The sequence below is a fragment of the Achromobacter sp. NFACC18-2 genome (assembly GCF_900108985.1).
Classification (GTDB): domain Bacteria; phylum Pseudomonadota; class Gammaproteobacteria; order Burkholderiales; family Burkholderiaceae_B; genus Achromobacter.
In genome coordinates this window covers 1-56453 of the sequence record NZ_FNYM01000025.1, presented here as the reverse complement: position 1 = coordinate 56453, position 56453 = coordinate 1, and the positions used below count along the sequence as shown (strand labels likewise).

Sequence of the window (56453 nt, the reverse complement as noted above, 5' to 3'; positions counted from 1 at the left end):
CCCGACACTGATTCTCTGGTCCGCCTGTCCGACGTGCACCTGTCGTTCGGCGACACACCGGTCTTGAAAGGGATCGACATCAACGTGCGGCAGGGAGAGGCGGTGTCCATCATCGGCCCCTCGGGTTCCGGCAAGTCGACGATCCTGCGCTGCATCACGGGTTTGTTGCGCCCGCAACAGGGCGGGATTCATGTCGGCGACGTCGATGTGCAGGCGCTGCGCCGTGAGCGTGACCTGATCGCGCTGCGCAAGCGGGTCGGCTTTGTTTTCCAGCAGTACAACCTGTTTCCGCACATGAGCGTGCTGGAGAACCTCGTCGCCGCGCCCATCAAGGTGGGCGGCGTGCCGCGCGGCGTGGCGCGGGACCGGGCACGAGCACTCCTGGCGCGTGTGCACATGGAACACAAGACCGATGCCTACCCCGGCGAACTGTCCGGCGGGCAGCAGCAGCGCGTGGCCATCGCCCGCGCGCTGGCGCTAGAGCCCGAACTCATCCTGTTCGACGAAGTGACGTCGGCGCTGGACCCCGAGATGGTGGGCGAGGTGCTCACCGTGATCCGCGATCTCGTCGACGATGGCATGACTTGCGTACTTGTCACGCACGAGATGCGATTCGCCGAAGAGGTGAGCGACACCGTGTACTTCACCGAAGCCGGCCGCATCGTGGAGTCCGGCCGGCCGGACCAGCTCTTTGGCGCGCCGCGCAGCGAGCGCACGCGTGCCTTCCTGCAGCGCGCCGCCGGCGGGGCCCCGGCGCGGCGTCGCGCCGATCCGTTCGACGCATTGCTTTCCTTCGATCCCCTGCGGCTGGCGGTCTGACGGCCCGGTGCCGGCGCCCGCCATACGTTTCCACCAGGACCTCACATGACAGAGAACTTTCCCCGTTCCGCGGCGCCCACGCACAGCGATGCGCGCTTGAGCCACGATCCCGCTTCCCATGGCGACGCCGATCTGCGCACGCGGTTGATCCATGCCGGTTCGCCGGCGCTGCGCGACGGCTCGGGTCCGGTCAACGTGCCGGTCGTACGCACCAGCACGGTCCGTTTCGCGGACAGCGCCGCCCAACATCGGCTGCAGGCGCAGCGCGGCGCCGGCGACCGGGTGGCGACTTACGGCCGCCATGGCCTGGATACCCATGCGGCGCTTGAATCCGCCATCACGACGCTCGAGGGCGGCTACCGCACGCTGCTGGCGCCGTCCGGGCTCTCGGCCATCACGCTCGTGTTCCTGGCCCTGCTCAAGCCCGGCGATCATGCGCTGGTGAGCGACAGCGTGTACGCGCCAGTGCGCAAGGTGGACCAGGTGCTGCTTGCGCGGCAGGGCATCACGGTGGAGTACTTCACGCCCGGCCGCGATGCGCTTGCCGGCGCGCTGCGGCCCCAGACGCGGCTGGTGTACCTGGAGTCGCCGGGATCCTTGCTCTACGAGGTGCTGGACCTGCCGGCGCTGGCGGCCCAGGCCCGCGAACGCGACGTGGTCGTGGCGGTCGACAATACCTGGGGCGCGGGCCTGTATCACCAGCCGCTCGCCCTGGGGGCGAACCTCTCGATCCAGGCGGCGACCAAGTACCTCGCCGGCCACTCCGATGTCATGATGGGCTCGGTCACGGCCGACAGCGCCGACCTGTTCGGCCGCATCGCGGCCACGCATGATGCGCTGGGACTGTCCGTGGGCGCGGACGACGCGTATCTCACTTTGCGCGGCATCCGCACGCTGGACGTGCGGCTCTCGCGCCATCAGGTCAATGCGACCGACGTGGCCCATCACCTGGCGCAGCATCCGGACGTCGCGCAGGTGTTCTATCCGCCGCTGCCTCAGGATCCGGGGCATGCGCTCTGGCGACGCGATTTCAGCGGCGCCAATGGCCTGTTGACGTTCTCGTTCGCGCAGCGCGATCCGCGCGCGGCGAGCGTGTTCGTGGATGCGCTGCGCTACTTTTCAATCGGCGCGTCGTGGGGCGGATACGAGAGCCTGGCGCTCGAGGCCGCGCCGCAGCGCCTGGCCGAGCACACGGGCTGGGCGGGCGGGCGCAGCGCGGTGCGCCTGCACGTGGGCCTGGAGCATCCGGCCGACCTGATCGCCGACCTCGAGCAGGCGTTCGCGGCGGTGCGCGAGCGCCTGCGCCTGAGCGCCTGAGCGCACGGGCCGACCCCGGCCCGGCGCTATATGCAAAGACGGCCCCGTCCTTAAGCCTCGCGCTCATGTAGACACGATTACTTCCTCTTTGTTTTTCATGGGGGTGCGTGCCTATCATGTGCCTGGTTCAGCAGCAGGAATCCAGGCATGTCCTCCATTTTGTCCATCGAGTCCGTCCAGCTCTCGTTTCTCGCCCGGCAGGCCGGCGCGATACGCGAGTTCTATCGCCACATCCTCGGGCTGAACGAGGTAAGCAGCGCGGGAGGCGCCCGCCTCGCCTTCGCGCTGGGCAATGCCACGCTTTCGTTGTCGCCGGTGTCCACCCTGACGCCGGGCGTGAAGGCGGACTACCTGGCCTTGCGCACCGACGCCTTTGACGCCGTGCGCGACCGCCTGCACGCGGCCGGCCATCATCCCGTCTGTTCGGCGGCGGACGCGCCGCAGCGCGTGATGTACGTGAAGGACCCCAGCGGCAACCAGCTTGCCTTGCTGGGTTGACGCCGCCACCCCGGATGACCTCCCCATGAATTTCCAGCAATTGCGCTCCGTGCGCGAAGCGGTGCGCCGCGATTTCAACCTGACCGACGTTTCCGAAAGCCTGCACACCTCGCAGCCGGGCGTGAGCCGCCAGATCCGCGAACTCGAGGAGGAGGTCGGCGTCGACATCTTCGTGCGATCGGGCAAGCGGCTGATCGGCCTGACCCCGCCGGGCGAACTGATCCTGCCGCTGGTGGAACAGATCCTGCAGGCGGCCGACAACATCCGTCAGGCTGGCGCGGAGTACGCAGGCGCGACCACCGGCGTGCTTTCCATCGCCGCCACGCACTCGCAGGCGCGCTATGCGCTGCCGCCGGTGATCAAGGAGTTTCGCGCGCGCTATCCGGAGGTCGTGCTGCATCTGCACCAGGGTTCGCCCAAGCAGGTTTCCGAGATGCTGCTCGAAGGCGAGGCCGATATCGGCGTGGCGACCGAAGCCGTGGCCGACTATCCCGGCCTCGTGAATCTGCCTTGCTACCGATGGACGCACAGCATCATCGTGCCGCCGCACCATCCGCTGGCCAACACGGTGGCGCCCACGCTATCGCAGCTTGCCGCCTATCCCATCATCACGTACGGCCACGGTTACACGGGGCGGGCCCATATCGACGAGGCGTTCGCCCGCGCGGGGATCACGCCGGACATCGTCATGACCGCGATGGACGCCGACGTGATCAAGACCTACGTCGAGCTGGAGATGGGGGTGGGCATCGTGGCCTCGGTGGCCTGGGATGCCGAGCGCGATACGCGCCTGACGGCCATCGACGCGCGTCATCTGTTCGAGATCAACCTCACCCGGCTTGCGGCGCGCCGCGGCGCCTGGCTGCGCGGCTACGCCTACCACTTCATCGAACTGTTCGTGCCCACGCTGACCCAGACCCTCGTCGAAAGCGCCCTGCGGGGCGAAGGGATAGGCGAGTAAGCGGGAATCCGGGCCCGCGCCTGTTGCGCGGCGCGGGCCCGGTCCTGCCTGCCCTCAACGCTTGGCCGGCGGATCGAGATACACGTCGGCCAGGTTCGATTCCACGCCATCGGCGGTCAGCGAATGATCGTGCACGCGCTGATTCGCGATCGTGATGAATTCGGGTTGGTAGAGGTTGAGGTCGGGCACCTCGCGCGCCACGATCTGCTGGAATTCGGTAAAGAGCGCGACGCGCTTGGCGGGATCGTTCTCGACAGCCGCCGCTTCGAGCAGCGCATCGACCTTCGGATTGTTGTAGTGCGTGCCGTTGGAGAAGGGCACGCCCTTGATGAAGTTCCTGGACCAGTACAGCCGCTGCACGCCGACCGTCGGATCGAAGAGATTGCTTGCACCGTTGGTCGTGAAAGCGAAGTCGCGATCGGTGTAGACGCGCTTGATGAAGGCCGACGCGTCCTGCGCGCGCACGTTCACGGCGATGCCCACGCGGCCGAGCGTCGTGCGCAGGTAGTCGGCCAGGCGCGCGCCGTCCGCGCCGATGGGGTTGAAATCCAGCGGCACCGAGAAGCGCACGTTGTTGGCGCCTCGCGGAAAGCCCGCTTCGTCGAGCAGCGCATTGGCGCGCTTCAGGTCGTAGGGGTAGGGGGTGGGCGTGGGATCGTTGTACGTCTTCAAGCCCGGCGCGATGGGCGAGTAGGCGACCTGGCCGACGCCATAGTTCACGACCTTCAGGATGACGTTGCGGTCGATCGCGTGCGCGACGGCCTGGCGCACCTTCTCGTTCTTGAAGTAGGGGTTGTCGAGGTTGAATTCGAGCCGGGTCACGTTGTAGGAGTAGCTGTTGCCCAGGGTCTCGAAGCGCAGGCTCGGCACCTTGCGCAGACGTTCCAGGTCTGCCAGCGGCACGGGCGTGCGGTAGCCGAGATCGGCGGTGCCCGTCTCGAAGGCGATCGCCGCGGCGGCGGGATCCGCGACCACGCGCACGATCAGCCGGTCGATGTAGGGCTTGGGCTTGTCCCAGTAGTCGGGATTGCGCTCGTACACGATGTGGCTGCCCCGGACCCATTCCTTGAACTTGAACGGCCCCGTGCCGATCGGGGCGGCGGTGGCCGGGTTGGTGAGCGGGTCGGTGCCCTCGTACACATGCCTTGGCACGATCGGCGTTTCGGTGGCCACGAACGCGCGGATCAGGTAGGGCGCGGGCTTGGACAGGCGCAGCACCACCGTATGGTCGTCGGGGGTCTCGATCGCGGTCACGTTGGCGAAAGTGTTGCGGCCGCGCGGGTGGATTTTCTTGAGCAGATTGAGCGAATACGCCACGTCGGCCGATGTGAAGGGTTTGCCGTCGTGCCAGCGCACGCCCTGGCGGAGCGTGAACGTGTAGACGGTCCCGTCCGGGCTGACGGTCCATGCGGTCGCCAGTTGCGGTTGGGGCGTCAGGTCGTAGTCGTACTTGAGCAGGCCTTCGGTAACCTTTGCGCTCACGCTCAGGATCGGCGTGGCGACGTTGCCCACGGTGACGAGCGCCGTGGGTTCCGAAGGCAGCAGCAAGGTCAGCGTGCCGCCTTGAGGCTTGGCCGATTCCTGGGCCAGGGCGGCGCCGGGAAGGGCGAGCGGCGCGGCGAGGGCCGTGGCGAGCGCGGCGGCAAGAAGGGTACGGCGAGAAAGTTTCATGGTGTGTAGGGGTGCGAAAGTCGATAGGGAGACGCCGCCGCGCGCGTCGCGGCGGCGGGCATTCAAGAGGCGAGATAGCTGCCGCGCGCTTGCTCGGCGCTGACCAGGCCGAGCCGCCGGTCGTCGTGCAGCAAGGCGGGATCGCGCGTGGCCGGATCGCCCAGGCCGCCGCCGCCCGGGGTTTCCACCACCAGCGTGTCGCCGGCGGGGATCAGCTGGCGGCCCTTGGCCCGCAGCGCCGCGCCCGACGCCAGCCCCAGCCGACCGGGCGCGCCGTCATGACCGCCCAGCGCGCCGCGCGCGGGATGGACGACGCGGTCAAAGGCGGCCGCGATGATCATGGCCGCGGCGGGGTCGGCGTGGCGGACCGCGATGGTCTGTCCCAGCCCGCCGCGCTGCGCGCCCGGTCCGCCCGAGTCGGTGCGGTACTCCTTGCGCTCGAACACGAGCGGATTGGCGGCCTCCAGGATCTCGATCGAAACGTTGCGTACGCCGCTCGGGTAGGACGTCACCGACAGACCGTCCTTGCCGGGCCGGGCGCCGGTTCCGCCCGTGGAAAAGCTCACGGCGTTGAAGCGTTGGCCCGCGATGAGCGCGTCGTTCTGGCCAGCGCTTGCCTCCGCGAGCGGCTCTCCGCCGACGAGATGCAGGTTCCACAGCGAGGAACTGCCCTCGGCCGGAACCTGGTCGGGCCGCGCCTGGCGCAGTGCGCCGAAGACCGCGTCAGGCAGCATCTGGCCGATGATGTGGCGCGCCGTCACGGCAGCCGGAAAGCGCGCGTTGAGAATGGAGCCCTCGGGCGCGCTCACCTGCACGACGGATAGCGATCCCGCGTTGTTCGGCACGTCGGGGCCGATCAGGCAGCGGATGCCGAAGGAGGTATAGGCGTCGGTATAGGCCTTCACCACATTGATGCCGCGCGCCACCTGCGGCGAGGTCCCGTCGAAATCCACCAGGATGCGGCCTGGCTCCACCGTGACGCGCGCGGCAAGATCGATCGGCGCGTCATAGCCGTCGATGGTAAGGCGATGGGACCAGCTGCCTTGCGGCCAGGCCGCGATGGCATGCAGCATGGCCGCACGCGATTGTTCGATGATGGTGTTGCCCAGCGCCTCCAGGTCGTCCAGCTCGAATTCGCGCAGCAGGTCCTTGAGCCGGCGCCCGCCGACTTCGTTGCAGGCGACCAGCGCGTAGAGGTCGCCTTCGACTTGCTCCGGCTCGCGCACGTTGGCGCGAATGATCGCGAATACGCCCGGATCGGCCTGATGGGCGTGAAACAGCTTCACGATGGGCAGGAACAGCCCTTCGTGATAGACCTCCAGGCCGTCGGCGCTGCTGCCGATGCCCCCGATGTCGATCACATGCAGCGTCGAGGCAAACAGCGCGACCAGGCGTGCGCCATGGAACACGGGGGACACCATGGTCATGTCGAACAGGTGGCCCGTGCCTTTCCAGGGATCATTCGTGAGCAGAACGTCGCCTTCGCGCAGGGTCTCGGCCGGGAACACGCGCAGGAAGTGCTTCACCGATTCGGCCATGGCGTTCACATGGCCTGGGGTGCCTGTCACGGCCTGCGCGATCATGCGGCCATCAGGCAGGAACACGCCGGCCGAGAGGTCGCCCGCTTCGCGCGTGGCGGTGCCGAAGGCCGAGCGGATCAACACCTGCGCCTGCTCTTCCACGACCGAGAGCAGCCGGTTCCAGGCAAGCTGATGACGGATGCGCGAGCGCGCGTCGGAGGATGGGGAAGTCGACGTCATGCCGTGGTCTCCAGAAGCGGGGTAGGCGTGGCGGGAACGCGTTGCTGATCTTGCAGCACGAGCGATCCCTGTGGGCTGCGATGGGCCACGAAGCCATCGGGCACGTGGGTCGTCGTCTCGTCTTCGACGACGAGCGCGGGCCCGCGCACGATCTGGTCGGGCGCGAGCGCGTTGCGTTCGTACACGGGCACGTCCCGCCAGCGCGCGGCAGCGAAGTCGTAGAGCGTGCGTTGGCCCGCCGGCGTCGCGGGCTTGGGGCCGGCCGCGTCGATCACGTCGGCCGCGATGGCCCGGCGCGTTCCCGCCTGCGCCGCGACCGACCAACTCACCGTTTCGGCCGGTACGTGCGGCAGGCTGCGGCCATAGATCTGGGCGTAGCGCTGCGCAAACTGTTCGCCCAGGGCGCGGGCGGCCGCCGCGTCGAAAGCGCCGGCGGCGAGGTCGATCGCGATCTCGTGACCCTGGCCGGCATACCGCATGTAGACCTGGCGCTTGATCGCGATGGGCTCGCCGGGCGCCGCGCGGCGCACCACGGCTTCCACCTGGGCCGTAAGTTCGTCCAGCAGCCGCGTGGCCAGCGGCAATTCGATGCGATCCAGGCGCTGGTGGAGACTGCGCACCGCCTGGTAGGCGATAGGCGCCCACAGGAAGCCGACGGCCGAGCCGACGCCCGCCGATTGCGGCACGATCACGGTGGCGATGCCGAGCTTGCGGGCGAGCTGCGCGGCGTGCAGCGGCGCGGCGCCGCCAAAGGCGATCAGCGTGTGCTCGTCGGCCGTCTTGCCCAGTTCGGTCGCATGTACGCGCGCCGCATTCGCCATGTTCTCGGTGACCACGTCGACCACCGCCTGAGCGGCTTCGGGGCCGGTCAATTGGGCGGGCCTCGCCAGGTGGGCCTGCACCGCGATTTTCGCCAGCGCCGGGTCCAGCGACACCTTGCCCACGGCGAAGCGTTCGGGGGTGATCGTGCCCAGCACGGCATGCGCGTCGGTCACCGTGGCATGCTGGCCGCCAAGACCGTATGCGGCCGGACCCGGGGTGGAGCCCGCGCTGTCCGGCCCGACCTGGATCACGCCCAGGTGATTGACCCGGGCGATCGAGCCGCCGCCCGCGCCGATTTCGATCATCTCGATCACGGGGATGCGGATCGGCAGGCCCGAGCCCTTCAGATGGCGGTGAACGCGGCCGAACTCGAAGCTGCGGCTGATCTGAGGCTGGTAGTTGTCGATATAGCAGATCTTGGCGGTGGTGCCGCCCATGTCGAAGGACAGCGCCCGCGCCGCGCCGATCTGCTCGGCGATGTGCTGGGCGAGGATGGCGCCGCCGGCCGGGCCGGATTCCACGAGCCGCACCGGTTCTTCCACCCCGGTGCGCAGGGTGGCGATGGCGCCGCCCGACGTCATCAGGAAGGGTTCGGCGCGCAATCCACGTTCACGCGCGGCGTCCTCGAAACGCCGCAGATAGCCTGACACCTGCGGCTGCACGTAAGCGTTGGCGCACACGGTGGACAGCCGGGGATATTCGCGGATCTCGGCGCACACATCGGAGGACAACGAGATCCACAGATCGGGCAGTTCGTCGCGCAGGATGTCGCGGATGCGGCGTTCGTGCGCGGGATGGGCGTAGCTGTGCAGCAGGCAGACGGCCACGCTCTCGATGCGATCGTCGCGCAGGCGCCCGGCCAGCGCGCGGACGGCGTCCTCGTCCAGCGGCGTCAGCACGCGGCCCTGGGCATCCACGCGTTCGGCCACGCCGTGACGCCAGTCGCGCGGGACGAGCGGCTGCGGTTTGTCCAGGAAGATGTCGTATTGCGCATACCTATCCTCCAGGCCGATTTCGACCAGGTCACGAAATCCGGCGGTGGTGATCAGGGCGGTGCGCGCGCCCTTGCGTTCGATGAGCGCATTGGTCGCGAGCGTGGTGCCCAGCACCAGGCGGTCGACGTCCGCCCAGGTGAGCGAGGCGGTGGCGAGCAGTTCGCCGATGCCTGCGAGTACCGCCTGTTCGGGTGCGGCCGGGGTCGTGAGCAACTTGGCGGAGTGGCGCACGTCGCCCCGTTCGAGCACGATGTCGGTGAAGGTGCCTCCGACGTCGACGGCCACCCGGATGGCGGCGCGCCGCGGTGCAGGCGCTTGAGGTTGTGCGGACATGGGGAATCCTGTTCGTGAAGTCCAGTGACGCCGCGAGCGTGTTGCTCGGACGATCGGGAAGGCCACGATGCTAGGCAGCCGCGCCGTTGCGGGGAACGTCGTTTTTCGCATGTGGTTATTCGGGGCGGGCAGGGCGGCATGCCGCATATGGATAGTCGGTTTTCTGCGTTGCCGCGGCCTCGCGGACCGACGTAGTCTGGTTGCCATCCCGCCCGTGGCGTCAGTCCGGGCTTGTACCGAAATGGAACCTTCATGACTCAACTGCCGCCCACCGCCAAGCTTGCCGTCCAGACCCAGCGGGCGCGCGCCGTCGCCGCCTTCATCGCCGGCGTGCGCGCCGTATTGCCCGATCCGGCTCGCGCCACGCCCAGTCAGTTGGAGGCCGCCGCCGCCTTGCTGCGCGGGCTGGCCGCGCGCACCGAACTATTCGACGCCAGCAGTTTCGCGCTGCATCCTGAGCGCCCGGGCACGATCTATCGCCTGGCCGAGGACACGGATGGCGCCTACGCGCTCTACCTGTCGCTGGGCGAAGCCGGCAAGGCGCAGCCGCCGCACGACCACACGACATGGGCCATCATCGCTGGCGTGCGGGGAGAAGAACGCAACGAGGTCTACGCGCGCACGCCGGGCGCCGAGCCGGGCCGCGACGTGCTCACGCACGTGCGGCGCGTCGACGTGGCACAGGGTTCGTCGATCGTGCTGCAGCCTGACGACGTGCACACGATCGAGCTGATCGGCAGCGCCGCCGGCGCGCACCTGCACTTCTACGGCCTGGCGCTGGACCGCCTGCCGGGCCGGGTGGTGTTCGAGAGCACCGCGGGCGGCGCCTATCGCACGTTCGGTCCACCGGCCGCGATTTTCCATGCCCGCGTGAGCGCGGACGAACTGGAGCGCGCGCTGCGCGGCACGGCCGAGATCGCCCTGCTGGACGTGCGGGAAGCGGGCCGCTATGCCGAGCGGCACATTCTCGAAGCCGCCAATGCCCCGCTTTGGCGCATCGAGCAGCGCATCGACCGGCTGGTCCCGCGGCGCGGCACGCGCATCGTGGTGGTGGACGAAGACGAATCGCTGGCCCACGAGGCGGCGGGCAAGCTTACCCGGCTGGGCTACACCGACGTGGCCGTGCTCGCGGGCGGCACGCGCGGCTGGGCAGCGGATGGCCGTGAAGTGTTCTGGGGCACCAACGTGCCCAGCAAGGCGTTCGGCGAGGTGATCGAGCACGAGAAGCACACGCCCTGGATCGACGTGGACGAACTGGCGGCGCGCGTCGCGGCCGGCGAGGACATCGTCGTCGTCGACAGCCGCACCCCCGAAGAGTTCAACCATTTCACCCTGCCGTTCTCGCACAGCCTGCCGGGCGCCGAGCTCGTCTATCGCATCGGCGAGCTTGCACCCGACCCGAAGACCTTCGTGGTCGTGAATTGCGCGGGCCGGACCCGTTCGATCGTGGGCGCGCAGACGCTCATCGACGCCGGCATTCCCAACAAGGTCGCGTCGCTCAAAAATGGCACGATGGAATGGCTGCTGTCCGGCCGTGAGCTCGCCTACGGGCGCCAGGCCGCATTGGCCGAGCCGGGGCCAGCCTCGCTCGCGCAAGCGCGCGAACGGGCGCGGGCCGTGATCGCGGCTGCCGGCGTGGACTACATCGATGCCGCGCGGCTGGCGGCGTTCGAGGCCGACGCCGCTGCTGGCGAGCGCAGCCTGTATCGCTTCGATGTGCGTACGCGGGAAGAATACGAGTCCGGCCACTTGCCGGGCTGGCGCTGGGCGCCGGGCGGTCAGCTCGTGCAGGCCACCGACGAATATGTGGGCACGCGCCGCGCGCGCGTGGTGCTGGCCGACCACGACGGCGTGCGCGCCTTGACCACGGCGGCCTGGCTGCGGCAACTGGGCGCGGTAGAGGTCTACCTGTTTGCCGCGCCGCTGGCGCCGCAGGCCGCAGCGCCGGGCGAGCCCGCCCGCAGCGTGACGCTCGAGAGCGGCGCCGAGCGCGTGCGCGTGCTGCGTCATCGCGACCCGGCACCGGTGGTGCGGGCGCCGGTGCTTGAGGCCTGGCTGGCGGCCGCGGACACCTTGGTGTACGACGTGGACCGCCGGCAGTCGTATGTGCGTGGCCACGTGCCGGGCGCCCGCTACGCCGCGCCCGACCGGCTACCCGCGCTGCTTGCCAGCGAGCGGGCGCGGCGTGTGGTGATCGTGTCAGAGGACGGCGTTCTGGCGCAAAGCGTGGCCGCCGAACTCCAGTGGCAACTGCGGCGCGACGCGCATGCGCCGGCCGTGCATGCGCTCCAAGGCGGCACCCGCGCATGGCAGGCCGCGGGCCTCGGGCTGGACAGCGGCGCGGCGGGGGTGCTGACGGGCGATGACGACCAGGACATCAGCCCGTATCTGCTGGACGATGTGGCCGCGCGCAATGCGGGATTCCGCGCCTACCTCGATTGGGAGCTGCAGCTCGTGGCCCAACTCGAACGCGCTGGCGCGCAGGACATCCGCCTGTGCGGGACGGCCCGATGAGCGCCGGGGCAGGCCAGGGGGTCAATGCGCGTATCGGCGCGGCCTGGGCGGCGCTGCGCCGCCGTGTTCGGCGTATCCGCCGGCGCGAATGGGTGAAGTGGGCGCGCCAACCGGTGTCGTGCTGGGCCGCCTTGCCTTTCGCCATTGGCCCTGTGCCATGGGCGGGCGCAGGCTGGCTGGAAGAGACCAGGAAGAAAGCCGCACCCCAGGATTTTTCGTGTCTGTCGATGTCGGCAGGCCACCACACCACGCGATCCCGTTGCGTTACAGGAGTTACGCATGGCCATTCAATCCATTAATGCCCGCAACCAGTTCCGCGGCAAGATCCGCGAGATCGTGCTCGGGTCCGTCGTTTCCGAGGTCGAGATCGACACGCCTGGGGGTATCGTCACCTCGGTGATCACGACGCGCTCCGTCAAAGAGCTGGACCTGCAAGTCGGCACCGAGGTGCTCGCCTTCGTGAAGGCCACGGAGGTATCCGTGGCCAAGCTCTGACGGATGGCTCGCCGCGTCCGGGCAGGCCGTTGCCTCCGCAACCGCCTGCCCGGGCTGCGCAATGGCGCGGCGCTGGTAACGATCAGACATCGGCCACCGGGTATGTTGACCAATGTCAATTTCCACGATGCCGGCTGGTCTACGCTGACTTCACCAAGCGCACCAACCCAGGCTGGTAGCTGCCGACTGTCGTCATTGGAGCCCGTCATGTCTGAATTCATTGAAGCCAACCTCGACACGTTGTACATCCTGGCCGAAAAGCGCGCGGAGAGCTATATGCGGACAGCGGAAACCCAGATCGATTCAATCTTCGGTGACGGCTACGCCAAGGCACATCCGGAATTGATGGCTGCATTCATGAAAGCCGCGTCCGACGAGTTCACGCGCACCGCCACCGCCAAAGTCCTCCAGAGTATCGGGTACGCGCTGGATGCGATGGCGGTCGCACTGCGCGGGCGCGGCTGACGATTTCGGCTCAACACGCAGGGGGCTTGGCCTTTGTCGAGCAACTTCCTGGGCGAAAGGGCGAAAACCATGCGCGGATTCTTCGTGAGCTTGTTCAGAACGCGGGTCGCCATCAGGGGGAACATTCGCCCCGCGATCAGCCTCGTCCTTTTCATGACGGTCGGGCTTGCCCTGCAGGGGTGCATAACCGCGCCGCCGCGCCTGCAAGCGGTTCCCCACGAAGTCGTCGATAAGGCTGAAATCCCCGGGATGCCTGGCGTGCGCTACTTTATCGCCGCCAGTGCGCCGGGGCTGGCCCAAGCGGGATACGAGGCGTTGAAAAGAGAACAGGCTTACCTTGCTCAGCAGGGACATACGGGCGCGCTGGGACCCGCGGTATTCCTTGCGATTTCCGGCGGCGGCGACAACGGCGCTTTCGCGGCGGGCTTGTTGAACGCATGGACCGAAACAGGAACCCGGCCGGAGTTCAAGCTGGTGACCGGTATCAGCACGGGCGCGCTCATTGCCCCGTTCGCTTTTTTGGGCAAGAAATACGACGCCACGCTAAAGCAGGTCTACACGATGACTTCTCCCAGCGACGTGCTGGAGAAGCGCAGCCTGCTGGGCGGCGTGTTGAGCGACGCGATGGCGGACAACCGGCCGCTCCTGGGCCTGACCCGAAAATTCGTCACCGACGAACTCCTCAAGGAGATCGCCGCCGAATACGCCAAGGGCCGCCTGCTCTTGATCGGCACGACGAACCTCGATTCAGGCCGTGGCGTCATCTGGGATATGGGCAAGATCGCAACGTACGGCGGTCCGGCGGCATTGGACCTGTTCGTGAAGGTCATGGTCGCCTCGACGTCGATTCCAGGGGCCTTTCCGCCAATGATGATCGACGTGGAAGCCGGTGGAGCGCGCTACCAGGAAATGCACGTCGATGGCGGCGTCGTGGCGCAGGTATTCGCCTACCCCGTCTCACTGCGCTTGGCGCAGGAGACCGCCATGATCGGCATCACGCGCGAACGCAAACTCTATATTGTCCGCAACGCACGACTCGATGCAGACTGGATGCAAGTGCAGCGCGCCACGATGAGCATCGCCGCTCGCGCGGTCGTGTCCATGATTCAAAGCCAGGGTATTGGCGACCTTTACCGCATTTACACGACGGCGCATCGCGATGATGTCGAGTTCAACCTGGCGTTCATTCCATCAAGCTTTCGGGCGCCGCATAAAGAAGAGTTCGACACGGAATACATGCGGTCGCTCTATGACACGGCGTACGAGATGGGCCTGAAGGGCTACCCGTGGTCGCATGTGCCGCCCGGGTTTGTATTGCCGACTGCGGCTACGGTGGGCAGATAGGGGCGGGCGATGCGCCGGGCCATGCGCTTGGACGCGCATGGGGACGCCGGCCGAACTTCATCGCCCACCATGCCTCAAGTGGATGAAACCGCACGCTTGAGCCCAGGCGGCTGCCACGTGCCTTCTCCCACAGGCAGGATCGAAGGCGGCGTCGTTTTTGGCCAATAGAGCCGCATCACCAGATAAACGGGTCCGTTCGGCGCCGGCAGCCAATTGGCCTGGTTGTCGCCGGCAGGGCTCTTGTTCTGGATGTAGATGGTTAGCGACCCGTCCGCATTGGTCTTCATGGCGGGAACCATGGGTGAATTGATCAGGTAGCGATTGATCGGGTTCTGAATCAGCAGTTGAGACTTGCCGTCATACATCGTCAGGGACCAGAACGAATTTACCGGGGGCAGATCTCCAGCGGGAAACGTCAGCGTGTAATCGTGTTTGCTGCAGTCGATTTCCTGCCCGTTGATATCCACGCGAGTAAAAGGATAAGTCGCCTCTTCCGGATCATTGCCATAAATGCCCGCTTGAGCCGCGACGGCGCGCTTCAGCCAATCGCCCGCATAGTGGGCGCTATCGCCCGGCAGACCGCTTACCCGCCAGCCATTGATGGCCTTTCCTGTATGGGCAACGGCTTCGTCAACCTTGCGCTGGCCTTCTTTCATGCCAAGCGCGATCTCCAGCTTTTTTTCCGGCGGCAAATCCCTGAAATGGAATGTCTTCCCGGGTCCGATGCCGATTCGCGCAAGCTGCGCGCGGATTTCCATCTCGTTCGATTGAGGGGGCGCGAACTGCAGCGCAAAATCGAGAAATTCGAAGAACTCGGTCTTGGCAAGCGCCTTGTCGATCTTGGGGAAGTTGACCGGTGTGGCGCGGGGCGGCGGTTGGTTCAGGTAGGTCGATAGCATCTGCACCTTGTATCCAGCCTGCACCTTCCTGATGTTGTCCAGATCGGACGGCCCGAAAAGTTGGGTGCGGTAGCCCGCCAGAGAGAACTGGGTGCTGGAACGGAAAACCTGCTTGATGCCTGCCGGCGTGCTGCCTGTCCAGTCGGGACCGACGACGAGGTAGTCACCGGCCTCGTTCCCGGTAGCGCGGGTGCCAATATAGCCATAGTTATAGGTATTGCCGTCGCACAGCATGACCGAGTAGTAGCGGTTCGCGTCAACCGCCGGCACCGACAGCACCACCGGTTCCGCTCGCAGATCCATCCAGACAAAGGAATAGGGCGTGTCGCTGTTTGGCGTGACGATCGCCGTGTCTTTGTAGGTGAAGACGTTGGGCTCGTTCTTGATCTGATTGAAAGGCGCCTTGAACTGCCCCGAATCGCGATCGACCGCGTACTCATACATGACCGCATAGTTCATCACGATAGGCAGGCCATAGATGAACCCCGCCTCGGCAATGTCCTTCGCTTCAAAGAAGCGCGGATCGTCCGCCCTGCTTTGCGCCTGACCAGAAGGGGAAAAAATCGTCGCACCAGTCAGCGCGGCAAGTGCGCTTGAGCCTAGAAAATCCCGCCTTGTGGTCATTGAACGCCTCATGAGATAGGGCGAGCTACCTGTGAGGCTCGCCATGGATTGAAGGTTGGACGATCATCACGTTGCGCAATTGAACGAGGGGCGACTGGGGTAGCCATCGCATCATGTGCCTGATGTCAGCTCGCCCAGATGCTTCGCCATTTGCCCGCGGGGTCTCCCCCGCGGTTTGCAAACGTGGCAACCAAGCTAAGGCTCAAATCCTGTGGGCCGCCATACTCAATTTGCAGTACGCCGAATTCCGCACGCCCCATCCGGCATCGCTGGCCATCGTTCGTATACCTCGAATGACCGGACAGTGCAGAGGCTCCGGTCACGCTGAACCAGTCGCGCGAAAAGTCCTTGGGCGTCGGAAATTTCCATTGACATGATCAAAGCGACGATGAACAGTACTACCGATCGAGTCCTCGGGCGCCACGTCTGCACGGGCTTGAGTTTCCCCCCCCCAGTGCGTAGGCCAATGTGAACCGCGCGGTATGCAGATTCGTGCGGTTGATTTAACTCTCACACAGCGGAGTTGAAGATGGCGACTAAGCGAACTCTCACATGCGGCGCCGCGGTTCTTTTCCTGGCTGGCGCGGCAATCTGCGCACCGGCTGCCGCGCAGGACCCGCGCAAACCCAACATCATCCTGCTCGTGTCCGACGACACCGGCCTGGGCGATCTCGGCCCCTATGGCGGAGGCACCGGGCGCGGCATGCCCACGCCCAACATCGACCGGCTGTCGAGCGAAGGCATGACCTTCTTCTCGTTTTACGCGCAACCGAGCTGCACGCCCGGCCGCGCCGCAATGCAGACCGGGCGCATTCCCAACCGCAGCGGCATGACGACCGTGGCTTTCCAAGGCCAGGGCGGCGGCTTGCCCGCTGCGGAATGGACGCTCGGCTCGGTGCTGAAGACGGCTGGCTACAAGACGTTCTTCACCGGCAAATGGCACCTGGGTGAAGCGGACTACGCCCTGCCCAATGCCCAGGGCTACGACGAAATGAAGTACGCGGGCCTGTATCACCTGAATGCCTACACCTACGCGGATCCGACGTGGTTCCCGGACATGCCTGCCGACGTCCGCGAAATGTTCCAGCGGGTCACAAAGGGGGCGTTGTCCGGCAACGCGGGTGAAAAGCCGCGCGAGGAGTTCAAGATCAACGGCCAGTACGTCGATACGCCGGTGGTGAACGGCCGCGAAGGCGTCGTCGGCATTCCGTTCTTCGACCGTTACGTCGAAAAGGCGTCGCTCGACTACCTGGAGCGCAACGCGAAGTCGGAGCAGCCGTTCTTCATGAGCATCAACTTCATGAAGGTGCACCAGCCCAACATGCCGGATCCGGACTACATCCACAAGTCCCTGTCCAAGAGCAAATACGCGGATTCGGTCGTGGAGCTGGACGCACGCATCGGGCGCATCATGGACAAGATTCGTGAGTTGGGCCTGGATAAGAACACGCTGGTGTTTTACACGACGGACAACGGCGCCTGGCAGGACGTCTACCCCGACGCGGGCTACACGCCGCTGCGCGGCACCAAGGGCACCGTGCGCGAAGGCGGCAACAGGGTGCCGGCCATCGCGTGGATGCCGGGCAAGATCGCGGCCGGCGCCAAGGATCACAGCCTGGTTGGCGGCCTGGACCTGATGGCGACATTCGCGGCCTTGGCTGGGGTGAAGCTGCCCGTGAACGATCGCGAGAACAAGCCCATCATCTTTGACAGCTACGACATGTCGCCTGTTCTGTTCGGTACCGGGAAGTGCGATCGCAAGTCCTGGTTCTATTTCACCGAGAACGAGTTGTCACCCGGAGCGGTGCGCGTCGCGAATTACAAGGCCGTGTTCAATCTGCGCGGTGACGATGGCGCGGTGACAGGCGGACTGGCGGTGGACACGAACCTGGGCTGGAAGGGACCGGAGTCCTATGTCGCGACCGTGCCGCAGGTATTCGACCTGTGGGCCGATCCGCAGGAGCGCTATGACATCTTCATGAGCAACGTCACCGAGCGGACCTGGACGATGGTCATGGTCAACGATGCCGTCGCTCCGCTGATGAAGACCTACATCGACTACCCGCCCCGCAAGATGCAGAGCGAAGGCTATGACGGGCCGCTGACGTTGTCCGCATATGAGCGGTTCCAGTACATCCGGGAAAGCCTGGCCAAGGACGGCTTCAAGCTTTCATTGCCGACCGGCAACTGATGTCCGCATTCCTGGGCATTGCACCGGCAGAGGGGGCTGGCCCTTCTGCCGGATTTCAACCTGACGGAGAATCGACATGAAGCTACCCCATTTGGCTTTGATGCTGTGCGCGATGCTGGTGGTCTCGGGATGCGTAACAAAACACACCTACGACAAAGAAGCGCAACTTGCGGCGGAGTACGAGGCCCTGAACCAGAAGCTCTCGACGGAGTTGAGTGCCGATCAGGTGCAGATTTCGCGAATGCAGAATGAGCTGAAAGTCACGATGGTGAACGAGATCCTGTTCCCAGAAGGCGGGTGGCGACTCAGTGCAAAGGGCGAACAGACGCTCACCAAGATTGCGCCCACGCTGTCCAACCTGCCAGGTCAACAGGTGGTCGTCCAAGGGTTCACCGACAACGAACCCATCGGTCCGGAACTGCGGTCGCGGTTCCCCTCCAACCTGGAGCTGTCCTCGGCGCGCGCCGACGAAGTGACTCGCTATTTGATTTCCAAGGGAGTTCCGTCCAACTCGATCTCGGCACAGGGTTTTGGCGAAGCGCGGCCCGTGGCCAGCAATGCGACACCCGAAGGACGAGCCAAGAATCGCCGCGTGGAAATCGTCATTGCCGCGGCTGGCCGGCCATGATGCGGGGAGAAGCTACTTTGGAGTAGCCGGATCCCAACGACGTTTCGGGGGGCATTGTGGCGGCCGATACTGAGCAACGTAAAATGTCATGCTTTCAGCCACCACATGCTTTCCTTATGAACCTTGACCGACTGCGTCGCGAATTTCCCGACTACGACGTTACAACCCTGCCTACCCTTCCCGAAGGGTACTTCGACTCGTCGAGTTACATCGATGCAGCGCCTTCGTTCGAGAACAAGGAACGCGGTTTGAAGGTGTTTATCGACTACGCCAACTATGCCGACCGCGAATCCGGCAGAAGCCAGCGCTTCTGTGTTTCCCGTTATGACGAGGAAGAGGGCGACTATGAGGACGTCGCCCTGTCGACGAACGATTGGGCTGAAGTCACGCGCTTCCTGACCGCTTGAAATCCCTCGCGGGGAAAATACCGCCTCACAGCGGCGTCATCAGCGGCTCGCCCGCATACAGGCGTCGCGCATTTTCCAGGAACTTATCCACCATCAGTTGCATGGCTTCGGGCGACCAGCCGGCAACGTGGGGCGTTAGCACCAGGTTGGTCAAGTCGGCCAGCGCTGCTGGCAGCACGGGTTCGCCTTCATAAACGTCCAGCGCCGCGCCGGCGATGGTCCGCTGTCGCAGGGCGAGCTCCAAGGCAACCGTGTCCACGACACTGCCGCGCGCGATGTTGATCAGGTAGCCGTTGGCGCCAAGTTGGTCCAGGACGGCCCCATCGATCAGATGGTGGGTTGAATCCCCGCCGGGGATGGCGACGAGCAGCACGTCGGACCACCCGGCCAGTTCGCTCACGGACGGAAAGTAGCGGTGCGGCGATCCCGGCCGCGGACGGCGGTTGTGGTAGCCGATCTGCATCTCGAACGCCTGCGCGCGCAGCGCCACTTTTTCGCCGATGCCGCCCAGGCCGATGATGCCCAGCTTCTTTCCGGACACGTTGGGCGGCAGGGGCAGCTGGGTCCGCCAGACGCCTTGCCGCGTAAGCTGGTCCAGGCGGGGAATGCCGCGGATGACGGCGATCATCAGGCCCATGGCGTGGTCGGCGACACAGCTGTCGTTGGTGCCCGCGCCGTTGGCGACCTTGACGCCGCGGCGCCTGGCGTGGTCCAGGTCGATCTTTTCGTAGCCGGCACCCATCGAGTAAATCAGCTTCAGGTTGGGCAGCGCGTCGATCTGGCCTGCAGTCAGGCCGATGGCGCCGATGGTCATGACCACGTCGACGCGTGGTGCGTGCTCGGCGACGGCTTGCGCATACTGTTCCGGCGTCGGGGCGAAGATGACTTCGAAGTGTCTGGCGATCTGGTCCCGGTCGGCCTGCGTGACCGGGTTCATGATGATGAGCAGAGGCTTGGGGGTGGGGAATGACATGCGGATAAAGGAAGCGGTTAAATCTGGGTGTGCCGGGCGACCAGGCCAACGCGCACGTTGCTCAGGTGCGCCTGCATCGCCGCGCGCGCGGCCTCGGGGTTGCGGTCCAGGATCGCCTGCAGGACGGCCATGTGCTCGTCGCAGCCGGGAATCAGCCGTTCGGGCGCGCCGTTCTGGTCGAAGCAGCGGGCCTTGATGCGCAGGTCGTGGATGGTCTGCGCCATCAGCCGGTTGCCGCTGGCCTGGGCGATGCTGTCGTGCAGCAGGTTGTCGACCCGATGGTTCTCTTCATGGGTGGCCTCATTGCGGCGCCGGATCTCGCTGACCTGCTCCAGGAGGGCCGCGGCCTGCTCCGGCGCCATGCGGGTGGCGGCGGCCGCGGCGGCGTCGCCTTCCAGCAGCACGCGCATCTGGAAGATCTCCAGGTACTGGCGCAGCGAGGGTTCAGGAACGATGAGCTGCCCGCGCGCGGTGCGCACGGCGAAGCCGGCGCCGATCAGCCGGCTCATCGCCTCGCGCAGCGGGGTGCGCGACACGCCCAGCGCGCTGGCCAGGTTGCGTTCCTGCAGCGGCTGGTTGATGGGCAATTGGCCCAGCTGGATCATGTCCAGCATGGTCGAGTAGGCCTCGTCGACCAGGTCGCGCGAGTCGTCGGCGGCGGGGGCGGCGGCCGTGGCGTTGAGCAGGGGGCTTTCCATGGCATGAATGATAGACATAGGAATCATGGAAACAATAGGGGGAAGATGGGAAAGTTCGGGTCGGCGCGCAGTTCGTCTTCGCGGGCGTGGACCCATTCCGTGTAGTCGCGCCAGCGCTGCACGGCCTGGGCCGGGTCCAGGGCTTCGAACCGCAGCGGCTGGCCCGGGCGCATCTGGGCAAGACGAGGCAGGTCGGCCGAGATGACGGTGGCAATCTTGGGGTAGCCGCCGGTGGTCTGGCGGTCGTTCATGGCAATGAGGGGCTGTCCCGCGCCCGGGATCTGGATGCTGCCCGCGGCGATGGGGTCGGTGATGATGTCGGCGCCCCGGGCGTGCGCGATGGCCGGCCCGTCCAGGCGCAGGCCCATGCGGTCCGACTGCGGCGCCAGGCGATAGGTGGCGCCGAGAAATCGGCCGATCTCGGCGGGCGCGAAGTGATCCTGCTGCGGACCGAGGATGACGCCGATGGGCGCGTCCCGATAGAACCAGCCGATGTCGCGGCTAGCCAGCCAGCGACGCGGCGAACGGCGCCGGCCGTCGCCGGTGGCAAGCACGTCGCCGCGCGCCAGCGCACGGCCCTCCAGGCCGCCGAGCCGGGCACGCGTCAGGGTGGACGCGCTGCCCAGCACGGGCGCGACGGCGATGCCGCCGCTGACGGCCAGATACCCGCGTACGCCGCGTTGCAGCGGTCCGATCGTCAAGGTGGCGCCCGCCGGTACGCAATGGGATTGCCACGGACTCAGTGCCCGCGCGGGCGAGGCGGCCGTGGCGCTGGCGTGCAGCAAGGCGCTGCCGGCGAAGGCGATGGTGCAGTCCGCCTCCAGCACCTGCAATGCGCCGCCCAGCAGGGTGAATTCCAGCGCGGCCAGGCCGGGCGCATTGCCGACGAGTCCATTGGCCATGCGCAGCGCGCCGGGGTCCATGGCGCCCGACGGCGGCACGCCCATGTGTTCATAGCCCGGGCGGCCCAGGTCCTGCACCGTGGTCAGCATGCCGGCCTTCTCGACGCGCAGGCGCGCGCTCATGGGCCGACTCCCGGCAGCGGTTGCGGTCGACGGGCGGGGTCGTCCTGCAAGGCGGCAAGGCGTTCGAACTCGTCTTCATCGATGGGGGTGAACACGATCTCGTCGCCGGCCTCGAACAGGAAGGGATCCGCGTGGCGCAGATCGAAGCTGCGCCAGGGCGTGCGGCCGATCAGGTGCCAGCCGCTGGGTCCCGGCACCGAGGCGATGGCCGTCTGCTGGCCGCCGATGTTGATGCTGCCGGCGGGCGTGTGCGCGCGCGGCATGGCGCGGCGGGGCGTGTGCAGTGCAGGATCCAGGCCGCCCAGATACGCGAAGCCCGGCAGGAATCCCACCATGTAGACCCGGTAGACCGGCGCGGTGTGCCGGGCGATGACCCGCGCGGGATCAAGCCCATGCTGATCCGCCAGCGCCTGCAGGTCCATGCCGTGGGCGCCGCCGTAGCAGACCGGGACTTCCCAGCGGCGCGGCGCGGGCGCAGGCGCGAAGGCGCTGGCTTGCAGGCTGCGGCCGATCAGCTCGCAAACGGCGTCGTGCCCGATCAGCAATGGATCGAAGCCCACCGCGAGCGAGCGGTACGCCGGCACCACGCTCTGGAGTCCGCGGACCTTGCGCAGGCTGCCTCGCAACGCTTGCGACAGCGCGAGCACGCGCGCGTTGGTCTCGGCGTCGATGCGGTCGGGAAATTCCACCAGCAGCGTGCGATCGCCCGCCGCCACGATGCGCGGCGCGGCATCGCCGCAAGAAATTGGCGCGTCGGTTGTCATGCTGCGTTGGCGAATTCCATGGCGTCGGCCGGATGAAAGCCCCATGTGACCGTCTGTCCGGGCGTGCGCTGGGCCGAGTCCACATCCAGCGGCGCGTAGGCCAGGATCACCTTGTCGAAGGCTTCGATGAAGACTTTCCAGTGCACGCCGCAGAACGTCGACGCGACGACCTTGCCCGCGTGGCGCAGATCGGCGCCGGCCAGGCGGCTGCCCAGGCGCAGGTGTTCGGGGCGCACGCCCAGCACGCCGTCGTTGGCGGGCAGGAAATTGCATTCGCCCAGGAAGCCGGCGACGAAGGCGCTGGCGGGCTTGCGGTACAGGCTTTCCGGCGAGCCGGCCTCGACGATGCGGCCCTGTTCCAGGATGACGATGCGGTCCGACAGGTTCATGGCTTCTTCCTGGTCATGCGTGACGAAGACCACGGTCAGCCCCAGTTCCTGGTGCAGCCGGCGCAGCTGCAGCTGAATGGACTGCCGCAGGTTCTTGTCCAGCGCGCCCAGCGGCTCGTCCATCAGCAGGATGTCGGGCGTGAACACCAGGGCGCGCGCCAGCGCGACACGCTGCTGCTGCCCGCCGGACAGCGCGCCGGGCTTGCGGTCCTGCAGCGGCGCCAGGCTCACCAGGTCCAGCGCATCCATTACGCGGCGGCGGATGTCCTCTTCGTTCTGGCGCCGCATGCGCAGCGCGAACGCGACGTTCTCGAACACGCTCATGTGCGGGAACAGGGCGTAGTTCTGGAACACCATGCCGATGTTGCGGTCCGCGATCGGGGTATGCGTGACGTCGCGCCCGCCGATCTTCACCATGCCGGCGTCCGGCGATTCGAAGCCGGCGATGATCTTGAGCAGCGTGGTCTTGCCGGAGCCGGACGCGCCCAGCAGCGTGCAGAACTCGCCGCGCGCCACGGTCAGGTCGACGTCGGGCAGCGCAATCGAATCGCCGTATCGCTTGTGGATGCCGGCAAGCGTCAGTTCCTTGCCCTGGCGTTCCGGCGGGCGTTGCGGGAGGATGTCGTTGGCGATATGCATGTCAGTGTTCCTTCTTCCTGCTGATCAGCAGGTTTGCAAGCAGGATCAGCGCCGTCGCCCCGACCAGCAGGCAGGAGGCGGAGATCACGGTGGGATCGAAGTCGTTGGCCAGGCCCTCGAACATCAGCTTGGGCAGGGTGCGGTTGCGGATGGTGGTCAGGAACAGCGCCATGACCACGTCGTCGAACGAACTGACGAAGGCAAAGACGGCGCCGCCGATCAGGCTGGGGATCAGGGCCGGCAGCATGACCAGCCTGAACATCGTCGGCCAGGAAGCGCCCATGCTCAGCGCGGCCAGCTCCAGGCTGGGGTCCAGGCTGCGCAGCGCCGCCCGCATGGTGATGTAGACGTAAGGTGCGGCCAGCACCGTGTGGCCCAGGATGACCGCCATGGAATTGGCGACCCAGCCGATGGGCGCGAACAGGTAGTACAGCGCGACCGCCGTGACGATGGCCGGCACCGACATCGGGACGATGAAGAAGGCGTCCAGCCAGCCTTGGTGGCGCTTTGCCAGCCGGCTGACGCCCAGCGCGGCGGCGGTGCCCAGGACCGTGGCCAGCAGCGTCACCACGATGGCAATCCGCGTACTGGAGGCCAGCGCGGCCAGCCATTTGCCGTCGGTGAAGAAGTTCTCGTACCAGCGCAGCCCGTAGCTGGGCGGCGGGAAGATGGGAAACTCCGTGGTGCCGAAGCTCATCGGAATGACCACGACGATGGGCAGCAGCAGGAACAGCGCGCACGCCACGCCCAGCATGACCGACACCCGGCCGCCCGGCGTGCGGCGATACCCGCTGGTGTTGCTGCCTTTGCCCGAACTGGCGCTGATCAGGCTGTTCAGGCCGAACAGCCGGTTGAACAGCCACAGCGACAGCAGCACGGTGGCCAGCAGCACCCCGGCCAGCGCCGAGGCCAAGCCCCAGTTCAGTTCTTCGGTGATGTTGTGCGAAATGAGTTCGGCGGCCATGCGCTGGGCGGGACCTCCCATCAGCGACGGGGTGATGTAGTAGCCCACCGCGTTCATGAAGACAATGATGCCGCCGGCGACCGCGCCGGGACTGGTGAGCGGCAGGATGACCCTGCTGAAAATGCCCGCGGACCCCGCGCCCAGGCCTTGCGCGGCCTGCACCAGGCTGCCGTCCAGGGACCGGAACGACGCATACAGCGGCAGCACGACAAAGGGCATCAGCACGTGCGTCATGCCCACCATCACGCCGGTGAAGTTGTAGAGGAACGCCATGGGCTGGTCGAGGATGCCCACGGTCGTCAGCAGGGTGTTCAACGGTCCGTTCTTGCCCAGCAGCGCGATCCAGGCCGACGTGCGCACCAGCGCGCTGGACCAGAAGGGCAGCAGCACCGCGAAGAACACCACGCGCGCCACGGTCGGCGATACGGTCGCCATCAGGTAGGCGAGCGGATAGCTCAACACCACGCAGGCCACCGTGACGGCGGCGGCAATGGTGAAGGTGTTGACCAGCACGATGCGGTAGATCGGCGTGTCCAGCAGGTGGCGGTAATGGGCCAGCGTCAGGCCGCCGTCCTCGCCCTTGAAGCCGTTGCCCAGCAAACCCGCGATCGGGCCGGCGAAAAACAGCAGCAGAAACAGCAGCAGCGGCAATGCGGCAAGGGCCGCGACGCGGCCGCGCCGGGAAGCGGCGGCCGGGCGCACGCTGGCGACGGGCAGGGTAAGGGCGTCGGTGCTCGTGGTCATGGCATTGGGGCGCCGGCGCGCGCGCCGGCGTCTGAGTAAGGAAGCAGGAGGATCAGCGGGCGCGGACCTGGTTGTAGCGCTCGGTGATGGCGGGGCCGTGGGTGTCCCAGAACTCCGAGTTCAGGAAGATGCTGTTCTTCAGGCGCTCGGTGGTCGAAGGCAGGCGCTCCAGCCGCTTGGCGTCGATCAGGGGCAGGGCCTGCTCGGTGGTCGGGCCGTAGGCGATGTATTTGCTGAATTCGGCCTGATGCTTGGGCTGGATCATGTAGTTCAGCAGCTTGATGGCCGCGTCGCGGTTGGGCGAGCCCTTCACGATGGCGAAGTACCCGACCTGGGCGATGCTGTCGCCCCAGCCCATGGCGATGGGCAGGCCCGAGTCGATGCCGGCCTGAAAGCGGCCGTTCCAGCCCAGCGCCATCACGACTTCGCCGCTTCCCAGCGCGTTGACGGGTTCGGCGCCGCTCTTCCACCAGCGGGCGACGTGGGGCTTGATCTCTTCGATCTTCTTGAAGGCGCGGTCAAGGCCTTCGGGCGTGGCCAGCACCTTGTACACATCGGCGGGCGCGACGCCGTCGGCGATGAGCGCCGCTTCGATCACCGTGGCGGGATCGTCCTGGAGGGTCCGCTTGCCGGGGAATTTCTTCACGTCCCAGAAGTCGGCGAAGGTGCTGGGCTGCGGCTTGCCGGCGGGGAAGGCCTGGGTCGAGAAGCCGATGTTGGTCGAGAAGATCTCCGACGGCACGCCATAGTCATTGCGGGCATTGGGGATCACGTGGTCCTGGTTGACCATGTCCGGCGTGATCTTCTCGAAGACGCCCAGCTTGATGCCACGCGTCAGGCGGGCGCTATTCTCGGTCACCACATCCCACGTGACCGACTTCGTGTCGATCATGGCGCGGATCTTGGCGACCTGCGGATCGGTGTCTTCGTGGACGGTGATGCCGGCCTCCTTGGAAAAGGGCTTGAGCCAGGCGTCGCGGATCGCGCCCTGGTAGTTGCCGCCCCAGCTGGCGAAATTGAGTTCTGCCGCTTGCGCCACGCCAGTCGCCATCGCCAATGCTGCGGCCACGGCGCATGTGGCGTTCTTCCATTTGAAATTCATTGCTTGGACTCCGTTCAATAAAAAACGCGGTGGGCAGACCTGCCCCGATCCTGGGCATATCGCCTCAGCAAGTCCTTGGCATGCAAATTGCATGCCAACGGTATGCCAAACATTGAAATTCGTTTTTTTCGGAGTCCTTCAGATGCGCGACGTAGACCTCAATTCCGACCTGGGAGAGAGCTTCGGCCACTACAAGATCGGTGCGGACGAGGCCATGCTGGACCTCATCACGTCGGCCAACGTGGCTTGCGGTTTTCACGGTGGCGATGCATCGGTCATGCACCAGACTGCGGCATCCGCCCTAAAACGGGGCATCGATGTGGGCGCGCATCCGGGGTTCAACGACCTGTGGGGATTCGGGCGGCGCAAGATCATCGGCGACAGCCCTCAGGCCATCGGCGACATGCTTGCGTACCAGATCGCCGCGATGCAGGGCATGGCCCGCGCCGCGGGCCATCGCGTGACGCACGTGAAGGTGCACGGCGCGCTGGCCACGCTGGCCTTCGAAGACCGGGCGCTGTCAGAGGCGCTGACCTGGGCCATGCGCGCGCTCGACCCGGACCTGGTGCTGGTCTGCACCCCGCATAACGAGACCGAGCGCGCCGCGCGCCGGGCCGGCATCCGCGTGGCCTGCGAGGTGTTTGCCGACAGGCTCTATGGCGACAACGGCCTGACGCTGGCGCGCAGCGAGCCTGGCGCGGTGATCCACGATCCGGCCGCGGCCGCCGCGCAGGCGTTGCGCATGGTGCGCGAACAGGCGATCCGCACGGTGGGCGGCAAGGTGGTCGCCATGCCGGTGCACACGATCTGCGTGCATGGGGACAATCCGCAGGGCGTCGACATCGCACGGGCCGTGCGCCAGGCGTTGCTGGAAGAGGGCGTGCGCCTGCGGCCGATCTCGCAGATGGACTTTCAGTAGGGCGCGTCTTTTTGCGCCTGCCGGATCAGCGTCTTCAGCACGGTCGCAAAGCGCTTGGCGGTGCTGGACAGCGGGCTGCTGGCCGAATGCAGCAGATGGATGGCGTGGCTCATGGCGGGTTCGGTGGGCAGCAGCACGAAGTCCTTGCCGAAGCTGGGGTGATAGCCGAACGATTCGACCAGCGCCACGCCGACGCCTTGGCGCACGAGCGCCAGCGCCTCGGGCGTGGAGCGGATTTCGATCTGCGGCTGCACCGGCACGGGGCCGGCGTGCAGGAAGCGGCTGGCAAGGCGCCCGAAGGGGGTGTCGGCGCCATAGCCGATCAGCAGATGGCCTTGCAGGTCTTCGACGCGAATGCGCCTGCGCACCGCCAGCGGATGGCCGCGTGGCACCGCGCAGCCCAGCCAGCCCTGGCCGATCTCTTCGCTGACGATATTGGCGTTGACCGGCGGCGGCATCGACGCGATGCCGAAATCGGCCTGTCCCAGCAGCAGATGCGGCAGCAGCGCGTCAAAGGCCAGCGGCCGGTAGCGGATTGGCGTGTCGGGATGCCGCTCGCGGAACTTCTGGATGGCGTGCGGAATGAGCCATTCGCTGAAGCTGGGGCTGGACACCAGGCTGACCGTCCCCGCCGAGCCCGCGCCCAGCGCGCCCGCCAGGGCATTGAACCGATTGACGCGGCCGAAGATCTCTTCGGCCTCGACAAACAGGCGCCGGGCCTCCGGCGTGGGATGCAGCCGCCCCTTGACACGTTCGAACAGCCGATAGCGCAGCCGGTTCTCGGCCGAGGCCAACACGCGGCTCACGGCGGGCTGCGTCACGGACAGCATGCGGCCCGCTTCGCTGAGCGAGCCGGTCAGCATCACGGCGTGGAAGACCTCGATCTGGCGAAGCGTCAGCGCTCCGGGCGCCGAGGGAAGGGGGCCGGCCATAGGGAAGGGGGCGTAAGTGGAAGGGAAGTCAGCGCCCGCCATTTTATGGCCTGGACGCCGGCGCGGCGCGCGCGCCACGCGGCTGCCATGACGTTTTGCGCGCAGCCCATTACTAAATGCACAGTCCCGTGGCTGGCGGGAGCATCTTCCGGTGGCGACAAAAGCCTTTGTTTTCAAGGGCTTTTGGCACGCTTTCCCGCGCGCCGGGATCCGCTTCCCGCCTGGCGGACGGTCTTCACGCCGCCCGGAGCGCGCGTCATGCTGACAGCGGATATCGCTCACACAACCAGGATTGCCACATGTCCCGCATCGTCACCGTCGCTGCCGCCCAATTGGGTCCGATTCAACGTTCCGAAGGGCGCGACGTGGCGATCGGCCGCATGGTCCGGCTGATGGAGCGCGCGCATCAGCGCGGCGCCCAGGTCGTGGTGTTTCCGGAACTGGCGCTGACGACCTTCTTCCCGCGCTGGTACTGCGAGGATCTGGACGAGGCGGATGCCTGGTTTGAGCCCAGCCTGCCGTCGCCCGCCACGCAGCCGCTGTTCGACGCCATCAAGCGTTACGGCCTGATGGTGTACCTGGGATACGCGGAACTGGCCTGGGAACCGGACGAACAGGGCATCGTGCGCAAGCGCCGGTTCAACACGTCCGTCGTCATCGCGCCCAACGGCGAGATCGTGCTGAAGTACCGCAAGGTCCATCTGCCCGGGCATGCCGAGTTCGCCGAGCATCGCCAGGTCCAGCATCTGGAGAAGCGCTACTTCGAAGTGGGCAACCTGGGATTCCCGGTAGTGCGCGCGCCGGTTGCGCCCGGCGTGGACGCCAACCTGGGCATGCTCATCTGCAACGACCGGCGCTGGCCCGAAGCCTGGCGCGTGCTGGGCCTGCAGCAAGTCGAGCTCGTCATGCTGGGCTACAACACGCCCAGCCGCAACCAGGACAACCGCGGCTTCGAGGCGCACCACCTGCGCGTGCTGCATTCGCACCTGTCCATCCAGGCGGGCTGCTACCAGAACGCCACCTTTGCCGCGGCCGTCGCCAAGGCCGGCACTGAAGACGGCCATGAACTGCTGGGCCACTCCATCATCGTCAACCCCCAGGGCGAAATCATCGCCATGGCCGCAACCTGGGACGATGAACTGATCGTCGCCGATTGCGACCTGGACCTGTGCGAACTGGGCCGCAGCACTGTCTTCAATTTCGCCAAGCATCGCCGTCCCGAAGCCTACGGTCGCCTGGTCGAGCAGACCGGCAGCGTCGCGCCCGCCGTCTGGACGCCGTCGGCCTGACCCGCCCGAATTTCCCTACCTTGCTGGATAGCCTCATGACCGCGATGCTTCTGCCGTCGACCATCGAACACGAAATGCTCGGCACCCTGCGCGTGCCGGAATACGCCGACGTGACCGCCGCCGCCGAGCGCCTGGCGCCCTACGTGCGCCGCACCATGCTGCTGCGCTCGCCAGCGCTGGATGAACGGGCGCAGGCGCCCATCTGGCTGAAGCTGGAAAACCTGCAGGTGACAGGCTCCTTCAAGGCCCGCGGCGCGTTCAACGCCCTGCTGAACATGGACCCGGCGCAGCGCGAGCGCGGCGTGGTGGCCTATTCCACCGGCAATCACGGCCAAGCCGTCGCCTGGGCCAGCCGCTGCCTGCGTGTGCCGGCCACCATCGTGATGCCGGTGGATGCGCCGGAAAACAAGGTCGAGAAGGCGCTGCGCCACGGCGCCAAGGTCGTGCGCTACGACCGCACGCGCGAAAGCCGCGAAGAGATCGGGATGCGCCTGCTGGCCGAGACCGGCGCCACGCTGCTGCCGCCCGGCGACCATCCCGACGTGCTGGCAGCCCAGGGCACGCTGGCCCTGGAGGCGCTGCAGGATCTGCCGGCCGCCGCGCGCGCCAATCTTGGCCTCTTCGCCACGCCTTGCGGCGGGGGCGGCATGGCGGCGGGTTGCTCGCTGGTGCTGCGCGAACTGGCGCCGCAGGCCCGGATGGTGGCGGTGGAACCGCGTGAGTTCGACGACACGGTGCGGTCGCTGGCCTCGGGCAAGCGCGAGACCAATCCGGCGGGCGCCAAGACCTTGTGCGACGCGCTGCAGGCTGCGACGCCGGCGGAACTGCCTTATGCCATCAACAGCCGCTGCCTGAGCGCGGCCGTGTCGGTGAGCGATGACGACGTCGCCGCGGCCATCCGCTTTGCGCTGGACGAATTGCGCCTGGTGGTCGAGCCGGGCGGCGCGGTGGCGCTGGCTGCGCTGCTGGCGGGAAAGCTGTCTGCCGAAGGCCGCGACGCGGTCATCGTGCTGTCGGGCGGAAACATCGATCTGCCGCTGTTGCGTCAGATCGCACTGGGCTGAGCGCTCGCGCGACCGTCCAGGCCGGCGGGGCCGCAAGCCTCGCCGCGCAGTACCGGCGTCTTTTGGGCGCCGTGCAAGACCCGCGGGGGACGCAGAGCCCGCGCGGATACACCTATAACAGTCCAAGGAAGAAAACCATGTCCACGTTCCAAAGCAGCGCCAAGCGCTGGCTCGCGGCAGCGAGCGCAGTGATGAGCCTGACCGCGGCGTCCGCCGCCCAGGCCGCCTATCCCGAGCACGCCGTCACGATCGTCGTGCCGTTCAATACCGGCACCACCCCCGATCTCGTATCGCGCCTGCTGGCCGCCGAAATGGCCAAGCAGACCGGCGGCAACTTCGTCGTGCAGAACCGCACCGGCGCGTCCGGCATCATCGGCACGCAGGCGGTGGCCAACGCCTCGCCCGACGGCTACACCATCGGCTTTGCCAATGTGGCCACGCTGGCGATCAACCAGAGCCTGTACGCCAAGCTGCAGTACGACGCCGACAAGCAGCTGGCGCCGGTCGCGCTGACCGGTTCCGTGCAGAACCTGCTGGCCGTGCGTCCCGGCCTGAACGTCAAGAGCGTCGCCGAGCTGATCGCTTTGGCAAAGAAGGAACCGGGCAAGCTGGTCGTGTCGTCGGGCGGCAACGGCACCACCGGGCACCTGAGCGCGGCGATGTTCGGCGCGATGGCGGGCGTGGAGTTGATGCACGTGCCCTACAAGGGCGGGGTCGAGGCGGACCTGGCCGTGCTGCGCGGCGAAGCCGACCTGGTGTTCGACAATATCTCGTCCATCGCCGCATTCGTGGACCAGGGCAAGGTCGTGCCGCTGGCCGTGACCGACCTGCAACGCGATCCGTCCATGCCCAACCTGGCCACGCTGGACGAGCAAGGCCTGAAGGGCTATCGCGCCGTGGCCTGGACGGGCTATGTCGCGCCGGCCGGCACCGATCCCAAGGTGCTGGACTACCTGAACGCCACGATCAACAACGCGCTGCAGTCGCCGGACGTCCAGGAAAAGCTCAAGGCCCTGTCCTACGTGCCCAACGTCGGTCCGCGCCAGCAGTTGTTTGACCGCGCACATGCCGAGCGTCCCGTCTGGGCGCAGGTGATCAAGCAGGCCAACGTCAAGATCGACTGAGCCTCATGAATCACGAACGCTACGATCTGCTGATCCGTGGAGGCACGGTGATCGACGGGACCGGCGCCGATCGCGTCCGGGCCGATGTTGGCGTGCGCGGCGGCCGCATCGCGGCCGTCGGCGACCTGGGGGGCGCTGTGGCCGACCAGGTGCTGGCGGCGGACGGGCGCATCGTGTCGCCCGGTTTCATCGACACGCACACCCACGACGACCGCTACCTGTCGATCGATCCCGGCATGCCAGCCAAGCTGAGCCAGGGCGTCACCACGGTGGTGACCGGCAACTGCGGCATCAGCCAGGCGCCGTGGCGTTCGGGCTGGCGCAGCGAGGTGCCTGCGCCCGTCAATCTGCTGGGCAACGATGTCGGCGATTTTCCGTACGAGACGTTTCGCGCCTACCTGGACAACCTGGACCGCCACCCGCCTGCCGTGAACGCGGCCTGCCTGGTGGGGCACACGTCGCTACGCGCCGCCGCGATGGACGACCTGGACCGCCCGGCAACCGCCGCCGAGATCGAGCACATGCAGGCGCTGCTGCGCGAGGCCATGCAGAGCGGCGCCGTCGGCCTGTCCACCGGCACCGCGTATCCGGCCGCCATGCCGGCGACGCTGGATGAACTGATGGCGGTGGCCAGCGTGCTGCGCGAGTATGGCGGGCTGTACGCCAGCCATATCCGCGATGAAGGCGACCGCATCTTCGCGGCGCTGGATGAAGCCTTTGCGGTCGGGGCGGCGGGCGGCGCGGCCGTGCTGATTTCGCACCACAAGCTGATCGGTCCTCGCAACCATGGGCGCTCGGTGCAGACGCTGGCGCACATCGGCCAGGCCAGCCAGCGTCAGGAGGTGGCGCTGGACTGCTATCCCTACGTGGCCGGATCCACGATCCTGCGCAAGGATCGCCTGGCGGTATCCAGCCGGGTCATCGTGACCAAGTCCGTGCCGTATCCGCAGTACGCGGGGCGCGATCTGGACGATATCGCCCGCGACATGGGGCTGAGTCCGGAAGACGCGGTCGATGCGCTGCAACCGGCGGGCGCCATCTACTTCATCATGGACGAGGCCGATGTCGAGCGCATCCTCGCGTACCCAGGCACGATGATCGGTTCGGACGGCATGCCCCACGACCCTGCACCCCATCCGCGCCTGTGGGGCACCTTTCCGCGGGTGCTGGGTCACTATTGCCGCGACGTCGGGCTGTTCACGCTGGAGCAGGCGGTGCACAAGATGACGGGCAAGCCGGCCGCGTACTTCCGGCTTCCCGCGCGCGGGCGCATCGCCGAGGGTTTTGCGGCCGACATTGTTGTCTTCGACGCGGACGCGATTGCGGACACCGCCACCTGGGCCGCGCCGACGAGCCAGGCGCAGGGTATTGATTATGTGTTGGTCAACGGGCGCTTGGCGTGGCGGTTCGGCGCCAGCACGGGAACGCGTGCTGGAAGGGTCATACGGCCGAAGGGGTGACGGAAGGGCCGTCTTGGTCACACGCTTTCCTCCCGAGGCCGGCGGTGAGACTGTGCCAGCACCTGCCAGCTCGTCGCGTCAACGCTGGCCGTCATGCACCGAGACCGCCTCCTTCGTGAGTCCGCCCAGCCTTGAATGCACGCGGCCCCCGGTACCCATCACCAGCGCAAACAGGATCTCGTTCGCGCGCGGGGAGTCCTGTATGCCGATCTCAATGCTGTTGAAATGGCTGCGCACATACGAGGCATGAATGTAGTGAACAGGGACCATCATGCGATAGCCGGCGACGGCCACGGCTTTGACCGCCGGCACCATGGCCTTCGGTTCACGCAGAACGCTGCGCATCGCCCAGCCGCCGGCTTCATGCCACACGGCGCCATGCTCCATTTCGCCGTCCAGACCGACGATTGCAGCCTTGCTGTAAACCTCTACGTTCTCTCTGCCCAGCGTGTCCACCAATTCGCTGGCCAGTAGCGTGCCGAGTTCACGCAATTCGGCCATGAAGGGCATCAAGTCCGGTTCGTAGCGTCCGGCATACGGGTTCTTGATGACGGCGCAGGACGCGGCGAGCTTTAGAGGACGCTCCGGCGCGGGACCGTTTTCGTGAAAGCTGGTTTCGATGATTAGGCATCGTTTGCGGATATCGATGAGCGACATTTAGGCTCCTTGGGTTGGCGTTACTGCGGCGGAATGCCGGTTTCCTTGATGATGGCCGCCCACTTGTCGATCTCGGTGCCTATGAAGGCCCCGAATTCTGCCGGGCCTTGCGTCTTGACTGTGAGTCCCTGGCGGGCATAGGTTTCCTGGAGTTCCTTGTCGGCGAGCGCAGTGTCCAGCGATTTGGCCAGGCGTTCGACGATGGGCTTGGGCAGATTGGCCGGTCCCATCAAGCCGAACCACACGGTCAGGTCGAATCCGGGCGCGCCGCTTTCGTTCAGGGTGGGGATATCGGGGGCGAGCGCGAAGCGCTCTGGTGTGCTGACGCCATACGTCTTCACCTTGCCGGCGCGCGCCTGTTGCAGGCCGTTGGCGAGATCGGTGAAGGTCAGGTCGACGGTGCCGCCGATGACGTCGGTCAGCGCCTGGGGACCGCCTCGGTAGGGCACCGGCGTGACGTTGATGTTGCCCATCGCGGCGAGCTTAGCCCCAAACACCTGAGCGCTGCCGGAGCCGTAGGCGTAGGTCAGTTTGCCGGGATGCTGGCGGCCATAGGCGAAGAGTTCGCCCACGTTGCTTCCCGCGACTTTGGGCCTGCCCACCAGAATGTATGGGGTTTCCGCGACGGCGCCGATCGGCGCAAGGTCCTTCGCTGGGTTATAGGGCAGATCTTTGAACAGGCTGACTCCGCTGGCAGCGGTGGACACGCCGACCACCACGAGCGTGTACCCATCGGGCTTGCTGCGGGCGACGTCGTGCGTGCCGATGATGCCGTTGGCGCCTGGTTTGTTCTCGACGACCACGGGCTGACCCAGGTCGGCGGCCATGTGCTTGCCCAGGCTGCGCGCCACCACGTCGGTGATGCTACCCGGCGGGAACGGCACGACCATGCGTATCGGGTGCTCCGGATAGGTTGCCGCGAGCGTGGGTGTGGCCGGGGCGAGGCCCAAGGCGATTGCCAGGGTGATGGCGGTGGCGGATCTGTGCTTCATATGTCTCCCCTCGATGGGTGTCGGTATCGCGGTCCGCGCATGGCGTGCAGCCGGTCCATCCGTGGTCTTGGCCGCGAGCCGGCGTCAGGCGGCGTCGCGTTGCGCTTCCAGGTAGCGATATATTTCCGTGTTGTCGGCATTGGCCGGCAACGCCTGCTGCGCTTGCTGCCAGATGGAGGCGCACAGCGAGAGCAGCGGCGCGGGCAAGCCAGCCAGTTCCTGCAGGCTATCGGCGGTGCGTAGGTCCTTGGCCATTAGCGCCAGGGCGAATCCTCCATTGAAGGTGCGCGGCACGACGAACTGCGCGAGCTTGGTCTCGGTCGCCACGTTGCGACCGCTGGATGCATTGAGCACTTGCGTGAAAACGTCCAGGTTGAGGTCCATGCCCTGCGCGATCAGCAGCGCTTCGCTGGCGGCAAGCAGTCCTGCCGCGTAGACGTAGTTGTTCAGCGCCTTCATGGAATGGGCAGAGCCTACCGCTCCTGTGTGAATGACGGGCGCGCCCATGTGGGACAGAATAGGGCGCACACGTTCCAGGTCGGCTTCGTCACCGCCCGCCATGATGGCAAGCGTGCCGTTGGCGGCCTTGGCCACCGCGCCCGATACTGGGGCGTCGATAAGCGTGATGCCGGCCTTGCGCAGCCGCGGCGCGAGTCGCAGCGTTTCAGCGGGGTTCGACGACCCCATGTCGATCAGCGTCGCGCCGCGCGGTAGCAGTGCGGCCAGGCCAGGCTCGCCGTCGGCGCCTTCGATCACGGCGTTGGTGATGGCGCTGTTGGGCAGCATCGTAATGATCACGCCGCAACTGGTCAGGTCGGCGAGGCTGGCGGCCGCGTGCAGGCTGCGGTCCCAGGCGGGGTGCAGCTTCAGGCTGTCGAGCCGGCGCGAATCAAGGTCATAGGCCCAGATATCGATTCCCGGTGCACGCGCAAGGTTTTCCAGCATCGGCAGGCCCATCATTCCGAGCCCTATAAATCCCAGCTTCAACATCATGCAATTCCTTTATCGAGTCGCGCGGAATAAGGGGCCGGCGACGCCTTAGGATGCTACCGATGCGGCCAGGATTTCTCCTATGCTAAGTTGGCGCGGGGATATAACAATCGATTATTGGATGGAGACGATGCGGTTCAAACTGAGACAGATGGAAGTGTTCCGGGCGGTGATGCTCACAGGTTCCATGAACGGGGCGGCAAAGCTGTTGTTCGTGTCGCAACCCGCCGTCAGCCGCCTGATCGCGCACACCGAACAAAGCCTGGGCCTGCAATTGTTCGACCGGGACAAGGGAAAGCTGACGCCCACGCAGGAGGCCCGTCGCCTCTTTGATGAAGTGGGCCCCCTGTTCGAGGAAGCGCTGCGAATCGACGAATTCGCGCGCGATCTGGCAGCGCGACCAGAAGGCGCGCTGACGCTGTGTTCCAGCCCCAGTCTTGCGCTGAACTTTCTGCCGCCGGTACTGGCAGGCTATCTAGAGCGCTATCCGAATGTGCGGGTGAACTATCACACCACCTTGCTGGCGGACATGGCGCACGAACTGCTGGGCCGCAAGGCGGAGTTGGCGGTGTCGGTGCTGCCAATCGACCACCCCAACCTGATTGTCGAGCCGTTTGCCACGGGCGAGATGGTCTGCATCCTGCCAGAAGGGCATCCGTTGACGGCGCAGGCCGACGTCGGACTGGCCGAACTGGCCGTCTGCCGGTTGGTGCTGTACAGCCGCAACATTCCGTTCGGACGGCTGGTCGCAGCGGCTTTCCAACGGGCGGGGGTGACTTGGAACGCGTCGGTCGACATCGTGCGCGCGGAACTTGCTTGCGCGCTGGTGCGGGCAGGCGCGGGCGTGGCCATTGTGGATCAGTTTTCGGTCGGGGGTGCAGGATGGCCGGGCGTGGCAGTTCGCCCGCTACGCGAATCGATACCGCTGGCGTTGAGCCTAGTCCGATCTCGCTTCGATACGCCCAGCCGTCATGTGCAGCGATTCATGCGCGTGTTGAAGGAACACGCCCGTCACACCATGCCCTGATCGCGCGCCGCGGCGCGCGAGGGTTCCGGCTTCTAGGCTATGCCGTCGTCGCTGCCCGCGGCTGAAGACGCTATGCGCATGGGCTTGCCGCCGTGCTCCCTCGGGGGGGATGGCGGGCCCGGCTCAGGAGGCGCAACTCGCTGAGAACGACGCGCAGCAATGGCGAAGGCAGGTCGTCCCGGCGGACATATACGCCAACCGAACGGGAGATCGCGCCATGCAGGCGGCATTTTCGGACTCCCCGTTGCGTGGAGTTGTCCAGAGATGATTCGGGCAGCAGCGCGATACCGCAGTTGTGCTGCACGAAGCGCGCAATGGTATTGAGGTCACGCAGGGCGTAGACCGGATTAAAAGGCTCCGAAGCAGCTTGAAAGGCGCGATCAGTAAGGCTCCGCACACTCGTGCCGGGGGGCATGCTGATCAAGGGCAGGCGCGCCAGTTTCGCGGGTATCCAATGACGAACTTCGGGCTTCATTTGAGCACTATGGAATAGCGCGAAAGGTTCAGCGAACAGCTCTTCATAGACGAGGTCGAAGGCGTCTTCGTCCCGGAGGGTGGTGATGGCAATGTCCACTTGTCGATCGCGGAGCAGTTGCAGCGCTTCGCTCGCGATGGAATCGAAGAATTCAACCTCGATTCTGGGCTGCTTGCTCGCCAAGCATCCGATAAGCAATGGGACGAGTGAGGCGGCAAGCGTGGGTAGCGCCGCCACTGACACTCGGTTGTTGCGGTCCCTTAGTCGCTGAGTCAGTTCATGCATGCCCTTTTCGTGTTGGGTCATGAGCCGGCGGGCAATTCCGAGAATGTGCTGGCCTTCTCGAGACAGGCGCACCGAGCGTGTGGTGCGCTCGAAGAGCTTTATGCCCAAGGTTTCTTCCGTGTCCTTCAGCAGTTTGCTGAGCGTCGGCTGCGTGACGTGAAGGATCTCGGCGGCCCTTTGAAAATTCAACGTTTCGGCCAGCAGAACAAAAATGCGCAGTTGTCTTGGCGTTAGATTCATTCTTTTTTTCTACCAATGTTATCCAAATCGGAACTTAACCTCGGCGTTTCGTGGCCTTAGCCTCTGCATCACTGACGATCTCTGGAGTTGCGATGTTTCGCCTTGATGGAAAAGTGGCCCTTGTTACCGGATGCGGAACGCTGGGAGATGGTTGGGGCAACGGCAAGGCTGCCGCCGCCGTGCTGGCCAGGCAGGGAGCGCAGATCTACGGATGCGACCTGGACATCGAAGCGGCACGCCAGTGCGCCGATGCGGTGGCCGCCGAGGGGGGCGTGATCACCGTCAAACAGTGCGATGTCACGGATGCCAGCCAGGTCGAAGAACTGGTGCGATCGTGCATAGACACCTATGGGCGCATTGACGTCCTTGTAAACAACGTTGGCCGTTCTGAACCAGGCGATCCTGTGTCGATGTCTCAGGATATTTGGAACGATCAGATCCAGGTCAATTTGACTTCCGCATTCCTGTGCTGCAAGCACGTTATACCTGTCATGAAGAGCGCTGGTGGAGGCTCGATTATCAACATTTCCTCCATCGCAGGGTTGCGTTATGCGGGCAAACCCCAGGTCGGCTACGCGGCGGCCAAGGCGGCGCTGATGCAGATGACGGCCACTACCGCCGTGATCTATGCGGGCGACGGGGTAAGGCTGAATTCCGTGGTTCCCGGATTGATGTTCACGCCACTTGTGGAGCGCCTGGCCCAGAAATATGCAAAGGGCGACTACGAAGGCTTCGTGGCGCACCGGCACGCCCAGGTGCCATCCGGACGGATGGGCGATGCGTGGGATGTGGCCCATGCGGTGGCCTTCCTGGCGAGCGATGAAAGCCGCTATATCACTGGGCAGCAAATTGTGGTGGATGGTGGAATCACCATGGCCACCCGCTGATCGGAAGACGCGCGATGACTGACAACAGGCACGCGGGCGAGGGGCGCCTGGCCGGCAAGGTGGCAGTGGTGTTCGGGGCCGGCTGCGTCGGCCCGGGGTGGGGCAATGGACGCGCGATCTCCGTGCGCTTTGCGCAGGAAGGCGCGCGAGTCGTGGCCGTGGATAAGCGCCCAGAATCGCTGCCGGAGACCTTGGAACTGGCAGGCGCTTTCCGGGCAAACATCGAAACGCGCATCTGCGACGTCGAAGACTCGGCGCAGGTGGCCCAACTGGTCGACATGGTGGTTCAGCGCTACGGCAGAATCGACATTTTGGTCAATAACGTCGGGGTGCCCATACCCGGCGGCGCGACCTCACTGTCCCAAGCCGATTGGCAGCGGCAGCTCAGCCTGAACCTGACGTCGGTGTTCACTACGTGCCAGCACATCCTGCCCATCATGGAATCGCAGGGCGCAGGCGCGGTCGTCAATGTTTCTTCGACCTCCGCCATTCGGTGGACTGGGGCGCCGCAGGTCGCGTATGCGGCCGCCAAAGCGGGTGTTGCCCAGTTCGGCCGCGTCGTCGGCGTGGAATTCGCCAAAAAAGGCGTGCGCATCAACACTGTTTTGCCGGGCCAGTTGCATACGCCATTGGTTGATGCCTTCCTGGCCGGCCAGCAGGCAGCGGGCGATATCGAGGTCCTGCTGGAGCGTCGTCGGCGGCGCATTCCGCTGCCGCTTTCCGGAGACGGCCGAGATACCGCCAACGCCGTCCTGTTTCTGGCCTCGGACGAAGCGCGGTTCATCACAGGTACCGAGCTGGTGGTGGATGGGGGCATGAGTGCCCGGTGTGACTGACAACTGAAAAAAGGGGACCAACATGGCGCGAATCGAGTACGCGGATGCTTCAAGACCGGAAACGCGGTCGCTGGTGGAACGGATAGAACGGGAGCGGTCCAGTCTGCCGAATCTGTATCGGATGCTGCTTAACAGCCCGCCGGTCGCACAGGGCTGGCTGGCGTATCTGACCGCAATACGGCAACAGAGCGGATTGCCCGCGAAGCTGCGGGAAATGCTCATTCTGCGGGTCGCTGTGCTGAATCAGGCGGACTATGAGTTCGAGCAGCACTTGCCCATCGCCTTGCGGGCGGGATGTAGCCAAGTCCAGGTGGATGGGTTGAGGGCCGGCGACTTTACAGCGTTGGATGCGGGCGAGCGCGCGGCGATGCGGTATTGCGACGAGATGACGCGCGACATCCGCGTCCAGGACGCCACGTTCGGCGCGGTGCGGGAGGCATTCGACGACAAGGAAATCGTGGAGATAACGGCCACTGTCGCCGCCTACAACATGGTGTCGCGTTTCCTGGAGGCGATCCAGATCGATCACGAGTAGACGGCGCATTCGATAGCCGACGAATAACAACACAAGGAGACAGACATGTACGGACTTAAAGGATTGGGCGGCGCTTTGGCGTGCTTGACGCTGGGCTTTGCCTTGATCGCTCCGGCTCACGCCGGATGGCCGGAAAAGCCGGTGCAGTTGGTCATTCCGTTTGCTCCCGGCGATACCGACCAGATGCTACGGCCCATCACCGAGAGAATGGGGCAGTACCTGGGCCAGCCGATCGTGATGAACTACAAGCCAGGCGCGGGAGGCGGCATTGGCGCCGCCTATACGGCGTCGGCTGCGCCGGACGGCTACACCATCGTGGGAAGCTCGCCTGGGGCGCTGGTGGTGGTGCCGCTGGCCAACAAAGAGATGAAGTACACGACGGAATCGTTTGCGCCGGTCGTGGCGATTTCGCTGGGCGGCATGATGATCGTGGCGTCCGGCAAGTCCAAGTACAAAACGCTGGCCGACGTGGTCGCCGACGCGAAGGCGCGCCCCGACGGCATTTCCTACGGCACGTCGGGCGCCATGGGCATCAGCCATCTGCTCGGCGAGACCTTTGCGTCGGAGGCGAAGGTCCAGCTACGCCACATTCCGTTCCAGGGCAGCACCCCAGCCGTAACCGCATTGCTGGGCGGACATACCGACATCGCCGTATCCGCCGTGGGGCCGGCCCAGGCGCATATCCAGTCCGGCGCCTTGCGGCCGTTGGCGATCTTCAGCAGCAAACGGCTGGCGGCCTATCCGGACGTGCCAACCTTGCGCGAGCTGGGCTATGACGTCGGCAGTCCCACCCTATACGGGATCGTGGCTCCCAGGGGCACGCCGCCGCAGTTGATCGATGCCTTGTATCAGGCCGCTCGCAAGGTGGTCGCCGATCATGGCGACGAGGTGAATAAGACCCTGGGCACAATAGGCGCGGAGATCAGCGTGCTGAGTCCGCAGGATTACGGCGCCTATCTGCAGGAGCAGCGCGCGCTGTTTTCCAAGGCGATCAGCCTGATCCGGGAATGATAAGCAGCGTGAATGACCAACCACGGCTCAAGAGAAGGAACGGATTGTGACGCAGAAAGCAAACTATATCGACGGCGATTGGGTGAATGGCAACGCGACGATCACGAGCCTGAATCCCGCCGATCCTCAGGATGTGATCGGGATATACGCCAGCGCGGACGAGGCTCAGATGCGGCAGGCGATAGCGGCCGCTCGCGCCGCCGCACCCGGCTGGGAGCGCAGCGCCACCCAAGTGCGCAGCGACCTCCTGTTCCGCGTCGCCCATGAAATCCTGTCGCGCAAGGAAGAGCTGGGTGCTTTGATATCGCGTGAAGCCGGCAAGACGACGGCCGACGCGCAAGGCGAGGTCGTGCGCGCGGGGCAGGTATTCCAGTTCTTCGCGGGCGAAGCGGTCCGGTACGGCGGGGAAAGCCTGCCGTCCGTGCGCCCGGACATCGGGGTGCAAATCAGCAGGCACCCGGTCGGCGTGGTGTCCATGATTACACCGTGGAACTTTCCGATCGCGATTCCTGCCTGGAAGATCGCACCGGCGATCGCCTTCGGCAACACGCTGGTGCTCAAGCCTTCCGAGTACACGCCGGGGGTGGCCTGGGAATTGTTCGCCATCCTGGAGCGGGCCGGCTTGCCCAAGGGCGTCGCGAATCTGGTCAACGGCGAAGGCGCGGCGGCTGGCCGGGCGCTGCTGGAAGGCGTCGATGCGGTGAGCTTCACGGGCAGCGTCGCCACGGGCCGAAAGATTGCCGCGGCGGCATCAGAGCGAATGATTCGGGTTCAGCTGGAGATGGGAGGTAAAAATCCGCTGGTCGTGCTCGACGATGCCGATCTCGATGTGGCTGTGGAGTGCGCGCTGAATGGCGCGTTCTACTCGGCGGGCCAGCGCTGCACCGCGAGCAGCCGGTTGATCGTAGCGGACGGCATCCACGACCGGTTCGTGCAGGCCCTGACGACAAGAATGCGCGCGCTGGTGGTAGGTGATCCGCGAGACTCGGTGACCCAGATCGGCCCGATCATCAACGCCCCGCAACTGGAAAAAATTCTGGGGTACATCGAAATCGGACGCGGCGAGGGTGCGATGGTGGCAGAGGGCGGAAAACGCGTAGTGGCCGCGACTGCTGGCAACTTTGTGCGCCCGACGCTATTCACCGAAAGCAGTAATGCGATGCGCATCAATCGCGAAGAAATATTCGGGCCGGTCGCGGCCGTTATTCGGGTGTCGGGCTACGACGAGGCCCTTCAGGTTGCGAATGACACGCCATTCGGTCTGTCATCTGGCATATGCACGACCTCGCTCAAGTACGCAACCCACTACCGCCTGAATGTGCGCAGCGGACTCACGATGGTGAACCTGCCTACCGCCGGTCTGGACTACCACGTCCCCTTCGGTGGCGTGAAGGCGTCCAGTTTCGGGCCGCGAGAACAGGGACGCTACGCCGTGGACTTCTACACCTCGACCAAGACCGCCTATATAGGCTACTGATCGGTCATCCGCGTCATGCAGCTACCCGCCCTTTCCGGCGGGTTTCTGTCGTGGCGCGGCCGACGTGCGCGGGTGCGCTGGCACAGTCCTGGGGGGCGCGCCAGACGCCAGGCCGACCGGGCACGCCGACCCAGTTCTGATACGAAGATGCTATCGACCCAGCGGAATTTCGGTATTGGACCTCGAATCACGTTCTTCGCAAAATAGCTACGGCATCCATTTGTCATTGCCAGCGATGACTCGAGGGCGCGGCGTCGAATAGAACTTGGTCGTGGTTGTACAGCACTTATAAACACTATTAAGCGTGGAGACAACGATGGGATTGAATAGAAGAATAGGGATGTGGGCTTTGGTCGGCGGCCTTCTCATAGCCGGATCGGCGGCCGCGCAGTCGCCCAAGCCGGTGAACATTGGCGTGATGAGCGACATGTCTGGCCTCTACTCGCAAATCGGGGGGCGAGGCTCCGTGGTGGCCGCGCAAATGGCCGTGGACGACTTTGGCGGTGAGATTTTCGGCCGCCCGATCAAAGTGTTGTCGGCGGACCATCTGAACAAACCCGACATTGCCGCGGCGCGGGCGCGCGAATGGGTGGATCGCGACGGTGTCGTCATGATGACCGACGTGCTGGGATCCGCGACAGGCATTGCCGTCCAGAACCTCTTGGCGGAGAAGAACTTCGTCATCATGAACACGGGCACGGCCTCGTCCGCCATCACGAACAAGGAATGCTCGCCGTATAGCACTCATTGGTCGTACGACACCCAGGCAATCGCGGCGTCAAGCGCCGCCGCTACCCTGAGCGAGCAAGGCGATTCCTGGTTTTTCATTACCGCGGATTATGCGTTTGGCCACATGCTCCAGGCTGACGCCACGAAAGTACTGACGAAAGGCGGCGGCAAGGTCGTTGGCACGGTCAAGCACCCGTTGAACAGCGGCGACTTCTCTTCTTACATCCTGCAGGGCCAAGCCTCGGGCGCCAAGGTAATCGTCTTGGCCAATACGGGTGGAGACGCGACCAACGCCATTCGGCAAGCCAAAGAGTTCGGCGTGATCAGCTCAGGCCAGAAGGTTGTGCCTTTGCTGATTTTCGACAGCGATATCAAGGGCTTGGGGCTGGACGTCGTGCAAGGCGTCAAGTACACGACGGGCTTCTATTGGGATTACGACGACCGCACGCGGGAATGGTCCAAGCGCTTCTTCGAAAAGCACCGCGCACAGGCCAGCATGGTGCAAGCGGCGACCTACTCGGCGACGTTGGCGTACTTGCAGGCGGCAAAGGCAGTGGGCAGTTTCGATCGGGATAAGGTGATGGCGAAACTGCGTGAAACGCCCATCGACGATATGTTCGCGCGAAATGCGACGCTGAGGGAAGATGGGCTGCTCGTGCACGACATGTACATGGCACAGGTCAAGACGCCTGGCGAGTCGAAAGGGGAATGGGATATCGCCAAGGTGATCAAGGTGATACCGGGCAACGAAGCGTTCGCCCCGATTTCCGAAAGCCAGTGCCCCTATCTGAAGCGCGGCTGAATCGGCGGTTGCCCACGAGCTGGATGAGCGGCGTAGCCGCAAGTGCCAGATCCTGGTCGTGATAATGGGACCCGCGAAGACTCACGAACGCGGACCTTCGAATGGACAGTAAGGAGAATTCAGTGGAAAAGATTGGCTTCGTCGGGCTCGGAAGAATGGGAAAGTCGATGGCGTTAAATCTGCGCCGAGCGGGCTTCGAGATGGCGGTATTTGACATCAACGTCAGTTCGTCGGAAGAGCTTGTGGCGGCGGGCGCGGTTAGATCGCCGGATATTCCAACCTTGGCGCGAGAATCGGACATCATTATTACGATGCTGCCTTCATCCAAGGAAGTCGAATCGATCGTGCTTGGACAGGACGGGGTGCTGGCTCACGCCCGCTCGGGCACGCTGATCCTGGACATGAGCACGATTGATCCTCTGGCTACCGACAGATTGCACGCGCTTGTCGCCGAACAGGATATGCGCTGGGTCGATGCGCCGGTAGGTCGGCTGGCGGAACACGCAGACCGCGGGGAGTCTTTGTTTATGGTCGGCGCGGCCGAGGCGGACTTTCAGCGCGTCAAGCCGCTGCTCGACGCAATGGGCAGCACGATTTACCACTGCGGCCCGGTGGGCACAGGCGGAAGGACGAAACTGGTGAACAATTTTGTCGCCGTTTCTCTATGCCAAATCAATGGCGAAGCGCTGGCCTTGTCGCAGCGCTTTGGGCTGGACATTACGAAAACGCTGAAAGTGCTTTACGGGACCTCGGCCACCAATGGACAGCTGCGGATGAACTTTCCGAACAAGGTGCTGGCCGGCCATACCGAACCGGGGTTTACGATTGACCTGGCCCATAAAGACATGTCGTTGGTGGTGACCGCTGCTCATGCCGCGCGGGTGCCGATGCCGGTGGCGGCGGCGGTTCATGAATCGTTCAGCCTGGCGCGGGCGGCCGACTTCGGGGGCGTGGACTTCTCTTGCATCGCTGATGCGCTCTGCGAGTTGGCCAACATCGAGAAGCCCAGGGTGCCGGAAGGGTGGCGGCCGGATTGACCCTCGCGCGTCTATAGGCTGTGCGATTTCAATGCCTCGCTCAGTCGGCGTAAGCGTACGCAGGTGACGTCAGTCAGCTTCGACTGGCGTCACTGGCTTCGTCTTCGACTCTGCGCGCAACCAGATCGGCGACCTCCTGGATCCGCAGTCGGATATCGTCCGCCAACTGGCGCTGCCTGGTTTCGGGCAGGCGCGGCGTGGCAGCCCCCAGGCTGACGGACGCGATGACCGAGCGCGAAGCCCTGAATGCAAAGCCCAGGCCCGTAACGCCTTGGGTCGTCAAATCCCGCACTTGCGAATAACCAACGTGACGAGTGCGCTGAATGGCCGACACGAACGCCGAGTTGGTCAACCCTGCAGCGGCATACGCTTGCCGGTTGCGCATATAGATATCGTCGATTTCGCTGTCCGGCAGATTCGCGAGCATGGCTAATCCGCCGGCGCCAATTCCGAGCAGGCGACGGCCCCCGATCCCGATCGTGAATATGCCGGTACGTTGAGCTCCGACCTCCCGGTGCAGGCACACGCCGTAGTCACCTTCGCGGATCTGCAGAAATATCTCTTCCTGGGTAATCCGCGCGAGCCGCTGCATCAGGCTGCGGAAATGACTGACCAGAGGGACGCGCGTCATAGACCAGAGGCCAAGCTGCATGGCCTCGACGTCGAGCCGGTACGCCTTCGTTACCGGGTCCTTGTCGGCAAACCGCTCTTCCACCAGGCATGCCAATAATCGGTGCGCGGTGCTGCGTTCGAGTCCGGATTCCAGAACAATTTCACTGAGCTTGATACCGTCTTTGTGGCGTTCACCGAGCAGTCTCAGCAGCTGCAGTGTACGGCGCACGCTCTGCGTGCCGGTTGTCTGACTGTGATCTTCCATGATGTGGGAACTCGTGTGATTAACGCACGCCAGGGGCCCGGTCCTGTCTTAGATTCCTGATCCTATAGCTCATGACGTTATGAGGACGCAGAGCATCGTGGTGAATGCTCCGTGCCATTTCTAGAGTGATCATAAAAAAACAGGAGACAGGTAATGATAAGAGAACTAATGAAGGTGGCCGCGCTTGGCATATTCAGCTTCGCAGCCGCAAATGTCCAGGCTCAGGCGTTTCCGCAGCGTCCTATCACCATCGTCGTCCCGTACGGCGCGGGAGGAGCCTCGGACGGGCTGGCGCGCCTGCTGGCGGAAAAGATGCAGGCGCGCCTGCGGCAGCCCGTGATCGTTGAAAACCGCCCTGGCGCCGGAACCACCATCGCCTCTGCATACGTCGCCAGAGCGAAGCCAGACGGCCATACGATCCTCTTCGCCGCCTCCTCCTTTGGAATCGCGCCTTCGCTGTACAAGAACCCAGGCTATGACCCACTCAAAGACTTCACCCCGCTGTCTTTGCTGGCGTCCGCGACCCATGTCCTGGCAGTCCACCCATCTGTGCCGGCCAAGGATGTGCGCGAGTTCGTCGATTGGGCAAAGAAAAACCCTGGCGCCGTGAATTATGCCTCCGTGGGCGTAGGTACGACCACTCACCTGGAGGCCGAGCTGTTCAAGAAAATGGCCGGCATTGACATGGTGCAAGTGCCCTACAAGGGAAGCGCGGCCGCACTGCCTGATCTGGTCGCTGGACGGGTGCAGGCCATGTTTGACGCATACGCGACTGCGGCGCCATTGGCAAAAGATGGACGGGTACGCCTTCTGGGAGTGACAACGGCGAAGCCTTCGGCGACGGCCCCCCAGCTTCCGACGATCGCGTCGCAAGGCGTGGCCGATTTTGACGTGATGACTTGGATGGGATTGCTGGTGCCGGCGAATACCCCGCAGAACGTTGTCCAGACGCTGAGCACGGCCGTCAATGAAGCCATGAACGACACCGCTGTCCGCCAGGCTCTCACTGCGCAGGGATTTGAGGTTATCGGGTATGACCCGGAGCGGTTTGCCTCCTATTTGAAGCAGGACATAAGCAAATGGACTGCCTTCATCCGCGAACAGAATATCGTCGTCGAGTAGATTTTCTTAGGGAATTCAAGCATGAAGCTAGTGTCATATGTGCGCGACGGCAATGAGTCGTGGGGCGCAGTCGTGGACGGGAACATCCTGGATATGGCGACCGCCAGCGGGATCGGAAATTTGGCTGATTTTTTGGGAAGCGAACGCTACGGCGAACGGGATGCGTTGGTGGATCAAGCGCAGAAGGTTTGCGCCTTCGAAGACGCTACGCTGCTGCCGGTCATTCCGCGTCCTGAGAAGATCGTCTGCGTAGTGCGCAACTACCTTGATCACCACAAAGAGGTTGTCGCAGTGGGGTTGGATCTGTCTTTGTCCGAACAGCCTCCAATTTTCATCAGGGTGTGGCGCTCACAATGTGCGCACAACGCGCCACTGGTCAAGCCGGATGTTTCCGATTCGCTGGATTGGGAGGGAGAACTGGCGGTGGTGATAGGTCGAGGCGGAAGAAACATCTCCGAGGAAGATGCGCCAGGGCATATTGCCGGCTATGCCTGCTACAACGACGCGAGTGTGCGCGAATGGCAGTTCCATGCGAAGCAGATCGCCGCGGGCAAAAATTTCGAGTCTACCGGCGCATTTGGCCCATGGTTGGTGACGGCCGACGAGATCCCGTTCGGCACGAAGCTAAAGCTCGAGACGCGAGTCAACGGAGAGACCGTTCAATCGAGCGACACCCGCCACATGATATTCGGCATCGCCAAGCTGATCAGCTATGCGTCGACTGTGTTTACTTTGATGCCGGGAGATGTGCTTGTGACTGGCACGCCGGCGGGGGTGGGATACAGCTATCGGCCTGCGCGCTATTTGAAGGCCGGCGATGTTTGCGAGGTGCAGATCGAGCATGTGGGACTGTTGCGCAACGTAGTCGTCGCGCAGTCCGACTCGTCCAACTGATCGGCCTTTTGCGAACCTACCATGTCTGTTCTAGAGGATGTGCTGGCGCTGGCCGATTTCGAAGCGCTCGCTCGTAAACGGTTGCCGTCTCCATTGTTTGGCTACGTGTCGGGTGACTGCGAGGACGGCCAGTCCCGGCGCCAGAACCGTCTCTCTTTTCGCGATTACGAATTAAAACCTCGCGTGCTGGTTGACGTATCCGAGCGTCATCAGGAAATTAATCTTTTTGGCCGCAAGTACGCCTTTCCCTTCGGAATAGCGCCGATGGGCATTGCCGCACTTTCGGCCTATCGGGGCGATCTGGTTCTGGCATCAGCCGCAGCACGCGCTCAAGTGCCGTTCATCATGAGCGGATGGTCGCTGATTCCGTTGGAAGAGGTGGCTCGCGCTGCGCCGCAGACCTGGTTCCAGGCTTATTTGCCCCGCAAGCAAGATCAGAGCGCAGCCTTGATTGATCGAGTTGCCAACGCGGGGTTGCAAACCCTGGTTATCACGGTGGACACGCCGTCTCCCGCGAATCGCGAGAATAATGTCCGGGCAGGGTTTTCGTCGCCCCTGCGGCCGAGCATGCGTCTGGCCTGGGAGGGCGTATCACATCCGCGCTGGTTGGTTTCTGTGTTTATTAGAACGCTCTTCAAACACGGCATGCCGCATTTCGAGAACTGGCACGGAGGACGCGGCACACCCATGTTCTCTTCAACGCTGGATACCGACATTGCGCAGCGAGGCCACCTTACTTGGTCTCACGTGCAAAGCATACGAAAGCGTTGGCCAGGAACGCTTGTGCTGAAAGGCGTTTTGGCGGCAGAGGATGCGAAGCTGGCCCGCGAACATGGGGTGGACGGGATCATCGTGTCCAACCATGGAGGGCGTCAACTGGATGGCGCGGTGGCACCGCTGCGAGTTCTGCCTGGGATAGTCGATAGCTTCGGCACTGGCGCCGTCATGCTGGACGGCGGCGTTCGCCGCGGTACTGATGTGATAAAGGCGTTGGCGCTAGGGGCGAAATGCGTGTTTGTCGGCAGGCCATTCAACTACGCCGCGGCTGTGGCGGGAGAAGCCGGTGTGGCCCACGCCGTCGATCTGCTTGAGCGAGAAATTTCGCGCAACATGGCAATGCTGGGTGTGAGGACTGCGAACGAGTTGACGCGAGATATCTTGATTCGAAGCCCTACAAACCGGGAATTTTGATACCCGCCTTCCCGGCTATTGCGCCTTGATTCTGAACTCCCGGACAAGCGCGTCGCGTCGTCTCGCTCCAGTTTTGCTTTGATGCGCGCCAAACGCGGCGCCCGGCGGGCCCACGGGATCGGTTCCTGTCTCGGCAAGCGTTGCTCGGATCTCGGACCTGGCCAGTACGGCCGTTGCCGCGTCTTGCAGTTTCGTGATTGCTTGGGCCTGCGTGCCTACGTGCGCCAGCACATCCGTACCACGTCGCGGCGATCACGTCCTTGCCGGCCGGCCCCAGCACGGCGCTGATTTCCTCGCAGATCCCGATCAGGCGATCCTGCAGCGCGGCATCCTGGGCCTGAGGGTTGGGCGCCATCTTCCTGAGGTGATAGAAGTATCGGCCCGAGACGTTGGTCTTGTCGTCGCCGCCTGCGGCCAGCCATGCTTGGGTTCGGTGCGGCTGGCTCATGTCGTCAGGCGCGCCCGGCCCACCCATCTTGGTCGGCACCCGTTAGTGGATCGGGCATTGCGCAAGTGTTTGCACTTGGCGTCAGCCACCTAATAGCCAGCGGTAATCTAGTCGAGCTGTACCCTGATTGGCCGGACAAAACATATCCGTTGTACGCCACTCATCCATCTCGGCGCCTAGCGCCAGCGGCGGTCGAGGCCTTCTTGGAATTCTGCACAGAGATTTGTCGCGCACATGCAGTCTAGTGCGCGTGAAGCCTGAATCACCCTCGCCTCAGCCCATTTCGGCGTCGGCGAGACCATGAGCGTTGGGGCCTTGCTAGGCTTGCTATCCGACAAGCTCATCATTCAGCGGCTACCTTCACTCGACGTCTAGCCCGCGTCCCGTCGCGACCGCTACCCGCAGGGTGAACTCTGTAATTTCGGCTGGGACACCCAAACGGATCGGAAAACCCATCCACAACGCGGTTCCATTGCTGACATACAGTCTCATATCTCCAACTTCATACATGCCGGACACGAATCCCTGGTTTGCGAACCTACCAAGGTGGGTGAGTCCCGCGATCATCCCACCATGCGTGTGGCCGGAGAGCTGTAAATCGACACCCGCTTTCGCATTGTCCTGCGCCCCCTCCGGACGATGGCTCATGAGCACTATGGGCCACGTCTTGGGCGCACCGTGCAATGCCACATCTAAATCCGGCCCGGAGAATCCATAACCAACCGCCGCAGCATCGGTCACCCCCACGATCGTCAATCCAGCATCACCGAGCGGTAATTCAACGTGGGAGTTTTCGATCAATTGGATACCGAGTCGCGCCAAGCGCTCTCGCCACTTCGTGTAGTCGAAGTAGTACTCATGATTCCCTGGGATACCAAGTACACCGAAGCGCGCCCTCAGGTCGGCAAGCGGCGCCACGTCAGCAATCCGGTCGCCGACGGTTCCATCAATGAAGTCGCCGGTGAACAAGATCAGATCAGGCGATAGAGCATTCGTACGCGCCACGACCTCGTTTACCCATTTCTTCGGGAACAGTCGACTGATGTGAGTGTCGGTGAGTTGCACCAACCTGAATCCGTCAAGCGATGCTGGAAGATCTGGGATTGGCACCTCAATGTGCTTTACATCAGGGACACGAACCGCGTTTCCCACTCCGATGATCGACGTGACAACGGCCAATATCATCGCCACCGGCGCGACCCAGGGCGCGAAGTAATTGCGCGTCTGTCTGCCGCGAGTGAGCCAAACCAGAAGCAACAGGCCGTCCCCGAGCAATACGAGGAGAAAAAGTAAGACGAATGCGCAAAACAGCCAGCCGACGAACAGCGCGACCAAGTACGGCGCCTCGAACGACCACATGTTTCCGTACAGCGCATCGTTGATCCAATGCACTTTGGATACGACGAGAAGGAGAATCGAGATGAACAGTCGCCATCCGCGCGCAACAGGCAAAGGCAGAACGAAGCGCCAAAGAAGGTAGAAAAAGGCGAAGGTGAAAGCGATGTGAAACACGAAGACAATGATCCTGATCAGCGCGGTTAAAGCAGACCGCTGGAGCCGCTCGATGGTATTAGCTCTGACGCCAGCAATCTGTTAGCAGAATTCAACCTTTCGTTGAGTTGGGCTCACCGTTGATTTTCCGTGCATGACGTCGTCCTCTGTTCGCGATTTCGCGCAAATGAGCCGCTCTTATCATGGAGCAATTCACAATGCTGCACTGAGCCTGTCAGTGTCGATCGTCGAAGGCTATGGGCCTGATCATTGGCACACATCAGTGCGATGCAACGATGTGCCTAGTCGGAATCAGAGACGTTCGGCAGGTAAACCAGTTGTCCCTCGTCACGACCATTTAGCGCGCAATAGCTTTGCTGGGTCGCTTATCGGTGGAATTCGAGACTCAGGAAGTGGTCGACTTCTGCAACCTCTACGACATTCGACCCGAGTACAAACTGGTCAAGGGCCACAGATCAATCAGGTCTGGGATGACGTCGCTAGAAGAAGGCGCGATATCGCCACTTTCTGGATCTGCGTAAAGCGCGACTACTCCGCATCGAGCGGGAAGGGGCGTTCTCCGCCTGCTCACGGTTCCGCCTGCCTACGCGAGCGGCTCCTCCCGCAGCATGTCGATGAACTCACGCAGACCGGGTGGGGTTTGCCGATGTCCAGGATAGTAGATATAGAAGGCGGGCTCGATTGGCGCCCAATCAGGAAGGACCACCTGCAACTCGCCTCGCTCGAGTTCTCCCGTGATGCGCTTCTCCAAGCAATAGGTGATACCAGCGCCGGCCTTCGCCATTTCAACCCCAAGCGTGGTTTCGTTAACACAGAGCTGCCCAGGCACGTCGATCGCTTGACGTTCACCGTCCTTCTCAAACTCCCAACGATAGATGACGCCCTGGCCGGTGCGGATCTGAATGCAATTATGTGCCTTCAGGTCCTGAGGGGCCGCGATAGAAGTCCGCCTGTTCAAGTATTTGGGAGCTGCCGCGGCAACCCACTTCAACGGTGCGCCGATACGGACAGCGACAAAATCCTCGGGCACCGTCCCCCCGAAGCGCACGCCAGCATCGAAGCCTGCGGCAACGATGTCGACCATCTGGTCTTCTACTGCGACCTCTACCGACACCTCCGGATAGTTTTGCAGAAATTTGGGTAGGTACCTTGACACCAGCAGCCTTGCGCCATCATTCAGCGTATTAATCCGCAGGCGGCCCATCGGGCGATCGCGATGCCGGTCCACCTCCTCAAGCGCACCCGCGATCTCGTCGAACCCGATCTCCAGACGAGAGGCCAGGTTTGAGCCGGCCTCAGTTGGCGACACCGTGCGGCTAGTCCTGTTCAGAAGACGCACCCCAAGGCGCGTCTCCAGATTCCGGATCGAATGACTCAAAGCCGAAGTTGAGATCCCCAAATCAACCGCTGCTTGCGTGAAGCTGCGTAGCCGGTGAACGGCCAGGAACGAGTTCAGATCGGCCAGATCGGCCCTGGATAGCTTGGCAGTGGGACGAACTGGCATGGGACCTCCAAAGTTGAGAGAAATTCAACGTTCTAGTGGAATTGCCTCAATAAACGCCGTTATACAGCGGTTTACTATTAATTCAATTCAACAATAGCCTACCTCAAACCCGCGCCAACGGCTACCTGACTTCATTAGGAAGATCTTGAACCGGCCAGCTTCTGGCGATCGGGAATAGGTCGCCAGCTGCCACACGCAGAAAAGCCATGAACCAAGCCATACGTAGGGGCGGAGTCGCCATCGTTACTGGTGCCGCCAACGGCATCGGTTACGCCATTGCCCATCGACTTGCAAAGGAAGGGATGAAACTCGTCCTGCTCGATCAGGACGGCCGCATGCTTACGCAGGCAGCCGAGCGCCTTCACACCGAGTTTCCCGAGCTTGAGCTGCGCAGCATTGCCGGCGACGTCACCTCTGAAACCGCTGGCCCGGCCATGAGTGGAGAAGCAGAAGCCCTTGGCGAAATCTCCGTAATCGTGAACAACGCTGGGATCCTGAAAGGCGCTGGGCCGTACGAGAACATCGAGCAATGGCGCCAGACGATGGAAGTCAACTTCTGGTCAATGCTCGGAATACAGCAGCACTTTGTTGGCCCCCTTCTTGACCAATCCACCGCTTCGGCGATCGTAAATGTGGGTTCAAAAGAAGGCATAACGACCCGCCCCGGAAATGCCGCCTATGCGCTCTCAAAAGCAGCCGTGCGCGTGTTGACTGAGCAATTGGCTCATGAGTTGAGAGAGCAGGTCGGCGATCGCGTTACGGCTCACCTGCTCATTCCTGGCTACACCTTCACGCCCATGAACTTCCCTGGAACGACCTACGACTCTCCCAAGCCAGAGGCGCCATGGAGCGCTGATCAGGTCGCTGATCGCATGGTCCAAGGTGTTCGCGCCGGTGAGTTCTACATCTTTTGCGAGGACAACGAGGTTACGAGCGAACTGGACCAACGACGGATGCAGTGGGCCATGGACGATCTGATAAAGCGGCGCCCGGCCCTTTCTCGGTGGCACCCGGACTTCAAGGACGAATTCGCTGCCTTTGCCAAGAGCAGTGAACCTCGGTAAGCAATGCTCGACGTCAATCCCGCCCGCCTAGCCACCATGGCGATTCTCTTCTGCAATGGGTTGCTTTACGCTACCTGGGGTGTGAGCGTGCCCGTCGTCAAGGAGAAATTCGGCCTTTCAGAAGGGGTGCTTTCCCATGCGATGGCCGCGGTAGCAATCGGCGGGATAGCGACGATGGCCGCCGCAGGACGATGGATTTCGCGTGTGGGAAGCGGGACCGCGAGCGTTCGCAGCGGCATTCTTATGACCCTCTCGGCGGGTCCCATCCTGCTCATGTGGAACTACGGTGGCCTGCTCGTCCTGCTATTCATATACGGGATGGCCACAGCGGCCAACGACGTCGCAGCGAACGCGCAAGTGGCGCACCTGGAGCAAATCTCCAAGCGATCGCTCATTGGGTCAGTGCACGGCAGCTTTAGCGCCGGAGGCCTCGCAGGGGCGCTCTTGGCAAGCGCATGGGCAGCCGGGAACGTGACGCCGGCGCTCAACTTTATTTGCGTGGCGATGCCCTGCCTCTTGGCCATGGTATTGGCTGCTCGGTTTTTGCGTAATGATCCCCTTACACACAGAGAAGCCGAAGGAGCCGCGAGTGGAGGTCATCCCGGTTTGGACAAAGAGGCTCGTCGCCGACTCCGAACGCTCGGAGCCCTGGCTTTCTCAGCCTTGGTCATTGAAGGGGCCTTCTATGACTGGGCAGCCGTGTACATGCGAGACATCGCTCACGCGAACGCCGGGTGGGTCGGCTTCGGATATGCAGCCTTTGCCATTGCGATGGCGATGGGTCGCATGGCCGGAGATTGGGTGCGAGACAGGTACAGCCACCAAGCAGTGATAGCTACCAGTGGCGCACTCAGCCTAGCGGGACTGACCGTCGTTCTATCCAATATTTCTCCAACCGCCGTAATCGCTGGGTTCTTCATCACTGGTGTCGGCTTGTCGAACGTAATTCCAGTGCTGTTCTCTACTGCGGGCAAGCTGGCCAACGAGGCGGGCTGGGCAGCATCGCAGGGCCTGGCCACCACAACTCGGATCGCATATATCGGGCTGCTGGCGGGGCCGCTGGTGATCGGACCGGTTGCCGAGATGGTCGGCCTTCAACTAGCGATGGTGACTCTCATGGCAGCAGTTTCCGCGACTTGCGGAGGATGGCTGTTGCTGAGCAAAAGAACTGACGGCGCTCCGTGGATGCTGCCCCGCCAGCGTCACGTACATCCGTCTTGCAATCGACTCTCGAACTCTAAGTAATGACCGAATCAACAGTTTCCCTATCCCGTACCTTTGACAGCACTAAGGCCCCCCACGGCTTTCTGGGCGCAATTCTCACGCTCGGCCTTGGCGGCCTTTTTGTCGGAACAGGCGAATTCGCATCGATGAGCCTGTTGCCGGGAATGGCGGAAAGTACTGGGGTGTCCATCCCTAGTGCCGGCGCATACATCAGTGCCTATGCCATTGGAGTCATGATCGGAGCTCCGCTGATTGCCATCGGCGCAGCCAGGTGGCCACGCAAGCATCTGCTGCTCACGCTCATGGTTCTCTTTGCCATTGGCTACATCGGAAGCGCATTAGCCACCGGATATCACTCGTTGATCGTTGCTCGATTTGTCTCCGGTCTACCTCATGGCGCCTACTATGGCGTCGCCTCCCTCGTGGCTGCAACGCTTGCGGGAGAAGGCAAGCGGGCTCAAGCCGTCGGCTATGTAATGCTCGGATTGGCAGCAGCGAACGTTGTAGGCGTACCGGCTGCCACAGGTCTAGGGCAGTGGCTAGGTTGGCAGTCTGCCTTTGTCGCGGTTGCGACTGGTGCTGTCCTGACCCTCGTAATGATGCTGCGCTACATCCCCGTAATGCCTGGAGGAGGAAGCCCCATGACCGAACTCGCGGGCCTGAAGCGGCCGCTCCTTTGGCTCACGCTGGGAGTTGCATCTGTCGGGTTTGGCGGCATGTTCGCCGTCTACAGCTACATCACGCCGACCCTCACGAAGGTGACGGGCCTCAACGAAGCGACGGTTCCTGTGGTGCTGTGCGTGTGGGGCCTTGGGATGGTTGTGGGAAATTTGGTTGGCGGAAAGTTCGCGGACAAGGCCCTCGTCCCGACGATCTTTGGATTCTTACTCTGGAACGCTGTCTTCCTCGGGGCGTTTTCTATGTTCGCCGGATCCAAGCCGGCGACCGTTACCGTACTGTTTCTTGTAGGCACAGGCTTCGCGTTGGTTCCGGCTCTACAAACCCGATTGATGAACGTGGCTGGTGAAGCCCAGACCATGGCCGCAGCGCTTAACCACAGCGCGTTCAATCTCTCAAACGCGATCGGCGCAGTGCTCGGTGGCGCCGCGATTTCGCATGGTCTGGGCTGGGCGTCTACAGGCTGGGTAGGCGGCGCGCTGGCCGTGCTAGGCATGGGACTTATGGCCTTCACGGTACGCAGCACAACAAGACGACGCGCCGAATGAATCTGAAGTCGATGCTTTATGACGGCCGTCTCATAGGCGGGTCAACGCAGGTTGGCGAATGACCGCATTGGGGCGAGGCTGTGCGAAAACTCTTTGACCTCGCTACGGTGATCTAGATAGAGTTTGGTATCTCGATCCCGGGAGTCGACATGCCCCGATTCATCGAAGGTCAGGACCGGCAGCAGGTGGCGTTGATCCCGGAATGCCTGGATGACTTCATCGCCGACGACGTGGCTGGTCGGCCGACTGGCGCCAGACTTCAAGACCATCGCGGATTTTCGTCGTGACAATGGGTCGGGCATTCGCAACGTTTGCCGGCGGTTTGTTGCCGTATGCCGAGATCTCAAGCTATTCAGCCAAGCCCTGGTTGCCGTTGATGGAAGCAAGTTCAAGGCAGTCAACACGCGCGACAAGAACTTCACGGCGGCCAAGGTAGACAAACGTCAGCAGCAGATTGAGAAGAGCATCCACCGCTATCTGGCGGCGCTCGACACAGCAGACCGAACGCAACCTGTCGAGATCGAGGCCAGGACCAATCGGCTCAATGACAAGATCGAACGTCTGCGCAAACAAATGCGCACG

General features: G+C 64.1%; 51 protein-coding genes and 1 pseudogene (2 of these 52 only partly in view). 33 read left to right on the top strand and 19 right to left on the bottom strand.

Going from position 1 to position 56453, the window contains the following annotated elements:
• A protein-coding gene (locus tag BMW75_RS27545) for an amino acid ABC transporter permease (RefSeq protein WP_092582705.1) crosses the window boundary here: on the top strand, positions 1-11 show its 3' end. 829 nt of this gene lie to the left of the window's left edge; 11 of the gene's 840 nt are visible here — the last part of the coding sequence; its start codon lies off the left edge, out of view; its stop codon occupies positions 9-11.
• Positions 1-819 carry the 3' portion of an amino acid ABC transporter ATP-binding protein gene (locus BMW75_RS27540; RefSeq protein ID WP_092582704.1) on the top strand. 3 nt of this gene lie to the left of the window's left edge, so only the last 819 of its 822 coding nucleotides appear in the window; its start codon lies off the left edge, out of view; the stop codon is at positions 817-819. The genes BMW75_RS27545 and BMW75_RS27540 overlap by 14 nt, the downstream gene beginning before the upstream one ends.
• Before the next feature lie 45 nt (positions 820-864).
• Positions 865-2136 (top strand): cystathionine beta-lyase, encoded by a 1272-nt coding sequence (gene metC / locus BMW75_RS27535; RefSeq protein ID WP_092582703.1) that lies wholly within the window; start codon positions 865-867, stop codon positions 2134-2136.
• Between the two features lie 147 nt (positions 2137-2283).
• Entirely contained in the window at positions 2284-2634 is a 351-nt protein-coding gene (locus tag BMW75_RS27530; RefSeq protein ID WP_092582702.1) for a VOC family protein, read from the top strand.
• A gap of 25 nt (positions 2635-2659) precedes the next feature.
• Positions 2660-3595 (top strand): CysB family HTH-type transcriptional regulator, encoded by a 936-nt coding sequence (locus tag BMW75_RS27525; RefSeq protein WP_092582701.1) that lies wholly within the window; start codon positions 2660-2662, stop codon positions 3593-3595.
• Positions 3596-3649: 54 nt separating this feature from the next.
• Here the strand turns inward: BMW75_RS27525 and BMW75_RS27520 are convergent, their stop codons facing one another.
• From BMW75_RS27520 to BMW75_RS27510, 3 genes are all read right to left on the bottom strand, one after another.
• A complete protein-coding gene (locus BMW75_RS27520) occupies positions 3650-5266 on the bottom strand; it encodes an ABC transporter substrate-binding protein (RefSeq protein WP_092582700.1) in 1617 nt (538 codons plus the stop codon).
• A 62-nt stretch (positions 5267-5328) separates the two neighbouring features.
• Positions 5329-7026: a hydantoinase B/oxoprolinase family protein gene (locus tag BMW75_RS27515; protein ID WP_092582699.1), complete on the bottom strand. Its 1698-nt coding sequence runs from the start codon at positions 7024-7026 to the stop codon at positions 5329-5331.
• Complete coding sequence (locus BMW75_RS27510; RefSeq protein WP_092582698.1) at positions 7023-9176, bottom strand: hydantoinase/oxoprolinase family protein; 2154 nt, start codon at positions 9174-9176, stop codon at positions 7023-7025. Before BMW75_RS27510 ends, BMW75_RS27515 begins: the two co-directional genes overlap by 4 nt.
• A 252-nt stretch (positions 9177-9428) precedes the next feature.
• On the opposite strand from BMW75_RS27510, the gene BMW75_RS27505 reads away from it, so the two are divergent.
• The 4 genes from BMW75_RS27505 (at position 9429) to BMW75_RS27490 (ending at position 13994) form a co-directional block, all read left to right on the top strand.
• The gene (locus BMW75_RS27505; RefSeq protein WP_092582697.1) at positions 9429-11690 is read left to right on the top strand and encodes a rhodanese-like domain-containing protein; all 2262 of its coding nucleotides are present in this window, start codon (positions 9429-9431) and stop codon (positions 11688-11690) included.
• A gap of 279 nt (positions 11691-11969) precedes the next feature.
• A complete protein-coding gene (locus BMW75_RS27500) occupies positions 11970-12185 on the top strand; it encodes a TOBE domain-containing protein (RefSeq protein WP_092582696.1) in 216 nt (71 codons plus the stop codon).
• Between the two features lie 207 nt (positions 12186-12392).
• On the top strand, positions 12393-12650 hold the full coding sequence (locus BMW75_RS27495; protein ID WP_092582695.1) for a hypothetical protein: 258 nt from the start codon (positions 12393-12395) through the stop codon (positions 12648-12650).
• A gap of 33 nt (positions 12651-12683) precedes the next feature.
• Positions 12684-13994, top strand: coding sequence for a patatin-like phospholipase family protein (locus tag BMW75_RS27490; RefSeq protein ID WP_254792146.1), 1311 nt, complete (start codon positions 12684-12686; stop codon positions 13992-13994).
• Between the two features lie 74 nt (positions 13995-14068).
• Here the strand turns inward: BMW75_RS27490 and BMW75_RS27485 are convergent, their stop codons facing one another.
• Positions 14069-15517, bottom strand: a complete 1449-nt coding sequence (locus BMW75_RS27485; protein ID WP_092582693.1) for a DUF1254 domain-containing protein — start codon at positions 15515-15517, stop codon at positions 14069-14071.
• Positions 15518-16046: 529 nt separating this feature from the next.
• Here BMW75_RS27485 and BMW75_RS27480 point away from each other — a divergent pair.
• From BMW75_RS27480 to BMW75_RS27470, 3 genes are all read left to right on the top strand, one after another.
• Positions 16047-17708, top strand: coding sequence for an arylsulfatase (locus BMW75_RS27480; RefSeq protein WP_092582692.1), 1662 nt, complete (start codon positions 16047-16049; stop codon positions 17706-17708).
• A gap of 76 nt (positions 17709-17784) precedes the next feature.
• Positions 17785-18336 (top strand): OmpA/MotB family protein, encoded by a 552-nt coding sequence (locus BMW75_RS27475; RefSeq protein WP_092582691.1) that lies wholly within the window; start codon positions 17785-17787, stop codon positions 18334-18336.
• Between the two features lie 116 nt (positions 18337-18452).
• The gene (locus BMW75_RS27470) at positions 18453-18743 is read left to right on the top strand and encodes a hypothetical protein (RefSeq protein WP_092582690.1); all 291 of its coding nucleotides are present in this window, start codon (positions 18453-18455) and stop codon (positions 18741-18743) included.
• 25 nt (positions 18744-18768) lie between these two features.
• Here BMW75_RS27470 and BMW75_RS27465 read toward each other — a convergent pair whose 3' ends face one another.
• Genes BMW75_RS27465 through BMW75_RS27435 form a run of 7 tightly spaced genes read right to left on the bottom strand, consistent with a single transcriptional unit; the run spans position 18769 to position 26041 of the window.
• Complete coding sequence (locus BMW75_RS27465) at positions 18769-19716, bottom strand: 2-hydroxyacid dehydrogenase (RefSeq protein WP_092582689.1); 948 nt, start codon at positions 19714-19716, stop codon at positions 18769-18771.
• A gap of 17 nt (positions 19717-19733) precedes the next feature.
• Positions 19734-20432, bottom strand: a complete 699-nt coding sequence (locus BMW75_RS27460) for a GntR family transcriptional regulator (protein WP_254792145.1) — start codon at positions 20430-20432, stop codon at positions 19734-19736.
• Between the two features lie 5 nt (positions 20433-20437).
• Positions 20438-21439: a 5-oxoprolinase subunit C family protein gene (locus tag BMW75_RS27455; protein ID WP_092582687.1), complete on the bottom strand. Its 1002-nt coding sequence runs from the start codon at positions 21437-21439 to the stop codon at positions 20438-20440.
• Positions 21436-22203 carry a 5-oxoprolinase subunit PxpB gene (gene pxpB / locus BMW75_RS27450; RefSeq protein WP_092582686.1) on the bottom strand — a complete coding sequence of 256 codons (768 nt, stop codon included), beginning with the start codon at positions 22201-22203 and terminating at the stop codon, positions 21436-21438. The genes BMW75_RS27455 and pxpB overlap by 4 nt, the downstream gene beginning before the upstream one ends.
• Complete coding sequence (locus BMW75_RS27445; RefSeq protein ID WP_092582685.1) at positions 22200-23231, bottom strand: ABC transporter ATP-binding protein; 1032 nt, start codon at positions 23229-23231, stop codon at positions 22200-22202. Before BMW75_RS27445 ends, pxpB begins: the two co-directional genes overlap by 4 nt.
• A 1-nt stretch (position 23232) precedes the next feature.
• Positions 23233-24939: an ABC transporter permease subunit gene (locus BMW75_RS27440; RefSeq protein ID WP_092582684.1), complete on the bottom strand. Its 1707-nt coding sequence runs from the start codon at positions 24937-24939 to the stop codon at positions 23233-23235.
• Between the two features lie 52 nt (positions 24940-24991).
• Positions 24992-26041: an ABC transporter substrate-binding protein gene (locus tag BMW75_RS27435; protein ID WP_076515278.1), complete on the bottom strand. Its 1050-nt coding sequence runs from the start codon at positions 26039-26041 to the stop codon at positions 24992-24994.
• 142 nt (positions 26042-26183) lie between these two features.
• On the opposite strand from BMW75_RS27435, the gene BMW75_RS27430 reads away from it, so the two are divergent.
• Positions 26184-26960 (top strand): LamB/YcsF family protein, encoded by a 777-nt coding sequence (locus tag BMW75_RS27430; protein ID WP_092582683.1) that lies wholly within the window; start codon positions 26184-26186, stop codon positions 26958-26960.
• Here the strand turns inward: BMW75_RS27430 and BMW75_RS27425 are convergent.
• Positions 26954-27892 carry a LysR family transcriptional regulator gene (locus tag BMW75_RS27425; protein WP_092582682.1) on the bottom strand — a complete coding sequence of 313 codons (939 nt, stop codon included), beginning with the start codon at positions 27890-27892 and terminating at the stop codon, positions 26954-26956. The two genes, BMW75_RS27430 and BMW75_RS27425, sit on opposite strands and share 7 nt — an antisense overlap.
• 299 nt (positions 27893-28191) lie before the next feature.
• On the opposite strand from BMW75_RS27425, the gene BMW75_RS27420 reads away from it, so the two are divergent.
• The 4 genes from BMW75_RS27420 (at position 28192) to BMW75_RS27405 (ending at position 32829) form a co-directional block, all read left to right on the top strand.
• Positions 28192-29181, top strand: a complete 990-nt coding sequence (locus BMW75_RS27420) for an N-carbamoyl-D-amino-acid hydrolase (protein WP_076515273.1) — start codon at positions 28192-28194, stop codon at positions 29179-29181.
• A 35-nt stretch (positions 29182-29216) separates the two neighbouring features.
• Positions 29217-30245, top strand: coding sequence for a threonine ammonia-lyase (locus BMW75_RS27415; RefSeq protein ID WP_175493286.1), 1029 nt, complete (start codon positions 29217-29219; stop codon positions 30243-30245).
• Between the two features lie 137 nt (positions 30246-30382).
• A complete protein-coding gene (locus BMW75_RS27410; protein ID WP_092582681.1) occupies positions 30383-31369 on the top strand; it encodes a Bug family tripartite tricarboxylate transporter substrate binding protein in 987 nt (328 codons plus the stop codon).
• Positions 31370-31374: 5 nt separating this feature from the next.
• Complete coding sequence (locus BMW75_RS27405) at positions 31375-32829, top strand: N-acyl-D-amino-acid deacylase family protein (protein WP_092582680.1); 1455 nt, start codon at positions 31375-31377, stop codon at positions 32827-32829.
• A 78-nt stretch (positions 32830-32907) separates the two neighbouring features.
• On the opposite strand, the gene BMW75_RS27400 is transcribed toward BMW75_RS27405, so the two are convergent.
• The 3 genes from BMW75_RS27400 to BMW75_RS27390 all read right to left on the bottom strand — a co-directional run bounded on the left by BMW75_RS27400 (position 32908) and on the right by BMW75_RS27390 (position 35471).
• Positions 32908-33486, bottom strand: coding sequence for an amino acid synthesis family protein (locus tag BMW75_RS27400; protein WP_092582679.1), 579 nt, complete (start codon positions 33484-33486; stop codon positions 32908-32910).
• A gap of 20 nt (positions 33487-33506) precedes the next feature.
• Positions 33507-34478: a Bug family tripartite tricarboxylate transporter substrate binding protein gene (locus BMW75_RS27395; protein WP_092582678.1), complete on the bottom strand. Its 972-nt coding sequence runs from the start codon at positions 34476-34478 to the stop codon at positions 33507-33509.
• A gap of 84 nt (positions 34479-34562) precedes the next feature.
• Entirely contained in the window at positions 34563-35471 is a 909-nt protein-coding gene (locus tag BMW75_RS27390) for an NAD(P)-dependent oxidoreductase (protein WP_092582677.1), read from the bottom strand.
• A 127-nt stretch (positions 35472-35598) separates the two neighbouring features.
• Here BMW75_RS27390 and BMW75_RS27385 point away from each other — a divergent pair, with 127 nt between their 5' ends.
• The gene (locus tag BMW75_RS27385; RefSeq protein WP_092582676.1) at positions 35599-36495 is read left to right on the top strand and encodes a LysR substrate-binding domain-containing protein; all 897 of its coding nucleotides are present in this window, start codon (positions 35599-35601) and stop codon (positions 36493-36495) included.
• Between the two features lie 70 nt (positions 36496-36565).
• Here BMW75_RS27385 and BMW75_RS27380 read toward each other — a convergent pair whose 3' ends face one another.
• Positions 36566-37495 (bottom strand): LysR family transcriptional regulator, encoded by a 930-nt coding sequence (locus BMW75_RS27380; protein ID WP_092582675.1) that lies wholly within the window; start codon positions 37493-37495, stop codon positions 36566-36568.
• Between the two features lie 92 nt (positions 37496-37587).
• On the opposite strand from BMW75_RS27380, the gene BMW75_RS27375 reads away from it, so the two are divergent.
• The 7 genes from BMW75_RS27375 to BMW75_RS27345 all read left to right on the top strand — a co-directional run bounded on the left by BMW75_RS27375 (position 37588) and on the right by BMW75_RS27345 (position 44809).
• A complete protein-coding gene (locus tag BMW75_RS27375) occupies positions 37588-38382 on the top strand; it encodes an SDR family NAD(P)-dependent oxidoreductase (protein WP_092582674.1) in 795 nt (264 codons plus the stop codon).
• 14 nt (positions 38383-38396) lie between these two features.
• Positions 38397-39218 carry an SDR family NAD(P)-dependent oxidoreductase gene (locus tag BMW75_RS27370; RefSeq protein ID WP_092582673.1) on the top strand — a complete coding sequence of 274 codons (822 nt, stop codon included), beginning with the start codon at positions 38397-38399 and terminating at the stop codon, positions 39216-39218.
• Between the two features lie 22 nt (positions 39219-39240).
• A complete protein-coding gene (locus BMW75_RS27365; protein ID WP_092582672.1) occupies positions 39241-39753 on the top strand; it encodes a carboxymuconolactone decarboxylase family protein in 513 nt (170 codons plus the stop codon).
• 45 nt (positions 39754-39798) lie between these two features.
• Positions 39799-40764 (top strand): tripartite tricarboxylate transporter substrate binding protein, encoded by a 966-nt coding sequence (locus BMW75_RS27360; RefSeq protein ID WP_092582671.1) that lies wholly within the window; start codon positions 39799-39801, stop codon positions 40762-40764.
• A 46-nt stretch (positions 40765-40810) separates the two neighbouring features.
• A complete protein-coding gene (locus tag BMW75_RS27355) occupies positions 40811-42241 on the top strand; it encodes an aldehyde dehydrogenase family protein (protein ID WP_217646976.1) in 1431 nt (476 codons plus the stop codon).
• 340 nt (positions 42242-42581) lie between these two features.
• A complete protein-coding gene (locus BMW75_RS27350) occupies positions 42582-43772 on the top strand; it encodes an ABC transporter substrate-binding protein (RefSeq protein ID WP_175493285.1) in 1191 nt (396 codons plus the stop codon).
• 101 nt (positions 43773-43873) lie between these two features.
• Entirely contained in the window at positions 43874-44809 is a 936-nt protein-coding gene (locus BMW75_RS27345; protein WP_092582668.1) for an NAD(P)-dependent oxidoreductase, read from the top strand.
• A 73-nt stretch (positions 44810-44882) separates the two neighbouring features.
• On the opposite strand, the gene BMW75_RS27340 is transcribed toward BMW75_RS27345, so the two are convergent.
• Positions 44883-45686, bottom strand: coding sequence for an IclR family transcriptional regulator (locus BMW75_RS27340; protein WP_092582667.1), 804 nt, complete (start codon positions 45684-45686; stop codon positions 44883-44885).
• Between the two features lie 168 nt (positions 45687-45854).
• Between BMW75_RS27340 and BMW75_RS27335 the strand changes: the two genes are divergently transcribed.
• From BMW75_RS27335 to BMW75_RS27320, 4 genes are all read left to right on the top strand, one after another.
• On the top strand, positions 45855-46808 hold the full coding sequence (locus BMW75_RS27335; RefSeq protein WP_254792144.1) for a Bug family tripartite tricarboxylate transporter substrate binding protein: 954 nt from the start codon (positions 45855-45857) through the stop codon (positions 46806-46808).
• 21 nt (positions 46809-46829) lie between these two features.
• On the top strand, positions 46830-47702 hold the full coding sequence (locus BMW75_RS27330) for a fumarylacetoacetate hydrolase family protein (protein WP_092582665.1): 873 nt from the start codon (positions 46830-46832) through the stop codon (positions 47700-47702).
• Between the two features lie 21 nt (positions 47703-47723).
• Complete coding sequence (locus BMW75_RS27325) at positions 47724-48893, top strand: alpha-hydroxy acid oxidase (protein ID WP_092582664.1); 1170 nt, start codon at positions 47724-47726, stop codon at positions 48891-48893.
• A gap of 420 nt (positions 48894-49313) precedes the next feature.
• Positions 49314-49586 (top strand): LysR substrate-binding domain-containing protein, encoded by a 273-nt coding sequence (locus tag BMW75_RS27320; protein WP_092582663.1) that lies wholly within the window; start codon positions 49314-49316, stop codon positions 49584-49586.
• A 115-nt stretch (positions 49587-49701) separates the two neighbouring features.
• On the opposite strand, the gene BMW75_RS27315 is transcribed toward BMW75_RS27320, so the two are convergent.
• Both BMW75_RS27315 and BMW75_RS27310 read right to left on the bottom strand, forming a co-directional pair.
• The gene (locus tag BMW75_RS27315; protein WP_092582662.1) at positions 49702-50853 is read right to left on the bottom strand and encodes a metallophosphoesterase; all 1152 of its coding nucleotides are present in this window, start codon (positions 50851-50853) and stop codon (positions 49702-49704) included.
• 583 nt (positions 50854-51436) lie between these two features.
• On the bottom strand, positions 51437-52357 hold the full coding sequence (locus tag BMW75_RS27310; protein ID WP_092582661.1) for a LysR family transcriptional regulator: 921 nt from the start codon (positions 52355-52357) through the stop codon (positions 51437-51439).
• Between the two features lie 206 nt (positions 52358-52563).
• Here BMW75_RS27310 and BMW75_RS27305 point away from each other — a divergent pair, with 206 nt between their 5' ends.
• From BMW75_RS27305 to BMW75_RS27290, 4 genes and pseudogenes are all read left to right on the top strand, one after another.
• Positions 52564-53421, top strand: a complete 858-nt coding sequence (locus tag BMW75_RS27305) for an SDR family NAD(P)-dependent oxidoreductase (protein WP_092582660.1) — start codon at positions 52564-52566, stop codon at positions 53419-53421.
• Positions 53422-53424: 3 nt separating this feature from the next.
• Complete coding sequence (locus BMW75_RS27300) at positions 53425-54666, top strand: MFS transporter (protein WP_092582659.1); 1242 nt, start codon at positions 53425-53427, stop codon at positions 54664-54666.
• On the top strand, positions 54666-55871 hold the full coding sequence (locus BMW75_RS27295) for an MFS transporter (RefSeq protein WP_092582658.1): 1206 nt from the start codon (positions 54666-54668) through the stop codon (positions 55869-55871). The genes BMW75_RS27300 and BMW75_RS27295 overlap by 1 nt, the downstream gene beginning before the upstream one ends.
• Before the next feature lie 149 nt (positions 55872-56020).
• Positions 56021-56453: pseudogene (locus tag BMW75_RS27290) on the top strand (hypothetical protein); the annotation flags it as partial.

Bases quoted from the DNA above. Each gene is read 5' to 3' on its own strand.
- metC (WP_092582703.1), top strand. From the start codon at position 865: ATGACAGAGAACTTTCCCCGTTCCGCGGCGCCCACGCACAGCGATGCG.
- BMW75_RS27530 (WP_092582702.1), top strand. From the start codon at position 2,284: ATGTCCTCCATTTTGTCCATCGAGTCCGTCCAGCTCTCGTTTCTCGCC.
- BMW75_RS27525 (WP_092582701.1), top strand. From the start codon at position 2,660: ATGAATTTCCAGCAATTGCGCTCCGTGCGCGAAGCGGTGCGCCGCGAT.
- BMW75_RS27520 (WP_092582700.1), bottom strand. From the start codon at position 5,266: ATGAAACTTTCTCGCCGTACCCTTCTTGCCGCCGCGCTCGCCACGGCC.
- BMW75_RS27515 (WP_092582699.1), bottom strand. From the start codon at position 7,026: ATGACGTCGACTTCCCCATCCTCCGACGCGCGCTCGCGCATCCGTCAT.
- BMW75_RS27510 (WP_092582698.1), bottom strand. From the start codon at position 9,176: ATGTCCGCACAACCTCAAGCGCCTGCACCGCGGCGCGCCGCCATCCGG.
- BMW75_RS27505 (WP_092582697.1), top strand. From the start codon at position 9,429: ATGACTCAACTGCCGCCCACCGCCAAGCTTGCCGTCCAGACCCAGCGG.
- BMW75_RS27500 (WP_092582696.1), top strand. From the start codon at position 11,970: ATGGCCATTCAATCCATTAATGCCCGCAACCAGTTCCGCGGCAAGATC.
- BMW75_RS27495 (WP_092582695.1), top strand. From the start codon at position 12,393: ATGTCTGAATTCATTGAAGCCAACCTCGACACGTTGTACATCCTGGCC.
- BMW75_RS27485 (WP_092582693.1), bottom strand. From the start codon at position 15,517: ATGACCACAAGGCGGGATTTTCTAGGCTCAAGCGCACTTGCCGCGCTG.
- BMW75_RS27480 (WP_092582692.1), top strand. From the start codon at position 16,047: ATGGCGACTAAGCGAACTCTCACATGCGGCGCCGCGGTTCTTTTCCTG.
- BMW75_RS27475 (WP_092582691.1), top strand. From the start codon at position 17,785: ATGAAGCTACCCCATTTGGCTTTGATGCTGTGCGCGATGCTGGTGGTC.
- BMW75_RS27470 (WP_092582690.1), top strand. From the start codon at position 18,453: ATGAACCTTGACCGACTGCGTCGCGAATTTCCCGACTACGACGTTACA.
- BMW75_RS27465 (WP_092582689.1), bottom strand. From the start codon at position 19,716: ATGTCATTCCCCACCCCCAAGCCTCTGCTCATCATCATGAACCCGGTC.
- BMW75_RS27460 (WP_254792145.1), bottom strand. From the start codon at position 20,432: ATGTCTATCATTCATGCCATGGAAAGCCCCCTGCTCAACGCCACGGCC.
- BMW75_RS27455 (WP_092582687.1), bottom strand. From the start codon at position 21,439: ATGAGCGCGCGCCTGCGCGTCGAGAAGGCCGGCATGCTGACCACGGTG.
- pxpB (WP_092582686.1), bottom strand. From the start codon at position 22,203: ATGACAACCGACGCGCCAATTTCTTGCGGCGATGCCGCGCCGCGCATC.
- BMW75_RS27445 (WP_092582685.1), bottom strand. From the start codon at position 23,231: ATGCATATCGCCAACGACATCCTCCCGCAACGCCCGCCGGAACGCCAG.
- BMW75_RS27440 (WP_092582684.1), bottom strand. From the start codon at position 24,939: ATGACCACGAGCACCGACGCCCTTACCCTGCCCGTCGCCAGCGTGCGC.
- BMW75_RS27435 (WP_076515278.1), bottom strand. From the start codon at position 26,041: ATGAATTTCAAATGGAAGAACGCCACATGCGCCGTGGCCGCAGCATTG.
- BMW75_RS27430 (WP_092582683.1), top strand. From the start codon at position 26,184: ATGCGCGACGTAGACCTCAATTCCGACCTGGGAGAGAGCTTCGGCCAC.
- BMW75_RS27425 (WP_092582682.1), bottom strand. From the start codon at position 27,892: ATGGCCGGCCCCCTTCCCTCGGCGCCCGGAGCGCTGACGCTTCGCCAG.
- BMW75_RS27420 (WP_076515273.1), top strand. From the start codon at position 28,192: ATGTCCCGCATCGTCACCGTCGCTGCCGCCCAATTGGGTCCGATTCAA.
- BMW75_RS27415 (WP_175493286.1), top strand. From the start codon at position 29,217: ATGACCGCGATGCTTCTGCCGTCGACCATCGAACACGAAATGCTCGGC.
- BMW75_RS27410 (WP_092582681.1), top strand. From the start codon at position 30,383: ATGTCCACGTTCCAAAGCAGCGCCAAGCGCTGGCTCGCGGCAGCGAGC.
- BMW75_RS27405 (WP_092582680.1), top strand. From the start codon at position 31,375: ATGAATCACGAACGCTACGATCTGCTGATCCGTGGAGGCACGGTGATC.
- BMW75_RS27400 (WP_092582679.1), bottom strand. From the start codon at position 33,486: ATGTCGCTCATCGATATCCGCAAACGATGCCTAATCATCGAAACCAGC.
- BMW75_RS27395 (WP_092582678.1), bottom strand. From the start codon at position 34,478: ATGAAGCACAGATCCGCCACCGCCATCACCCTGGCAATCGCCTTGGGC.
- BMW75_RS27390 (WP_092582677.1), bottom strand. From the start codon at position 35,471: ATGATGTTGAAGCTGGGATTTATAGGGCTCGGAATGATGGGCCTGCCG.
- BMW75_RS27385 (WP_092582676.1), top strand. From the start codon at position 35,599: ATGCGGTTCAAACTGAGACAGATGGAAGTGTTCCGGGCGGTGATGCTC.
- BMW75_RS27380 (WP_092582675.1), bottom strand. From the start codon at position 37,495: ATGAATCTAACGCCAAGACAACTGCGCATTTTTGTTCTGCTGGCCGAA.
- BMW75_RS27375 (WP_092582674.1), top strand. From the start codon at position 37,588: ATGTTTCGCCTTGATGGAAAAGTGGCCCTTGTTACCGGATGCGGAACG.
- BMW75_RS27370 (WP_092582673.1), top strand. From the start codon at position 38,397: ATGACTGACAACAGGCACGCGGGCGAGGGGCGCCTGGCCGGCAAGGTG.
- BMW75_RS27365 (WP_092582672.1), top strand. From the start codon at position 39,241: ATGGCGCGAATCGAGTACGCGGATGCTTCAAGACCGGAAACGCGGTCG.
- BMW75_RS27360 (WP_092582671.1), top strand. From the start codon at position 39,799: ATGTACGGACTTAAAGGATTGGGCGGCGCTTTGGCGTGCTTGACGCTG.
- BMW75_RS27350 (WP_175493285.1), top strand. From the start codon at position 42,582: ATGTGGGCTTTGGTCGGCGGCCTTCTCATAGCCGGATCGGCGGCCGCG.
- BMW75_RS27345 (WP_092582668.1), top strand. From the start codon at position 43,874: ATGGACAGTAAGGAGAATTCAGTGGAAAAGATTGGCTTCGTCGGGCTC.
- BMW75_RS27340 (WP_092582667.1), bottom strand. From the start codon at position 45,686: ATGGAAGATCACAGTCAGACAACCGGCACGCAGAGCGTGCGCCGTACA.
- BMW75_RS27335 (WP_254792144.1), top strand. From the start codon at position 45,855: ATGAAGGTGGCCGCGCTTGGCATATTCAGCTTCGCAGCCGCAAATGTC.
- BMW75_RS27330 (WP_092582665.1), top strand. From the start codon at position 46,830: ATGAAGCTAGTGTCATATGTGCGCGACGGCAATGAGTCGTGGGGCGCA.
- BMW75_RS27325 (WP_092582664.1), top strand. From the start codon at position 47,724: ATGTCTGTTCTAGAGGATGTGCTGGCGCTGGCCGATTTCGAAGCGCTC.
- BMW75_RS27320 (WP_092582663.1), top strand. From the start codon at position 49,314: ATGCTTGGGTTCGGTGCGGCTGGCTCATGTCGTCAGGCGCGCCCGGCC.
- BMW75_RS27310 (WP_092582661.1), bottom strand. From the start codon at position 52,357: ATGCCAGTTCGTCCCACTGCCAAGCTATCCAGGGCCGATCTGGCCGAT.
- BMW75_RS27305 (WP_092582660.1), top strand. From the start codon at position 52,564: ATGAACCAAGCCATACGTAGGGGCGGAGTCGCCATCGTTACTGGTGCC.
- BMW75_RS27300 (WP_092582659.1), top strand. From the start codon at position 53,425: ATGCTCGACGTCAATCCCGCCCGCCTAGCCACCATGGCGATTCTCTTC.
- BMW75_RS27295 (WP_092582658.1), top strand. From the start codon at position 54,666: ATGACCGAATCAACAGTTTCCCTATCCCGTACCTTTGACAGCACTAAG.